The sequence below is a fragment of the Delftia sp. 11MD genome, from assembly GCF_050907895.1.
GTDB classification, from domain to species: Bacteria; Pseudomonadota; Gammaproteobacteria; order Burkholderiales; family Burkholderiaceae_C; genus Comamonas; species Comamonas tsuruhatensis.
In genome coordinates this window covers 1-55,786 of sequence record NZ_CP194333.1, presented here as the reverse complement: position 1 = coordinate 55,786, position 55,786 = coordinate 1, and the positions used below count along the sequence as shown (strand labels likewise).

Here is a 55,786-nt window from a genome sequence, read left to right as displayed (position 1 = left end):
GATCCGTAGAACACGCCGTGGCTCATGCCGTGGTCCAGCATGTAGCCGAACACCGGCGCGGCCAGGCAAAAGCCCAGGTCCAGGCCCGAATACACCGTGCCGTAGACGCGGCCCGTGGCGCCGGGCGGGGCGGCGCGCTTGATCAGCATGTCGCGCGAGGGGCCGGCCAGACCCGTGCCCAGGCCCGCGATGGAGGCCACGGCCACGGCCGCCATGGCCGGCAGCCAGCCCGTGCCGACCAGGAACAGCGCAACGCCCGAGCCCAGCATGCAGATGGAGATCACCTTCTCCAGCCGCTGCACGCGGCCCACGAGGAAGCCACCGGCCAGCATGCCTGCCGCGCCGCACAGCATGTAGCCCGTGACGATCAGCGCCGTCACGCTCAGCGGCAGTCCGTACATGGACTGCATGGCGGGGCTGGCAAAGCTCTGGATGGCGCTGAGCGCGCAGGTGCTCCAGAAGAAGAACGAGAAGCACAGCCAGACCGAGGGCAGCTTCAGGAAGGCCATGGGATGCTCCTGCGGCACGGCGGCCGCAGCGGCGCGCGCCGCGGGGGCCTGGGCATCGGCCGCACGGTCGTCCAGCGCCTCGCGGTTGAGCACCATGATGGTGAGGATGACGGCGGCCAGGGCCGCGCCGCACAGGCAGGCCAGGCGCCACGAGCCCGTGGCCGTGGTGATGCCCGCCATGAACAGCGGCGCCAGCGCCCAGCCGATATTGCCCGACAGGCCGTGCACCGAGAACGCATGGCCGATGCGCTTGGCCGACACGCGCTTGTTGAGGATGGTGAAGTCCACCGGGTGGAAGGGCGCATTGCCCAGGCCCGCGAAGAAGGCCGCCAGCAGCAGCATTCCATAGCCCTGCGCCAGGCTGGCGACCACGCCCGCCACGGTGAAGCTGCCCAGCGCCGCAAACAGAATGGGGCGCGCGCCGAAGCGGTCCACGGCAAAGCCGGCCATGGCCTGTCCCACGCCGGAGACCACGAAGAACAGCGACACCATCACGCTGAGCTCGGCATAGCTGTAGCCGAACTCGGCGATCAGCCACGGAAACAGCGGCGGCAGCAGCAGGTGGAAGAAATGCGAGGAACCATGCGCCAGGCCGATCAGGCCGATGGTGCGCACATCGCTGCGCAGCGGGTCCGGAGCCACGGCGTCCGGCATGGAAGAGGAAGAGGCGGTCATGGGCCGCATCTTAGGCAGCAGCGTTTCGTCTTGTATGCGATAGTCTGCCAACTTCTATCGCAAACATGCCAAAGCCTGTCTCCACGCCCGGCACCCCTGACCACACCCTTGCCGACACTTGTGCCGACACCCTGCCCAGCGCCTGCCCCGCAGCCGCACTGCGGTCGGTGCGCAGGGCCCGGCCGATGGAGCCGGTGGAGGCCCTGCATCCGCACCTGTTCGTGCCCACGCCCCAGCGCCCCGTGCGCGCCAAGCAGCATCGCCTGTCGGCACGCACGCGCGTCATACCGCACAGCCACAGCTGGGCACAGATCGCCATCTCGCTGGACGGCGTGCTGCACCTGTCGGCCCCCCAGGGCACGCTGATCGCCCCACCCTCCAAGGCCGTGTGGATTCCGCCCGGCCTGGTCCACGCCGTGGCCATGGTCGAGGAAGCCGATCTCGTCTCCATCTACGTGCTGCAGGACGATCCGGCCCAGGGCCCCGTACTGCCGGACCTCCCGCCCTGCGGCGTGGCCTGCAACCCGCAGGACTGGGCACGCTGCCGCGTGCTGGAGGTTTCGCCGCTGATGCGCGAGCTGATCACGGCCCTGCCCAAGCAAAGCGATGACCAGCCCGCCCCGGACGCCGCCACCCTGCAGCGCGAGCACCATCTGAGCGCCCTGCTGCTGGAAGAACTGCGCCGGGCCAGCGAAGTCCACCTTGGCGTGAACATGCCCCAGGACAAGCGGCTGCGCATGCTCTGCGAGGCCGTCGTGGCCGACCCCACCCAGCACGAGAGCCTGGCCGACTGGGCGGCCGACACCGGCGCCAGCCCGCGCACCGTGGCCCGGCTGTTCCAGCAGCAGCTGGGCTGCAGCTTCACCACCTGGCGCCAGCAAGTCGTGCTGGCCCACGGCCTGAGCCTGGCCGCGCGCGGCCTTCCCATACAGCAGATCGCGGCCGAGCTGGGATACAGCCCCAGCGCCTTCAGCGCCATGGTGCACCGCACGGTGGGCATGCCTCCGGCACGGTTCTTCGGGCAGCAGGCCGGCTCCGCTGCCCACAGGGTCGGAACAGGCGCTGTATCGCGGCCGATCAGGGAATGACAGGGAGCCATCGCCTCTTCGCGATAGCTGATCCGATATAGGGTTTGCCTAAGGCCAGCCCATGGAATAGGGCGGCGCCCTGCGTGCTCTTATGCCGCATGATCTCCACCGCCGAGTCGCGCTACAACCAGTGGGTGCGCGAGCACTACCGATTCCTGCTGCGCAGCGCCTGGGCGCTGACCGGCTCGCGCGCGCTGGCCGAGGACGTGGTGCAGGACTGCTTCACCAGCGCCTGGCGCTTTCGCCACCAGCTGCGCGAGGCCGCAATGGCGCGGGCCTGGCTGTTCCAGATCATGCGCCGCCATGCCTTCCGGCACCTTGCGCCATCGGCCCATCTGGTCAGCGATGACGAGGCGCTGGACCAGCATCCCGCCCCCTCCCCCTCGCCTTCGGCGCTGGATGACCGGCTCGACGTGGTCAAGGCGCTGTCGCGCATCGCTCCCATCCACCGCGAGGTGCTGGTGCTCTACTACTTCGACGACATGCCCACGGCCCAGATGGCCGAGGCCCTGGACATTGCGCCGGGCACGGTGCTGTCGCGCCTGTCACGCGCCCGCGATGCGCTGAAGGCGGCCCTGGAGCAGGCCGCCCCGGCGCCTGCCCCAGAGACTGCCAGCGTGATCCCGCTGCGCCCCACCCCGCTGCGCGCCACCCGATACCAAGGCTTGAAATGACTGCCCCGGACACGACCGACGAATCGGCCTTCGACCTGCGCGCACGCGCCGAACTGGCCCTGGCCTTCGACCCCGGGCCGCACGGCGAGCCGCCCGCCCATCTGCTGCGCCACACGCCCTGGCATGCGCGCAGCGGCGTGCGCCGGCTGATCGCCGCGCTGCTGGTGGGCAGCTCGGCCGCCACCGCCGTGTTCGCCATGCGCCCGCCCGAGCTGGTGCGCGCCGCCATCGAGCACGAGTACTACGAGCGCACGCTGCGCGGCAGCTTCATGCCCGAGGCCGAGGTCGCGCGCCGCCTGGACCTGCCGGCCGGCGAGAAGCTGCCCGGCTACACCCAGCTGATGCGGCCCTGCGACATCGACGGCACGCGCGCCTACCACCTGACCACCTTCTTCGAGAAGGGCGGCATCGTCACCGTGCTGGCCTTCGACCAGCCCCAGCGCCTGGCCGATGGCCAGGGCTGGTGGGCCAACATGCACTGGCAGGTCGTTCGCTCGCGCGAAGGCCGGCCGCTGGTGCTGGTGGCCCAGAAGAAACAGGCCCTGGCCGTGGCCAGCAAGGCCCTGGGCACCCCTGCCCCATGAGATGCCGCATGAGACGCCACGACACGCCCCCTGACAACCACCACGAGGAGACACCCATGAACCACTTGCCGACATCGCCCACCTCCCCCGCGCGCCGCAGCCTGCTGGCCGGCAGCGCCAGCGCACTGGCCGCCGCAGGCCTGGCCGGCCTGCACCAGGGCGCACTGGCCCAAGCCCAGGCCCAGGCACCCGCAGCTGCGGCAGCACCGGCGGCCAAGCCCCTGCCCGGCTACGCGGGCTGGAAAAAGGCCGATGCCCTCATCGTCCACAGCTCCACCACCATAGAGACGCGGCGCGGCGCCTTCGGCACCAGCGTGATCACGCCCAGCGACCAGCTCTATGTGCGCAACAACCTGCCCACGCCGCCCGAATCCATCGTGGCCGACCGCGATGCCTGGCAGCTGCAGGTGGAGGGCGTGCGCCAGCCCCGCAGCCTCAGCGTGCGCGAGCTCAAGTCCCTGGGACTGGAGACCGTGGCCATGGTGCTGCAGTGCTCGGGCAATGGCCGGGCCTTCTTTCCCAGCAAGCCCAGCGGCACGGCCTGGACCGTGGGTGCGGCCGGCTGCGTGGTCTGGAGCGGCGTGCCCGTGCGCGAGGTGGTCAAGGCCCTGGGCGGTTTGTCAGACGGCGGTCTCTACATGACCGGCACGGGCGGCGAGGTGCTGCCCGCAGGGCTGGACCCCAAGAGCGTCATCGTCGAACGCTCGGTGCCGCTGTCGGCCATGGAAGACGCCCTGCTGGCCTGGGAGATGAACGGCGAGCCCATCCCGCTGGCCCACGGCGGGCCGCTGCGCCTGATCGTGCCCGGCTACACGGGCGTGAACAACATCAAGTACATCAAGCAGCTGGCCTTCACGCCGCGCGAGAGCGAGGCCCACATCATGTCCCACGGCTACCGCATCTCGCCGCCCGGCAGCAAGGGCGACCCGAGCCAACCCTCGGTGCAGGAGATGAGCGTCAAGTCCTGGATCAACTCGCCCCTGCCCGAGGACGGCGGGCAGGCCGCCGGCCTGGTGCAGATCCACGGTGTGGCCTTTGGCGGCATGGACGCCGTCAAGGGCGTGGAGGTGTCCACGGACGGCGGCAAGAGCTGGCAGGCCGCGCGCCTGGTCGGCCCCGACCTGGGCAAGTACGCCTGGCGCCAGTTCGTGCTGCAGGCGCGCCTGCCCAAGGGCACGCATGTGCTGGCCAGCCGCGCCACCGACGCGCGCGGCCGGGTCCAGCCCGAGACGCGCGGGGAAAACCAGAGTGGCTACAACAACACCAGCTGGGCTGACCACGCCGTGACCGTCACCGTGGCCTGAGCACGGCCCGCGCGCTCATCACGCCCCCTTCCCGTCACCTCCCGCACACGGCGCCAGACCGTGGCGGGCCCGTACCCCATTGCCATGTTCACGATGAAACACCTGATCCACACCGCCCTACTGGGCAGCACTTTGCTCGGCAGCGCCCTGCTGTCCGCCCCCGCCTTTGCCGATGAAGCGGCCCAGATGGCCCTGGGCAAGAAGCTGTTCGCCACGGCCACGCCCGCCTGCGCGCTGTGCCACACGCTCAAGGACGCGGGTGCCGAGGGCGCCATCGGCCCCGTGCTCGACGAGCTCAAGCCCGACGCCGCGCGCGTGGCGCGCGCACTGCGCGACGGCATAGGCGCCATGCCCTCGTTCAAGGCCACGCTCAGCGAGGCCGATATCGCCGCGCTGTCGCTCTATGTGAGCAAGGCCAGCGCGAAGAAGTAGGCGGCACGGCCCCTCACCGGCGTTCCTGCAGTTCCCGCAGGGCCTTTTCGTAGGGCGTCTCCTCGGGCTCGGGCACATGCACCACGGCCTCGCCGGCACCGCCCAGCGGCATGCGGTAGACCCACAGGCTGTGCCGGCCCGGTCCCTGGCGCTGCCAGGAGGGCTCCACGCCGGGCAGCGCAAAGTCCAGGCTGACCAGCCAGGCGCCCTCGGGCAGCTCCGTGGCGGCCTTGACGGCCGCACGGCCCATGCTTTCGGGGCGCTGGAACAGGTAGACCATCTGGTAGCCGCTCCAGTCGGCCAGCCAGATATCGGCACGGCGCACGCGGGCCCAGGGGCAGCGCAGCGCGCACAGCCAGCGCAGGGGCCAGCTCCACTCCATGCCGTTGAGCCGCGCCTGCGGGTACTGCCCGCGCAGCGCGCGCAGGCCGTCACCCAGGCCGCAACCGGCATCGAGCACGGCCGCGCCATCGGGCAGCGGCGCAGCATCGGCCAGGCCTTGCAGCGCATCGGTCGGCGTGGGAAACAGCGGCGCATCGCGCCAGGCGTTGAGCGGATAGACCAGGGTCAGCAGGCCCAGCGCCGCCAGCCACAGCCAGGGGCTGATGGCGGCCAGGCCGCCCGGCCCCCACAGCATCAGGCAGGACAGCGGAAAGCCGGCCGCCACGGCCAGGCGCCGCCACCAGGGCGTGGCCAGCAGACTGGCGAGCACGCCCAAAAAACAGGCCGCCAGCCAGGCGGCCAGCGGCCCTAGGGTCGATTGCAGCGCGGCGTAGACAAGCCAGGCGCCCGCCCAGGCAAGAAGGGCCGGGGCCGGCCAGGGAAGGCGCCGCATGTCAGAGCCTCATTGCGCGACGCGCCTCCCACAGCCCATGAAACGAGCGCGACCTATGCGCCCGAAACGCCCCAAACCAGGGACAGCGAGCAAGGGCCGCCCCGCAGCGAGGCTGTCGCCGGCCGCCCGTATGCCCCCCTCCCGCAGGAGAGGGGGAAGGCGCGAAGCGACTCAGGGGGTGCTGCATCTCATTGCTGTTGCAGTGCTTGCGAGGTGGCACGGTCGAGGCGGCCGGTCTGCGGCAGGCTCTGGTCGCGCTGGAACTCGCGCAGGGCGTTCTGGGTGTTCTTGCCCATGGAGCCGTCAGGCGTGCCTGCGGTGTAGCCCAGGGCATTGAGCTTTTGCTGTGCGGCGCGCAGCGACATGCCGGCGGCATTGGCGCCCGGAGCCGATGTCTGCGACGGTGCGGCACCGCCGTCCACGCCCAGGCGTCCACCGCCGCCCAGGCCCTGGCCCTTGACGGTCTGCGCCTTGTAGTTGCGCAGCGAGCGCACCATCTGGTTGTAGGCGTCCATGAAGGCGGCGGCGATCACCTTGCCTTCGGCCGTGCGCGTGTAGCCGCCCAGCGAGGCGCCGGCGGAGCCGCCGAACAGCGCGCCCATGCCGCCCCAGTCGGTCTTGGAGGACGAGCCTTCGGAAGCCGACACCTGCACGCCCGAACGGTTGTCCACCAGGGCCAGCATGACCGAGGCCTCGCGGGTCTTGGTGGCTGCAGCCAGCGCGCCGAAGATGCCGCCGGCGCGGCCGCCGATGGCGCCGCCCATGCCGCCGGCATCGCTCTGGTTGAAGATCACTTCGGGGGACAGGCCGTAGTCGGAGGCCACCATCTGGCCCTTGCCCAGGTTGCTGCCGCCGCGCATTTCGCCCGAGTCCATCAGCGCGCGTTCACGCGCCATGGCGCCCATGCCGGCCGCGCCGCGTTCCACGACGATGAAGCAGTTGGACTGCTGGATCATCAGGCGCAGCAGCTGCGATGTGGGCGGCAGGCGGTACTGCTGGGTGAGGATGGTGTACCAGCCGGCGGTCTGGTTCTCGACCAGGGAGATGGTGCCCAGCGAGGAATCGCAGCGCTCCAGCTCGGTGTTGGCGTTCTCGGCGCTGGCACCGCCCGCGGCGCCCGTGGCCACGGTCTTGGCTTCCGGCGAACCCATGCGCATGTCGGTGGTCACGCAGCCGGTCAGCGCCACGGCGGCGATGGCAGTCAGGGCAAGATACTTCTTCACGTTGTAATCCTCTTGGTCTGGTCTAGGTGAATCAGCGCCAGGGCAATGGCGTCCACGCACTGGCAGCGTCGCCAGTCAGCGATTACACACAATTACCCCGCATAACAGCGCGCAAATATACCGGGATTCACCCTCGCGAAAAAGCGCTGCTTTGCTGGAGAACGACAGATCACAGACGGTTACAAGCTGTTGTCATCACTCGGGTGCATCGCCGCGCAAACGTTCGATCAGCCCGTTGAGCGCATCGAGCGAGCCGAACTGGATCGCCACTTCGCCCATTTCCTGCAGCTTGCCGCCACGGCGCACGGACTTCTTGATGCGCACCTCGACATCGGCCATGAGCAGGTCGGACAGCTCTTCCTCCACGCGCTTGATGTCGCGCGTCTTGCCTTCCTTCTTGGACTTCTGGCGCACCAGGCTGAAGTCGGCGCCGATCTTCTTGACCAGGGCCTCGGCCTCGCGCACCGACAGCTTCTTGGCCGCGATCTGGTTGCCGGCCGTGATCTGGGCCGCGCGGTCCAGCGACAGCAGGGCGCGCGCATGGCCCATGTCGATGTCGCCGGCCATGAGCATGGTCTGCACCGGGTCGGCCAGGTTCAGCAGGCGCAGGATGTTGGTGGCCGCGCTGCGCGAGCGTCCCACGGCCTGGGCCGCCTGCTCGTGCGTGAGGCCGAATTCCTTGACCAGGCGCGACAGGCCCTGGGCCTCTTCCAGCGGGTTCAGGTCCTCGCGCTGGATGTTCTCGATCAGCGCCATGGCGGCGGCGGCCTCGTCGGGCACCTCGCGCACCAGCACCGGCACCTCGGCCAGGCCGGCGATGCGGGCTGCGCGAAAGCGCCGCTCGCCCGCGATGATTTCGTATTTGCCGGCGTGCTCGCCCTTGGCCAGGCGGCGCACCAGGATGGGCTGCATGATGCCCTGGGCCTTGATGCTTTCGGCCAGCTCGTAGAGCGCGCCCTCGTCCATGTGGGTGCGCGGCTGGTACTGGCCGGGCACCATCACGTCCAGCTGCAGGATGCTGGGCAGCCCGGTCTCGGCCACGGGGCCGCCGGCCTCTTCCTTGTCGTGGACCTTGGGGCCGAGCAGGGCTTCGAGTCCGCGTCCCAGTCCCTTGGGTTTCTTGGTCACCATGGTGTTGTCCTTGTCAAAGCGATGCCAGCAGCGCGTGTCCGCTGTCCCAGTCGCCCAGCCCGCTGGCCGTGTTGAGATGGCCCGAAGGCCCTGCATCGACAAAGCGCGCGCCCCAGGCATCGGCCAGGGTCTGCACGCGCTGCGCGCTGCAATAGATATCGTTGTTGCTGCCGACCACGATGGAGGCAAACGGCAGGCGCTGCATCATCACGGGCGACCAGCCAGGCAATTGCTCGCGCAGCTGGGGCTGCTCGGTATCGCCGGGGGCGACCAGCAGCGCGCCACGCACCTTGCGGGCGGCCAGCGGCGAATGCGCAGCCCACCACGCCACAAGGATGCAGCCCAGACTGTGGGCCACCAGCACCACCGGGCGCGGCGCGTCGAGCACCGTCTCCTGCAGCCTGGCGCTCCAGTCGCCGCGCAGCGGACGGTCCCAGTCGTTTTGCTCCAGGCGGCGGTAGCCGTGGCGCTGCTCCCAGCGGCTTTGCCAGTGGCCGGCGTCCGAGTTCTGCCAGCCGGGCAGCAGCCAGACGTCCTCGGCAGCCCACCCGGTCGGCACGCCCTGCCCTGCCGTTTCATGTGAACCTTGCATGGCTACATCTTCTTGATGCGGCGCACCATCTCGTGCGCGAAATCGATGAAGGCCTTGCTGCCCTTGGCGCCCGGGTCGAAGACCACGCCGGGCACGCCATAGCTGGGCGCCTCGGCCAGGCGCACGTTGCGCGGGATCACGGTGTCGAACACCTTGTCGCCGAAGTGTTCCTTGAGCTGGTCGCTGACCTGCTGCTGCAGCGTGGTGCGCGGGTCGAACATCACGCGCAGCAGGCCGATGATCTGCAGGTCGGGGTTCATGTTGGCATGCACCTGCTTGATGGTGTTGACCAGGTCGGTCAGGCCTTCGAGCGCGAAGTACTCGCACTGCATGGGCACGACCACGCCATGGGCCGCGCACAGGCCGTTCAGGGTGAGCATGGACAGGCTGGGCGGGCAGTCCACGAGCACGAAGTCGTAGTCGGCATCGGCCGCCCTGAGGGCGCCCTTCAGACGCTCGTTGCGGCGCTCCAGCGTGACCAGCTCGATCTCGGCGCCGCTGAGTTCGCGGTTGGCGCCCAGCACGTCATAGCCCACGGCCTCGGAGCGCACGGCGGCTTCCTTGACGCTGGCGTTCTCCAGCAGCACGTCGTAGACCGACAGCTCCAGCGCGCGCTTGTCCACGCCCGAGCCCATGGTGGCATTGCCCTGGGGGTCCAGGTCGATCATCAGCACGCGCTGGCCGATCTTGGCCAGGCCCGCAGCAAGGTTGACGGCGGTGGTGGTCTTGCCGACCCCACCCTTTTGATTGGCGACACAGAAGATTTTGGCCATGGTATTTACACGCTTATTTGGCGATGGCCAGCTTGAGGCCAAAACCGATCAGAAACACGCCCGCAGTCTTTTCGAGAACCCGGGAAACCGCAGGATTGGCGCGCATGCGCTCGGCCAGATGCGCGGTCAGCAGCACCACGATCAGGCAATAGAGAAAGGTCAGAGCAGCCACCGTGGCCGCCATCACCGCGAACGTGAGCAGGCCCTGGTGGCTTGCGGGATCCACGAACAGCGGGAAGAAGGCCATGTAGAACACGATGGACTTGGGGTTCATCAGGGTGATCAGGCCGGCCTGGCGAAAGTAGTGGCGCGGCTCGATGTGCAGCACGGGCTTGTCGCCGGGCCTGGCCGTGAGCATCCTGAAACCCAGCCAGCCCAGGTAGGCGGCGCCCAGCCACTGCACGGCATGGAAGGCCGCGGGATAGGAGGCCAGCAGCGCGGCAACGCCCGCCACCGCCATCCAGATCAGTACCTGGTCGGCCGCCAGCACGCCGGCGCAGGCCGCCATTCCGGCACGTATGCCGCCCTTGCCGGTGGAGGTGATCAGCGCCAGATTGCCCGGCCCCGGAATCAGCAAAAACAGAAGAATGGCAACAACGAATGCGCTGAAATCGGAGATGCCGAACATGCTGACCCCTGAGCGATGAAAGCTGGGAGTTTATGCGAGGGCCATGGCCAGCGCATGGGGAACATGGCCCCGCCGCAACGCGGCAGTGTGCTATTCGGTAAAAAAATCAGGCTGCAGCAGTGCGCAGCCAGAGGATGCAGCGCTCGGCATCCAGGCCCGGCACCTTCAATGGTTCCACGTGAAACACCTGCACGTCGGCAGGCAGCGCGGCGATTTCCTCGTCGGGGTGCTTGCCCTTCATGGCCAGCCATGTGCCGCCCTCCTCCAGCGACTGGTGCGACCAGCTGGTGAAGTCCGCCAGCGAGGCAAAGGCACGGCAGCTGATCAGCGGATAGCGCGTGGTCAGCTGCTCCACGCGGCTGTGGATGCCGCGCAGGTTGGGCAGGCGCAGAGTGGCCGCCGCCTGCTGGATGAAGGCCGCCTTCTTGCCCACCGTGTCCACGCAGTGCACGTCGATCTGCGGGCAGCAGACGGCAAAGACCACGCCGGGCAGGCCGCCGCCCGACCCCACGTCCAGCATGGCGGTGCGCCTTGCGCGCGCAGGCATCTGGGCCAGGTGGCGCTGCAGGGGCGGCACGGCGGCCAGGCTGTCGAGCAGGTGATGGGTCAGCATTTCCTGCGGATCACGCACTGCCGTGAGGTTGTAGACCTTGTTCCACTTGCCCAGCAGGGCCTGGAATTCCATCAGCGTATCGACCTGGGCAGGGGAAAGCTCCAGGCCCAGCGCCCGCAGGCCGGCCTCGAGAGGAGCGCGCAGTTCCTGGCTCATGCGGATGCCTCCTCGCCCTTCGCGTCTGTCACATCAGGGGCAAAGCCGCGGAAGCCCCCCTTCTTCAGGTGCACCATGAGCAGGGAGATCGCCGCTGGCGTCACGCCCGACATGCGCGATGCCTGGCCCAGCGTCTCGGGCCTGTGCTTTTGCAGCGACTGGCGCACCTCGAAGGACAGGGCCGGCACCTGCATATAGTCCAGCTCGGCCGGCAGGCGCAGGTTCTCGAAGTGGGCGGCGCGCTGCACCTCGTCCTTCTGGCGGTCGATGTAGCCTGCGTACTTGGCCGCGATCTCCACCTGCTCGACGACGGAGGCGCTGAGATCGCCCAGCACCTCGGGCTGCACATCGGCCGAGGCATAGCGGCCTTCGTTCAGGCTCATCAGCTTGCCGTAGCCCACATCGGGGCGGCGCAGCAGGTCGAAGAGGTTGTATTCACGCTCGATGGACTTGCCCAGCACCCGCTCCGATTCCTCGGGCGCGACGATGCGCGGATTGACCCAGGTGGACTTCAGGCGCTCTGTTTCACGTGAAACAGCATCGCGCTTGCGGCTGAAGGCATCCCAGCGCGCATCGTCCACCAGGCCCATGGCGCGGCCGGCCTCGGTCAGGCGCATGTCGGCGTTGTCCTCGCGCAGCTGCAGACGGAACTCGGCGCGGCTGGTGAACATGCGGTAGGGCTCGGTCACGCCCTTGGTGATCAGGTCATCGACCAGCACGCCCAGGTAGGCCTCGTCGCGGCGCGGCAGCCAGGCTTCCTGGCCGCGGCACTGCAGCGCGGCGTTGAGGCCTGCGAACAGGCCCTGGGCCGCCGCTTCCTCGTAGCCGGTCGTGCCATTGATCTGGCCCGCGAAGAACAGGCCCTGGATCTGGCGCGTCTCGAAGCTGCTCTTGAGCGAGCGCGGATCGAAGTAGTCGTACTCGATGGCGTAGCCGGGACGCAGGATGTGCGCGTTCTCCAGCCCCTTCATGCTGCGCACCAGTTCGTACTGGATGTCGAAGGGCAGGCTGGTGGAGATGCCGTTGGGATAGAACTCGTTGGTGGTCAGGCCTTCGGGCTCCAGGAAGATCTGGTGGCTTTCCTTGTCGGCAAAGCGGTTGATCTTGTCCTCGACGCTGGGGCAGTAGCGCGGGCCCACGCCCTCGATCTTGCCCGTGAACATGGGGCTGCGGTCAAAGCCGCTGCGGATGATGTCGTGCGTGCGCTCGTTGGTGTGGGTGATCCAGCAGGGCATCTGGCGCGGGTGCATGGCCGCATTGCCGATGAAGCTGAACACGGGCAGCACGCCTTCGTTGACACCACCGGGCATGCCGTCGCCGGGCTGCTCCTCGCACTGCGAGAAATCGATGCTGCGGCCATCCAGGCGCGGCGGCGTGCCGGTCTTCAGGCGCCCCTGGGGCAGCTGCAGCTCCTTGAGCCGCGACGACAGGCTGACGGCCGGCGGGTCGCCCGCGCGGCCTGCCGCGTAGTTGTTCAGGCCCACGTGGATCTTGCCGTCCAGGAAGGTACCCGCCGTGAGCACCACGGTGCGGCTGCGAAAGCGCACGCCGACCTGCGTGACGGCGCCCACCACGCGGTCGCCTTCGACCATGAGGTCGTCCACCGCCTGCTGGAACAGCCACAGGTTGGGCTGGTTCTCCAGCATGTCGCGGATGGCGGCCTTGTAGAGAATGCGGTCGGCCTGGGCGCGCGTGGCACGCACGGCCGGGCCCTTGGAGCTGTTGAGGATGCGGAACTGTATGCCGCCGATATCGGTGGCCAGCGCCATGGCGCCGCCCAGCGCATCCACTTCCTTGACCAGATGGCCCTTGCCGATCCCGCCGATGCTGGGATTGCAGCTCATCTGGCCCAGGGTCTCGATGTTGTGGCTCAGCAGCAGCGTCCTGCAGCCCATGCGCGCAGCAGCCAGCGCGGCCTCGGTGCCGGCGTGGCCGCCACCGACCACGATCACATCAAATTCCTGTGGGTACAACATGCTTATCACTCCGGGGGCCTGCCCGGCCCAAGCCCCCGACACGGAGCACTCACGCTCCGGCGCTCATGGCAGGTGGCCCTCGTTCATGTAGCGAGGGGAACCCAGCGGGGAACCCGCGATTTTCCCACCTTTGCCGCACCAGTGCCTTGCAAGGGGTCGGCCGGCCCTGCCACCGGGCCGGCACTGCGCCGGTGTTCCACGTGAAACAGTGCGGCGGGCGGCCGCATTCTCCGCAGGATGCTGCGCGCCGCCGCCCGCAGGGCGGCCCGCTTGCAAGAAACATGTGCAGGGCCTGTGATGCAATGGCGGCCATGCAGATCCTCATCTTCGCGGGCAGTACCCGCCAACAATCGCACAACCGGCGCCTGGCCGCCGCCGCCGCCGACATGGCCCGTGAACTGGGCGCCCAGCCCACGCTGCTGGAGCTGTCGGATTTCGACATCCCCATGTACAACGCCGACCTGGAGGCCAGCGGCACGCCGCCTGACGTGCTGCGCTTCAAGGCCGCGCTGCACAGCCACCCGGCCTGGCTGATCTGCTCGCCCGAGTACAACGGCAGCTACCCTGCCCTGCTCAAGAACGCCATCGACTGGGCTTCCAGCCCCGTGGCCGGTGATCCGGTCTGGTCCGATGGCACCCTGCCCTTTCGCGGCAAGGTCGTGGGCATGGCCAGCGCCTCGCCCGGCGGCCTGGGCGGCCTGCGCGCCCAGTCGCACCTGGCGCCGCTGCTGCTGAACCTGCAGTGCTGGCTGGCCCCCGTGAGCCACGCCGTGGGCCAGGCAGGCCAGGCATTCGACGACGCCGGCCGCCTGCAGCGATCCCAGGACCAGCAGGGCATGAAGGCCGTGCTGGAACAGGTGCTCTGGGCTGCACAGCGCCTGTCGGCCTGAACCCTGGCGCCAGCGCGGTCCCATCATGCGCAGCCCCGCCACATGGGGTTAGCATGGGCGCTTGTCTTTCTTACCCTGATCGGAAGCCATCCACCATGAAGCTCTACTACAGCCCTGGCGCCTGCTCTCTGTCTCCCCACATCGTCCTGCACGAGGCAGGCCTGGCCTACGAGCCGGTCCTGGCCAGCACCAAGACGCACAAGCTGCAGGACGGCACGGACTACTACGGCATCAACCCGCTGGGCTATGTTCCCTTCCTCGTGCTCGACGACGGCGACACGCTGCATGAAGGCCCGGCCATCGTCCAGTACCTGGCCGATCTGGTCCCCGAGAAGAAGCTGGCCCCGGCCAACGGCACCATGGCCCGCTACCACCTGCAGGAGTGGCTGAACTTCATCGGCACCGAGCTGCACAAGGGCTTCGGTCCCCTGTTCAACCCCGCCACGCCCGACGACTACAAGCCCGTGGTGCGCCAGCGCGTGCTGGACCGCCTCAAGTGGGTGGACGGCGAGCTCAATGGCCGCGACTACCTGATGGGCGAGCAGTTCACCGTGGCCGACGCCTACCTGTTCACCGTGACGGGCTGGGCCCAGTTCGTGGGCGTGGACATCTCCGAGCTGACCAACCTCCTGGCCTACCGCGAGCGCGTGCTGGCCCGCCCTGCCGTGCAGGCCGCGATGAAGGCCGAAGGCCTGCTCAAGTAAGCAGCGCCGCGCTGCTGCGCTCAAGGCCTGACGGGGCCGGCTGGTGTGGAACCGGCCGGCCCTTTGTCTTTGGTGCCTGCGGCGCAGGCCTGGCGCCTGCGGATGCGCGGCTGCACCTCGGCGGGTGCCGCGCGCATCTGCCGGGCCATGCGGCATGCGGGCGTCGCCTGCACGACAGCGCGCAAATCCCTGGCCTGCACGATTGATTCCATGGGCGTAATCTGTGCCGTACGCCGCGCCGCCCGCACGGGCGGCGCTTTTGCTTCACGCACAGAAAGCCCCGTTGCATGACCTCTCTGTTCGAACCCATACAGGCTGGCGAACTGCGCCTGCCCAACCGCATCGCCATGGCGCCGCTGACGCGCAACCGCGCACCCCAGGCCCTGCCCAACGACATCATGGTCACCTACTACGCCCAGCGCGCCAGCGCCGGCCTGCTGATCAGCGAAGGCACGGCCATCAGCCACCAAGGCCAGGGCTATGCCCATGTGCCGGGCCTGTACGGCAGCGAGCAGCTCGACGGCTGGAAGCGCGTGACCGACGCCGTGCACAAGGAGGGCGGGCGCATCGTCACCCAGCTGTGGCATGTGGGCCGGGTCTCGCACACCTCGCTGCAGCCCGAAGGCCAGGCGCCCGTGGGACCGTCCCCGGTGGCGGCCAGATCCAAGACCTATGTGATCGACGAGGACTCGGGCAAGGGCCAGTTCGTGCCCACCTCCGCGCCGCGCGCGCTCGCCCAGCAGGAGCTTCCCGCCATCGTCCACAGCTTCGCCGTGGCCGCGCGCAATGCCGTGGAGACGGCCGGTTTCGACGGCGTGGAGCTGCACGGCGCCAACGGCTACCTGCTGGACCAGTTCCTCAAGACCGGTGCCAACCAGCGCGATGACGACTACGGCGGCAGCATCGAGAACCGCGCCCGCCTGCTGCTCGAATGCACGCGCGCCGCCGCCGATGCCGTGGGCGGCGGCCGCGTGGGCATACGCCTGTCGCCCGTGACGCCGGCCAACGACATCGCCGATGCCGATCCCCAGCCGCTGTTCGAATACGTGGTGCGCCAGCTGGCGCCGCTGGGCCTGGCCTACATCCACATCATCGAAGGCTCCACCGGTGGCCCGCGTGAATTGCCGGACCGGCCCTTCGACTACGCGGCCCTCAAATCCGCCTACCGCCAGGCCGGTGGCCAGGGCGCCTGGATGGTCAACAACGGCTATGACCGCGACATGGCCCTGCGCGCCGTGGAAAGCGGCCACGCCGATATCGTGGCCTTCGGCAAGGCCTTCATCTCCAATCCCGACCTGGTCCACCGCCTGCACGACGACCTGCCGCTGAACCCCTGGAACTCCAGCCTGTTCTACGGCGGCGGCGCAGAGGGCTATATCGACTACCCGTTCGCGCGCCAGGCCTGATTGGCGGCCGCACAAACAAAAAGCGGAGTGCATCGCACTCCGCTTTTTTTATCCAGACGATTCATGTGGAACAGGGGCCGGGCCCCTGTCCCTGCGTCCGCTATCTCAGGCGTGTTCCAGCAGCTGGGTCTCGCGCGTGTCACGGCCAGAGGCCAGCGAGGCGCGGCCTGCGGCCGGTGCCAGGCTGGGCTGGCCCTGGGAGGGACGGCCGTAGGAAGCATGCGAGCCCATGGATGCCACGGCCGCACCGGCAATGCGGAACTGGCCCACCACCTGCGCCAGGCGCGCGGCCTGCTCGCGCAGCGACTCGGCAGCGGCGGCTGATTCCTCGACCAGGGCTGCGTTCTGCTGCGTCATGCGGTCGATGTCGCCCACGGCCTGGTTGACCTGGCCGATGCCGCCCGACTGCTCGCTGGAAGCCGCCGTGATCTCGCCAATGATGTCGCCCACGCGCTGCACGCTGTCCACGATCTCCTTCATGGTCTTGCCAGCATCCTCCACCTGGCGCACGCCCACGTCCACGGCCTGCACGCTGGTCTGGATCAGCGCCTTGATCTCGCTGGCCGCCTGGGCCGAGCGCTGGGCCAGGGATCGCACCTCGGCCGCCACCACGGCAAAGCCGCGGCCCTGCTCGCCGGCGCGCGCCGCTTCCACGGCGGCGTTCAGCGCCAGGATGTTGGTCTGGAAGGCGATGGAGTCGATCAGGCCGATGATGTCGCCGATCTTGCGGCTGGAGGTCGTGATCTCCTGCATGCTCACCACGGCCTGGGCCACCACGTCGCCACCGCGCGTGGCCGTGGTCGAGGCAGAGGCCGCCAGCTGGTTGGCCAGCTGCGAGGACGATGCCGTCTGCTGCACCGTGGCCGTGAGCTGGGACAGCGAGGCCACGGTCTCCTGCACATTGCTGGCCGTCTGCTCTGTGCGCGAGGACAGGTCCTGGTTGCCCGTGGCGATCTCCTGGCTGGCCGTGGCGATGTTGCCGCTGGCATCGCGCACCTGGGTCACCATGGAGCCCAGGCTCTGCTGCATCTGGTCCAGCGCGCGCTGCAGGTCGGCCACCTCGTCCTTGCCCTCCACCTTCACGCTCTGCGACAGGTCGCCCTGGGCGATGGTCAGCGCCGTCTGGCGCGCCTGCACCAGGGGGCGGCAGATGGACAGCATGTTCATCAGCGTCAGCGGCACCACCACCAGCACCGTGAGCACCACGGCGGCAACGAAGATCCACTGCGTCTGCTCGGCCACGCCCTGCTCCTCGGCGGCCATGGCATCGACCTGCTGGCGCAGCAGCTGGTCGAGCTGGGCGATGAGCTTTTCGACCTCGGCCACCTCGGCCATGGCCTTGCCGCTCATGCGGTTGGCCGTGGTGGCCGTGTCGTAGCCACCGGCCTCCAGCTGGCGCGCAATGTGCTCGAACTGCTGGCGGTAGCGGTCCACACGGTCGGAGATGCCGCTGACGATGGCATCGTCGGCAGGGTCCTCGTCCTTCAGAAAACGCCCCGCCACGGCCTTGACGCGCTCGATGGCCGCCAGCCACTGCCCGTGGGCCTTGCGCACCTCGTCGGCACGCTCGTACTGGATGATCATGTCCTTTTCATGGGCGCGCACCGCGCCCAGCTCGGCGCGCAACTCCACCATGTAGCCCATCTTGGCGTACGAGGTATGCATGAACTGCTGACTCATGCCATGGATGCGGAACATGCCCAGCATCCCGGCTCCGCCCAGCAGACCCAGCAGCACCAGCACCATGGCGATGGCACCCAGCATCCGCGTGCGGATCGTGAAAGCCCGCATCATTCCCAACAAGTTCATGACCGTTTTCCTCTCTGTCAGTCAGGGCGCACGCACGGTCTCCAAATGCATAGCGCCAACGTAAATACAAATTGTTGCAGTTTGTCAGATGATCGCCAATGGTCTATGACGGTTTTTGCATATTCACGGCTCTTTTCGATCTATCGGCCATTGCAGCGGATCATTGAGCCGGCCGACTCACATCGAGTTGGGCCAAATCAACCCTTGCCCAGCCAGACGCTTGACCTTGCCATGGTGTCAGGGTTCAACATGCCGTCCATGGCTTGCGCCACTTCGGCGCGCCCCAACCAGGAGCTAGAAATGCAACATGTTTTCACCGTGCAGGGCATGACCTGCGGCCACTGCGAACGCGCCGTCACCCAGGCCGTGCAGGGCGTGGATGACCAGGCCCAGGTAAAAATCGATCGCGCAGCCCAGCGCGTGGAAGTCGACAGCAGCGCCAGCCGCGAGGCGCTGGGCGCGGCCATCGCCGAAGAAGGCTACAAGGTCGCCTGAGTCCCCGGAGTGACACGCACCATGTCCGCCCAAGCACAGCACTGGCCCGTCTCCATCGGCGAGGCCGCGCGCCGCGCCGGTGTCTCGGCGCGCATGGTGCGCCACTACGAAGCCCAGGGCCTGCTGCCGCCCATGCACCGCACGGACGGCGGCTACCGCCAGTACGCCGAGTCCGACGTGCACGCCCTGCGCTTCATCCGCCGCGCCCGCGACCTCGGTTTCTCCATGGACGAGATCGCCACCTTGCTGGGCCTGTGGCAGGACAAGAGCCGTGCCAGCAGCCAGGTCAAGAACATCGCCCAGCGCCACATCGACGCACTGACCGAGCGCATCGCCGCCATGCAGGCCATGCAGCGCACGCTCAAGACCCTGGTGCAATGCTGCCACGGCGACGACCGGCCGGACTGCCCGATATTGGATGATCTGGCGGCGCCCGACACAGTGGGAAGCGGCGCTTAATTTAAGCTGTGGTCATGCTCACCACGCCCACCCAGCTTCACCAATGGTTGCTTGAGCCTGAAGGTCAGCGGCTTGAGTTCAAGGAAGCCAAGCAGCGTTATGACTTTGAAAAACTGCTCAAGTACTGCGTAGCCCTGGCCAACGAAGGCGGCGGCGCCATCGTGCTGGGTGTGACCGACAAACGACCTCGCCTCATCGTAGGTACGCAGGCGTTCGAAGACCCGGGCCGCACCGAGGCCGGATTGCACCAGAGACTGGGCCACCGTATCCCTGTTGAGGAACTGCGCCTGCCGCAAGGCCGTGTGCTGGTTGTGCGTGTGCCCTCCCGGCTGCCCGGCACGGCATGGCAGATCGACGGCAGCTTTCTCAAACGGGCCGGCGATGATCTGGCGGCAATGAGCGCGCAAGAACTGCGGGCCATCTTCGATGAAACCGGCCCCGACTTCTCGGCACAGCCATGCCCAGGGGCCACGCTGGAGGATCTGGAGCCGTCATCCATTGCATTGTTCCGGGAGCGCTGGGCTCGCAAAGGCAATACCCCTCGCAGACGCGAACTGGGCGACGAACAGACCTTGCGGGATGCAGAGTTGCTCGTAGAAGGCAATCAGGTGAGCTATGCCGCGCTCATCCTGTTCGGCAAAAGAGCGGCTCTGACAAGATGGTTGGCCCAGGCGGAGCTGGTATTTGAATACCGGTCGTCCGAAGCTGCAGGACCGGCTGCCGATCGCGAGGAATTTCGAGAGGGCTTTTTTGCGTGGCAGGACGCGCTCTGGAAAAAGATCAACTTGCGCAATGACCGCCAAAGCTACCAGGACGACTTTTTCCGCATGGACCTGCCGACATTTGCCGAGGTTCCGGTCCGGGAAGCGCTCCTGAACGCGGTTGCCCATCGGGACTATCGCTTGGGTGGCTCGATTTTCGTCAGGCAATTTTCCAAGCGGCTGGAGGTGATCAGCCCGGGAGGGCTGCCTCCCGGAATCACGCCCGAGAACATCATTGATCAACAGAATCCGCGCAATCGCAGACTCGCCGAAGCCCTCGCCCGCTGCGGCTTGATCGAGCGCTCTGGTCAAGGCCTGAACCTGATGGTGGAAAGCGCCGTGCGACAAGGCAAGCCCCTGCCCAGCCTTGCGGGAACATCCGCCCACGAAGTACGGCTGACCCTGGAAGGTGGGGTGCGCAACCCGGCCTTCGTACGCTTCATGGAGCACCTCGGCGAAGAGAAGCTGAGCAGCTTCTCGACATTGGACTACCTCGCGCTGGAATGCCTGCAACAGGAAAAGCCGCTGTCTGCCCCTTTGAGGGAACGCCTTGCAGGCCTGCTGGCGGCGGGAGCGGTGGAATCCATAGGTCGAGGCAAAGGGACGCGCTACATCCTGTCCGAGGCCTTGTATGCGTCTTTGGGCGCCAAAGGAACGCATACCCGGCAACGCGGCCTGGACAGAGAGACCAACAAGGCGCTGCTGCTCAAACACCTCACAAAGCACAGAGAGCATGGCGCTGCGCTGGCCGAACTGCGGCAGGTGCTGCCGTCCTTGCCAATGAGTGCCGTTCAGGATTTGCTGAAAGAGCTGCGCAATGAGGGGCGCCTCCAGCTGATGGGTGCGCGCCGTTGGGCACGATGGCATTTGTCGGATTGATATCTGCAGCGTTTGGGCCGTGGCATCAAGACCGGTCTATGAGTCCAAAAGATGCCAAGTTCTTTAGCCTCTTTTAGAGAGTGCGAAAAACTGTTTAACCACAACGACTTATAAAGCGCCCCAAAATTGCCGGAGGCTCTTTTAGGCTCTTGGAAACACCTCTATAGAACCAAAGCTCTGCGGGCATGTGCGGCTTCGGCTCAATCCTTGGAAGGGTTTGCCGCGCGCTTTGCGGAGGCCGCGCGCCGAGCAGGCTCCGCCCTGCGCAACACCCCCCCCATCAAGGTATCAATGCACTGCTGCGCCACTTCCTCGGCCGAGTACTGGCCGCCGGGCTGGTACCAGCGGCCTATCCAGCTGAGCGCGCCGGCAATCACGAAGGCGGTCATCTTGGGGTCGCAGGGGGCCAGGGAGCCCTCCTGCACGCCGGCGGCCACCAGGCGCCGGAAGGCCTGGTCTATGGCGGCCTTCTGGCGGCGCAGTTCGCGGCGGCTGTCGGGGGGGACCTGTTCGTCGCCGACACGGATCAGGCACATGCCGAAGTCCATGGTGACGATGCGCGCATAGACCTGCATGCAGGCGCGCAGCTGGTCCACGGCTTGGCCACCTGCGCGGCGCGAGGCCTCGATGCCTTCCAGCGTCATGGCCAGGCCCTGGTTCACGCACTGCAGCAGGATCTCGTCCTTGTTCTTGACGTAGTAGTACAGCGTGGGCTTGCTCACGCCCAGCCGCGCGGCGATGTCGTCCAGCGAGGTGGCGGAGAAGCCGCGCTCGTTGAACAGCTGCGCGGCGGCCTGCAGCACGGCCTGGCGCTTGGCCTCGCGCTGCTGCTCGCGGTCGGGCGTGCCGCTCCAGGGCGAGTCCACGGCGGGCGCCGCACGGCCTTTGCGGGCGCGGGTTCCGGGGCTGGGGCTGGGGCTGGGGCTGGGGCTGGGGCTGGGGCTGGGGCTGGGGCTGGGGCTGGGGCTGGGGCTGGGGCTGGGGCTGGGTCGGGTCTTGGTTTCAGGGCTCGATGGCTTCATGGCGGCGGTCGCACCGGGGAAATCACCGATGCTGCATGCGGTGGGCGACAACCAGAATCTACTCCAAAGTAAGCAGTCTACGCACCAGTAGGCTCCTGCCCGGCTCGACGAACCAACGCACGAGACAGCCATGGAGACACACCCCGACGGCGGCCCGCCCGCCCCCTTGCTGCAGGTCGATGGCATCACGCTCGCCTTTGGCGGAGTGAAGGCGCTGTCGGGCGTGGGCTTCGATGTGCAGCCCGGCTCGATCACGGCCGTGATCGGTCCCAACGGCGCGGGCAAGACGTCGCTGTTCAACACCATCTCGGGCTTTTACCGGCCCACGGGCGGCTCCATCCGCTTCCAGGGCGAGGACATCACGCGCGTGCCGGCGCCGCGCCGCGCGCGGCTGGGCCTGGGGCGCAGCTTCCAGAACATTGCGCTGTTCCGGGGCATGACGGTGCTGGACAACATCAAGCTGGGCCGCCACGCCCACCTGCGCACCAACGTGTTCGATGCCCTGCTCTACCTGGGCCGCGCTCGCCGCGAAGAGGCCGAGCTGCGCCGCGACATCGAGGAGCGCATCATCGATTTCCTGGAGATAGACCACATCCGACATGCGCCCGTGGCCGCCCTGTCCTACGGCCTGCAAAAGCGCGTGGAGATGGCGCGCGCCCTGGCCATGCAGCCGCGCATCCTGATGCTGGACGAGCCCGTGGCCGGCATGAACCGCGAGGAGACCGAGGACATGGCGCGCTTCATCCTGGACGTGCGCGCCGAATGGGGCGTGACCGTGCTCATGGTGGAGCACGACATGGGCATGGTCATGGACCTGTCCGACCATGTGGTGGTGCTCAACTTCGGCCAGGTCATCGCCCAGGGCACGCCCGCCGTGGTGCAGACCGATCCCGAGGTGAACCGGGCCTACCTGGGCGCCGGTGATGTGGGCGAGCTGCGGCGCCGGCTGCGCGGCGCGTCCGCCCGGCCGGAGCCCGCCACGCCGCAGCCTGCCCTGGCACAGGAAGCCGCATGATGGACTGGGCCTACCTGTTCGAGATTGCCCTCACGGGCCTGGCCGGCGGCGGCCTGTATGCGCTGGCCGCGCTGGCCTTCGTGGTGGTCTACAAGGCCACGCGCGTGGTCAACATCGCCATCGGCGAGCTGCTGATGGTGGGCGCCTACCTGTTCTTCACCTTCGCGGCCATGTTCGCGCTGCCGCTGTGGCTGGCCATTCCCGCCGCCGTGCTGGGCACGGGGCTGCTGGGCGCGCTGATCGAGCGCACCATGATCCGGCCGCTGCTGGGCGAGCCGCCGATCTCGGTGTTCATGGTCACCGTGGGCCTGGCCTCGGTGCTGGTGGGCCTGGTGGAGCTGATCTGGACGGCCGACCAGCGCCGCCTGCCCGAGTTCATGCCCACGCAGCCCGTGATGATCGGCGAGGCCTTTCTCGCGCCCAAGGTGGCCTGGGGCGCAGCCGTGGCCGTGGTCTTCATCGCGGCCGTGCTGCTGGTGTTCCGCTACTGGCGCGGCGGCGTGGCCCTGCGTGCGACGGCCAGCGACCAGGCAGCGGCCTATTCGGTGGGCATCAACGTGCCGCGCGTGTTCTCGCTGGCCTGGGTGGTGTCGGCCATGATCGCCGCCGTGTCGGGAATCATCGTCGGCTCCATCGGCGGCATCTCGTCGAGCATGGGCGTGTTCGGCCTGTCGGTGCTGGTGGTCGTCATCGTGGGCGGGCTGGACAGCGTGCTGGGCGCACTGGTCGGCGGCCTGTTCATCGGCCTGGTGGAGGCGCTGGCCGGCGCCTACCTGGGCGGCGAATACAAGCTGCTGGCCACCTTCATCGTGCTGGTCGTGGTGCTGATGCTCAGGCCCTACGGCCTGTTCGGCACGCACGAGATCGAGCGGCTCTAGACAGTTTCGCAAGGACGGCAGCATGCGCATAGGCACCCTCAAGGAAAGCTACATCGCCGACGCGGCGCTGTTCGACTCCCGCACGCAACGCATCTGGCTGGCCGTGGCCGGCGCGCTGCTGCTGCTGTTCCCCTTCATGGCCAGCGACTACTGGCTGTACCTGGCCTGCCTGGTCAGCATCAACGTGGCCAGCGCCACGGGGCTGAACATCCTCACGGGCTACACGGGCCTGGTGAGCCTGGGCCAGGCTGCCTTCATGGGACTGGGCGCCTACACGGTGGCCATCGTGCAGGCGCGCTGGGGCACGCCCGTGCTGTTCAACCTGCTGGCGGGCGGCTTCGTGGCCATGCTGGGCGGCATCGTGGTGGGCCTGCCCTCGCTGCGCGTCAAGGGCCTGTACCTGGCGATTGCCACCATCGCGGCCTCGTTCATCGCCCATTTCCTGTTCGCCAACCTCAGGCTCACGGGCGGCACGGCGGGCCTGACGCTGCAGCCGGCCACGGTGTTCGGCGTGGCGCTGGATACGTCGTTCCGGCTGTACTGGGTGATCGTGCCGGTCACGCTGCTGATGCTGCTGGGCGCGGCCAACCTGTTTCGCACGCGCACAGGCCGCGCCTTCATCGCCATCCGCGACCGCGACATCTCGGCCGAGGTGCTGGGCATACCGCTGCTGCGCTACAAGCTGCTGTCGTTCGGGCTGTCCTCGTTCTACGCGGGCGTGGCGGGCGGGCTGTGGGCGTACTTCTTCCGTGTGGTCACGCCTGAGAGCTTTCCGCTCTTGATGTCCATCTTCTTTCTGGCAGCCATCATCGTCGGCGGCATGGGCTCCATCCTGGGCTCCATCCTGGGCGCGGTCTTCATGACCATGGTGCCGGAGCTGCTCAAGCTCATCGTGGACCTGCTGCCCGGCGGCTCCGAGCTCACCGTCTTCCTGTCGCCCGTGCGCACCATGGTGTTCGGGCTGCTGATCATCGTCTTTCTGGTCTTCGAGCCGCAGGGGCTCGCACAAATGTGGCGGCGCCTGCGCCGCTTCTTCCACCTGTGGCCCTTCCGCAATTGAGGCGGCGCCGCGCACGACAAGCAAAAGGAGACAAGCATGCAGCAACACACGACTTCCTCGCGCCGCCGCAGCCTGCTGCTGGCGGCCGGCGCCAGCCTGGCCGCGCCGCTGGCCGCCCGCGCCCAGGCTGGCGGCGAAGACATTGTGATCGGCGGCTCCATCCCCATGACGGGCGTGTTCGCCTTCGCGGGCGTGGGCATCAATGCCGGCATGGGCGACTACGTGAAGATCGTCAACGAGGCCGGCGGCATCAAGGGCCGCAAGGTCCGCTACGTGCCCGAGGACACGGGCTACAAGGTCGATGTCTCGGTGGCCGCGTTCAAGAAGATCACCAGCCAGAACAAGGTCAACCTCTACTACGGCGACTCCACGGGCTTTTCCAAGACCATCAATCCGGAGCTGGACCGCAACGGCGCCATCCTCATGGCGGGCGCCTCCTTCGCCACCGAGCTCAACAACCCGGCCAAGTACCCGAACCAGTTCCTCGTGGGGCCCGACTACACGGAGATGTTCGGCATCCTGCTCAAGCACATCGCCAAGGAAAAGCCGGGCGCCAAGGTGGCCTTCGTCTACTCCGACTCCGAATTCGGCCGCGACCCCATCGAGGCCAGCGAAGCGGCCGCCAAGAAGCTGGGCCTGAACATGGTGGCCAAGCTGATGACGCCGCCCGGCAGCGTGGACGTGTCCACCGAAGTCATCAAGCTGCGCCGCGCCGCGCCCGATTACACCATCTTCCACGGCTACATCCTCGCGCCCATTCCCGAGTTCATCCAGCAGGGTAAGCAGATGGGCATGACCAGCCGATGGATGGGCACCTTCTGGACCATGGACAGCTCCACCGTCATGAAGATGGGCGAGGCCGGCGACGGCTTCATGGGCGTCATGCCCTACCGCTACTACTACGACACCTCGGCCAAGGCGCCCATGCTGGACAAGATCCGCGCGCTGCGCCCCGAGTACCAGAGCACGGCCTATATCCAGGGCTTTCTGGCGGCCATGCTGTTCGTGGAATCGGCCAGGCGTTGCCTGGACGCGGGCAAGCCGCTCACCGGCCCCAACCTCAAGGCAGCGCTCAACTCCATCAAGGACTTCGACACGGGCGGACTGATCGGCGTGCCCATCACCATCAAGGGCAATTCCATCCCCGTGGGCCGCGTCTACAAGGCGGACATGAAGGCGCAGAAGATGCTGCCTGCGTCCGACTGGATCGCACTTTGACCGTCGTCCGAACAGACGCCCGCACATGACCGAGCAGCCCACGGACAAGGTCCTCGAAATCAACAACATCGAGGTCATCTACAACAAGGTCGTGCAGGCCCTGCGGGGCCTGTCGCTGGCCGTGCCGCGCGGCCAGATCGTGGCGCTGCTGGGCAGCAACGGCGCGGGCAAGAGCACCACGCTCAAGGCCGTCTCCGGACTGCTGGCGCTGGAGGACGGCCTGCTGGCCAGCGGCAGCGTGCGCTACAACGGCCAGTCCACCGCGCAGTACGCGCCCCAGCAGCTGGTGCGCCTGGGGCTGTCGCATGTGATGGAGGGCCGGCGCGTGTTCGAGGACCTCACGGTGGAGGAAAACCTCGTGGCCGCGACCTACGCGCTCACGGGCCGCCATCAAGTCAAGCCCGACTTCGACCTGGTCTACAGCTACTTCCCGCGCCTGCATGAGCGACGCAAAGGCCTGGCCGGCTACCTGTCGGGCGGCGAGCAGCAGATGCTGGCCATTGGCCGCGCGCTGATCGCCGAGCCCCAGCTCATGCTGCTGGACGAGCCCTCGCTGGGCCTGGCGCCCAAGCTGGTGGAGGACATCTTCACCATCATCGCGCGCATCAATGCCGAGCGCGGCACCTCCATGCTGCTGGTCGAGCAGAACGCCACCGTGGCCCTGGCCGTGGCACACAGCGGCTACATCATGGAGAACGGCAAGATCGTCATCGACGGCCCGGCCGAACGCCTGGCCCAGGATGCCGACGTGCGCGAGTTCTACCTGGGCATGGGTGGTGGCGGCGAGGCAAAAAGTTTTCGCGACCTGAAGCACTACAAGCGCCGCAAGCGCTGGTTGTCATGAAGCACCCCCTGAGTCGCTTCGCGCCTTCCCCCTCTCTCCCGCTTCGCGAGGGAGGGGGACAGCACCCTCGGTGCGGGGCGGCCCTTCCTCGGTGCTCCCGTGTGGGGGCACGCCAGTGTCACAGGCAGCGCGATGGGTCATTGATATGAAGAACCTTCCCGAACTCACCCTGCCCCAGATGCTGGCCGAACGCGCGCGCAGCGATGCCCAGCGCGTGGCCATACGGCAAAAGGACTTCGGCATCTGGAAGCCCACCAGCTGGGCGCGCTACCACGAGCGTGCCAGCCACTTCGGGCTGGGCCTGGCGCAGCTGGGCCTGCCGCCAGGCGGCCACATGGGCGTGATCTCCGAGAACCGCATCGAGTGGGTGCTGGCCCAGATGGGCGCGGGCCTGATCGGCGCCATCACCGTGGGCGTCTACCCCACCAGTCCCACGCCCGAGGTCGCCTACGTGGCCGGACACGCGGACATCGCCATCATGGTGTGCGAGGACCAGGAGCAGACCGACAAGCTGCTGGCCGCCCTGCCCGAGCTGCCGCAGCTGCAGAAAATCATCGTCATGGAGACCAAGGGCCTGCGCAGCCTTGCGCCCGAGCTGCGCGCCCTGATCACCACCTTCGACGAGGTCGAGCGCCTGGGCGCCCAGGCCGCCAGCCGCGCCCCCATCGAAGAGGCGCTGGCACGCCAGACGCTGGATGACGTGGGGCTGATGATCTACACCTCGGGCTCCACCGGCAAGCCCAAGGGCGCCATGATCACCTACCGCAACATCCGCGGCGTGGTGCCCGGCATTGCCGAGCGGCTGAGGCTGGATGGCGGCACGCGCCACCTGTCCTACCTGCCGCTGTGCCACGTGGCCGAGCAGATGCTGACCAGCTTCGTGCCGGTCTACCTGGGCTCGCAGGTGCACTTCGGCGAGTCCATCCGCACGGTGCAGGAAGACCTGCGCGAAGTCGCGCCCAACATGTTCCTGGGCGTGCCACGCATCTGGGAAAAGCTGCATGCGGCCATCAGCATCAAGATGCAGGAGACCGGGCCGCTGCGCCGCACGCTCTACCGGCGTGCCATGGCGGCCTGCGCGCCGCTGGCCGAAAAGCCCCGCAGGCAATGGAGCCTGGCCGAACACCTCACCTGGGCCGCCAGCTACTGGAGCGTGCTGCGCGCACTGCAGAACTTCATCGGCCTGCGCCAGGTGCGCGTGGCACTCACGGGCGCCGCGCCCATACCACCCGACGTGGTGCGTTTTTTCCGCACGCTGGGCGTGCCGCTGATCGAGGTCTACGGCCTGACCGAATCCACGGGCATGGTCACGGGCCACCGGCTGGACGACGTGTCCGTGGGCAGCGTGGGCGTGGCCACCGAAGGCGTGCAATGGCGCATTGCCAGCCTCGGCAGCAGCGCGGGCCACGAGGGTGACGACAGCGGCGAACTGCAGATCAAGGGCGACATGGTCTTCGCGGGCTACTACAAGAACCCGGAGGCCACGGCGCAAAGCATCCAGGACGGCTGGCTGCACACGGGCGACGTGGTGCGCCTGCAGGGCGGCCAGCTGCGCATCGTGGACCGCCTCAAGGACATCATGATCACCGCCGGCGGCAAGAACCTCACGCCCTCGGAGATCGAGAACACCATGAAGGCCAGCCCCTTCATCAAGGAGTGCATCGTCGTGGCCGAGGGCCGCAAGTTCGTGGGCGCGCTGGTTCAGCTCGACTACGAGACCGTGGGCCAATGGGCACAGGCGCGGCGCATTGCCTTCACGCATTTCCGCTCCCTGGCCGAGATGCCCGAGGTGCGCGCGCTCATCGAGGCCGAGATCGCACAGGGCAATGCGCGCCTGGCCCAGGTCTCGCATGTGCGGCGCTTCCATCTGCTGACCAAGGAGCTGGACCACGACGATGGCGAAGTCACGGCCACGATGAAGGTGCGCCGTTCTTCCATCTACAAGACCTACGCCGCCGAAATCGACGCCCTGTACCACTGATCCGCTCCCATGACCGATACGCAAGACACCCCGCTGCGGCTGCAGCGCGAAGGCGCCATCGCCACGCTGACCTTCCACCGCCCCGCCGCCCTCAACGCCATCGACGTGCCCATGGCGCTGGCGCTGCGCGACGCCGTGCGCGCCCTGGCCCAGGACCGCGCGCTGCGCTGCGTGGTGCTGGAAGGCGCGGGCCGCGCCTTCATGGCGGGCGGCGACCTGGACACGCTGGCCGCCGACCCCGTGCGCGGCGCGGCCGAGCTGCTGGCGCCGCTCAACGAGGCCGTGGCGCTGCTGGGCCAGCTTGATGCGCCCGTCATCGCCAAGGTGCATGGCGCGGCGGCAGGCGCAGGCCTGTCGCTGATGCTGCAGGCCGACTTCGTCTGCGCGGCCGAGGGCACACGCTTCAACCTGGCCTACATCAACCTGGGCGCCAGCTGCGACGTGGGCGCCTCCTGGGCGCTGCCGCGCATCGTGGGCCTGCGCAACGCGCTGGAGATCGCCATGCTGGGCGAGACCCTGGACTGCGCCCAAGCGCAGCGCCTGAGCCTCATCAACCGCGTCCTGCCGCGCGCCGAACTCGACGCCGCCGTGCAGCAGCTGGCCCAACGCCTGGCCGCCGGTCCCACGGTGGCGCTGGGCCATATGCGCCGCCTCATGCGCGCGGGCCTGGACCGCAGCCTGCGCGACCAGCTGGCCGCCGAGGCCTGCGCCTTCGATGCCTGTGCGCGCACGGCCGACCTGCCGCGCGGCATTGCGGCGTTCCACGCCAAGCAGGCGCCGCAATTCGAAGGCCGGTAAGGGCCTGTGAGGATCGGCGGGCAGGGGACCATCCATGCCTGACACCGAGGTGGCTGCGCAAGACTGCGCCCGCCCGGCACAATGCAAGCCACCCCCGTGTTCATCGCTTCGAGGAGCTTCACCATGACCCTATGCGACGTCTTCGTCGTCGGCACTGCGCGCACCGCCATCGGCACCTTCGGCGGCAGCCTCAAGGACGTACCCAACACCCAGCTGGCCACCACGGCCGTCAAGGCGGCCATGGAGCGCGCGGGCCTGGCGCCCGACGCCGTCGGCCACGTGGTCATGGGCAATGTGATCCCCACCGATACCAAGGACGCCTACCTCTCGCGCGTGGCCGCCATCGATGCGGGCTGCCCCATCGAGACGCCGGCCTTCAACGTCAACCGGCTGTGCGGCTCCGGCCTGCAGGCCATCGTCTCGGCCGCCCAGGCCATTGCGCTGGGCGATTGCGACGTGGCCATCGGCGGCGGCAGCGAGTCCATGAGCCGCGGCCCCTACTTCGACCAGGCCGCCCGCTGGGGCGCGCGCATGGGCGACGCCAAGAGCATCGACTACATGCTGGGCATCCTGCACGATCCCTGGCAGAAGATGCACATGGGCATCACGGCCGAGAACGTGGCCGAGCGCTACCACATCAGCCGTGAAATGCAGGATGAACTGGCAGCGGCCAGCCACCAGCGCGCGGCCGCTGCCATCGCGGCCGGCCACTTCAAGGAGCAGATCGTTCCCGTGGAAATCGCCACGCGCAAGGGCGTCGTGGTCTTCGACACCGACGAGCATGTGCGCGCGGCCACCACCATCGAAGTGCTCAGCGCCATGAAGCCGGCCTTCCGCAAGGAAGGCGGCACCGTGACGGCCGGCAATGCCTCGGGCATCAACGACGGTGCCGCCGCCGTGGCACTGGCCGCAGGCGATCGCGTGGCTGCCCTGGGACTGAAGCCGCTGGCGCGCCTGGTCGGCTACGCCCATGCCGGCGTGGACCCCGCCTACATGGGCATAGGCCCCGTGCCGGCCACGCAGAAGGTGCTGCAGCGCACGGGGCTGAAGATTGCAGACATGGACGTCATCGAGGCCAACGAGGCCTTTGCGGCCCAGGCCTGCGCCGTGATCCAGCAACTGGCGCTGGACCCGGCCAAGGTCAATCCCAACGGCTCGGGCATCTCGCTGGGCCACCCGGTCGGCGCCACGGGCGCCATCATCACCACCAAGGCCATCGCCGAACTGCAGCGCACGGGCGGCCGCTATGCGCTGGTGACCATGTGCATAGGCGGCGGCCAGGGCATCGCAGCCATCTTCGAAAGGGTCTGAGCGCCCTGGGGGCGCGGCGATGTTTCACATGAAACATTGCCGGCCCGGGTGCCCGGCTGTTGGCTCAGAACGGCGCTTCTTCAGGCGCCGTGTCCACGGGTGCCGTGGCCGGCCCCGTCAGCGCTCCACGGCCCGATTCCGCTGCGCGCGGTGCCGTCGCGGGAGCTTGGGCAGCAGGCGTCTGCAGCGATGCGGGAAGATCCTGGCCCAGGCCCGTGCGCCCTTCCCCGCCCAACGCCTCGATCAGATCGGGGATGAGCCTGGACAGCTCGCCCGTGGCAATCGCCACGTCGGCATCGAAGCCGCCGTCGTCCTGCGACTGGCCTTCCATCACGGCATCGAGCAGCGCGATCTTGCGGATCTGCAGGCCCTCGGTCAGCACAAAGCTCACGCGGTCGTCCCAGGTCAGCGCCAGGCGCGTGGGCAGCTTGCCGTGCTCGATGTGCTGGCGCACCTCGTCGATGTCCAGCGGATGGCGCGCATAGCGCACCACGGCCTTGGATTCGTCGGCGGCCCTGAGCTCGCATTCACGGTCAATCGAAAAGCCGGCCGGGCTTTCCTGCGTGGTCAGCCAGTGCGCCATGGCGGCCTGTGCGCTGGTCTGCGTATCGACCAGGGCCAGCGCAAAGCCTGTGAGGCCCTCCACCAGCGAGCTGACCACCTCGTCGGCGCGCGCCTGGCTGCCGGTGTCCAGCACCAGGGTGCGGGCCTGCGGGTCCAGCCAGACCCACATGGCGCCCTGCTTGGTGAAGGCCATGGGCAGCAGGTCCAGCTTGGCCTCGTCCTTGAGTTCCTTCTTTTCCTTCTTGCCGGGCTTGCGGCCTTCGGTGGCCTCGATGTGGGCGGCCTTCTCGTTGACGCGGCGGTTGAGCACGCTGGCCGGCAGCATCTTGGCCTCGGTCATGAAGCGCATCACCCACTGATTGGCCACGGACTCGGCCAGCGGGCCATGGGGCTCGCCGCGCGGCGGCACCCAGCCGGCGCTGCGCTCCTGCGTGGCGCCGCACTCGGCAAACGGGCTCTTGCCCAGGGCTTCTTCAAGCTGCTGCAAATCGCCCTGCCAGCTCTCGGCAATGCGATAGACGATCATGTTTTTGAACATAGCGAACCTTTGCTCGGACGGACTGCGGCTGCGCCGCAGCAGGGGTGTGCAACACCGGGCTGCGCCGCCTCCATCCAGAGGGAGAAAACAGAAAAAACAGCAGGGGCGCCATGCCTTGGCGCCCCGCCCGGCCATTGTGCATGCCTGGCGCCGGACAGCGCTGCACAAGCTTGTCAATTCTTTACAAGCCCTGCGCAAAACCACACGGCCCCGATACATCGGACGACCACACTTCAACCATCCGCTGCACAGGGCCCGCCAAGTGCCTTGACGGCGGCCTTCAGTCACCCTCTCCAGAAAGGATTTTGGAATGACCACCACCTTCCGCCGCACCCTCGCCAGCGCCGCAGCTGCCACCGCCTTGCTGGCCTCGTTCGCCCTGCCCTCGTACGCCCAGACCGCCGCGCCGGCAGCACCGGCTGCAGCCACCACGCCCAAGCCCGAACGTCCCATGCACAAGCCCGGCGAGCGCCGCGAGCACATGCAGCAGCGCATCGCCAAGCTCAAGGCCGACCTCAAGCTCACGCCGGCCCAGGAGACCGCATGGAACACCTATGCGGCCACCTTCAAGCCCGGCGAGCGTCCCCAGCGCATGGAGCGCGAGGACTTCGCCAAGCTGACCACGCCCCAGCGCATCGACAAGATGCGTGAAATGCGCGCCCAGCGCGCGGCCGATGCCGATCGCCGCGGCGAAGCCACCAAGGCCTTCTACGCCCAGCTGGACGCCAACCAGCAAAAGACCTTCGATGCCGCCACGCTGCACAAGGGCCACCCCGGCCACCACGGCATGGGCCACGGCCCGCGCCATGACCACAAGAGCGGCCAGGCCCGCCCTGCCCCGGCACCTGCCCAGTAAGCGCCGGCCTGGCCTGCCTGCCACCGGCGGGCAGCCGGATTGCTTGAGCCAGCCCTTGCACGGACGCCTTGTCGGGCGACCGACAGTGCAAGGGCTTTTTTGCTGACGCCCCGGTCTTCACCAGCCTCCCTAGAGTGTTACAGGCACAGCAACGTGTGCCGCCCCCGGAGAAGATCACATGGCCCTCAAAATCATTCAAACGACGCCATCCAGCTACCAGCGCCTCGCCAAGGCACGCATCCATCCGCCAGCACGCCTGGCAGCGACCGTGATGCTGGCCTTCGCAGGCGCTGTCCTGCCGATGGCGACCCAGGCGCAATCCTTGGCGCCGGAATCCACCCCTTCCCTGTACCTGCAATATGGCGCAGCCGAGCGCAGCGCCGACAGCTGGACCCTGGGCGTTACCGTGCCCTGGCGCAACTGGCGCCATGCGCTGTGGGGCGGCCAGCTCAGCGGCTACTGGGATATCTGGGGCGCGCGATGGTCCGCCCCCCTGGAAGGCAGCCACCGCAGCACCTGGGTGGTGGGCATCAATCCCACGCTGCGCTGGCGTGGCAGCAACGGACAGTCGCCCTGGTTTGCAGAAACCGGCGTGGGTCTGAGCTGGGCACTGAACCGGCGCTACGTCACGGACGAGAAGGAATTCCCGACCCGCTACAACTTCGCCACCCATATCGGCGTGGGCTACCTGTTTGGCAACCAAGGCCAGCATGAACTGGTGCTGAGGCTGGAGCACCATTCCAACGCTGGCATCAAGAAGCCCAACCCCGGCGAAAACTTCCTGCAGCTGCGCTACGCCCACCATTTCTGATCACGGTTGCAGATCCCGGCAAGACCACCTTCGAGGTGGTCTTTTTTTGTCCTCAACCACCCTGTGGAAAAACCTGGGCATAAAAAACTCGTAAATCCATGCTTATCCACAAGGAGGATGCGCCATGGAAAGTTGTGCCCAAAACGGGTGCAGCAGCGAAGCAGCATCCACCACAGGGTTTGAAATGTCTTAAGTTGTTGATTTTTATAAGATAAATTCAGTTATCAACAATTAAGCACTTCACTTACTACTACTACTAATTAAAAAATAAGAGAGATAGGAATAACAGCCAAGGGCGGTTTTTCACAGCGGCAAGACCGTTCTGGATAAAAAAAGGCAGCCGGTCCATCAGGAAAAACGGCCTGTCAACAGGTCACAGCACTGCCAGACCATGTGCTCATCCATGTCTGGCAAGTCTTGTTTTCACCTTGGTAAACAAAAAAATCCTTTTAGATCAACAACTTGAAGTTCAATAAAGGAAAAAATTCACCTCGCACAAAACTGTGGATAGATGAAGACCAACTCAACAGTTATCCACAGAAAAAATCGAAACAGGCAAACTATCCCCGTTCGGGAGACACCGGGAACAGGGCTTTGATCACATGTTTTTCAATCGGGCAAGACATTGTTTTTTTTGAGGAATAGAGAGTTATCCACAGAGATGTCATGCCTTTACTACTACGACTATTCTTTATAAGAAGATCAAAGAACAACCGAAGGCGAAGTCACGCGGGAAGCGAAGGCCGAACGGTTTTTCAAAAAAAACAGACGTGCCAGGTTGTCTGGAGCCTGGGCATGTCCAGACGAGGGACTGCTCCAGCGAAATTGGCGCGCCTGTGTTCAAAAAATTCCGGAACGGCTCGCGCGCCATGGCCGTATGCACGAAGACGCACGAAGACAAGACTTCCTCGCGGACACGCAGGAACGCTGTGGAACGGCCGCTTTTCCACAACGGGCTGTGCACTGGACGTGGAAGACTTCAGGAAAAAGCGGCCTGCCAGGCGGACGCAAGCGGATGCGCCAGAGGCAGTGTTCGGCCATTCAAAAAAATTCAACCCCTTGTTGCCGGCCTGCAAGAGGACTGCGCATCCAGATCAGGAGCAGCAGATCCAGTCCAGGCAAGGGCAATCACGAAAAGTGATGGCTGCTGGCGCACCAGGGCAAGAGGATGTGAATCAGCCCGAGCGCTTCAGCGGCCTGCAGAGGACCGTGGAGGCTTGGCAGCTGTCAGGCCCTGGGTTGCCCGCGCAAGCGCGTCCTGGGCGTTCCACAGGCCTGTTGGAGGGGTCTGTTGGCGGGTATGGCGGGGCCGGGGAGCAGGCACGGTCTGCGAGATCCAGCGGGATCAGGGGAACGTGCTGCACAGGCATGCAGGGAGATGCGGGAGCCGGGAAATACGGTTGCCCACAGGCTGTGTGCAAGTGGCCTGTGGGCAATCGGCAAGCTCGCTGATTGAAAAAACCAGCCGTGATCAATGACTTGCGTATGCAAAGGAATGCAGTGGCGACAGGGCGCGGCCTGTTTTTCGCATGCTTTCCACAGGGTCGGGCTCAGCGTGCCGGGCGGCGCTGCAGGGCAAAGGGCGGCAGGCCCTTGAGCAGCTGCTGGCCATAGCTGGTGTTCACCAGGCGCCGGTCATAGCAATACACATGGGCCTGGTCTTCCTCGGTGCGGATGGCGCGGCCCACCCACTGGGCCAGCCGTATCGCCGTGGCCGGCACCACGAGTTCGTTGAAGGGGTTGCGGCCGCTGCTGCGCAGCCATTCGGCGCGGGCCTCGCCCACGGGGTCATCGGGCGGGGCAAAGGGCAGCTTGGTGATGAACAGGGACTCGCACAGCGCGCCGGGCAGGTCCAGGCCCTCGCCGAAGGACTGCATGCCGAAGATGATGGAGGGCTCGCCCATCTCCACGGCATCGCGGTGGCGGGCCAGCAGCAGGGCGCGGGGCATGGCCGTCTGCACCAGCACCTGCGAGCGCATGGCCGTGGACAGCGCATCCACCGCCAGGCGCATCTGCTCGCGCGATGTGAACAGCACCAGGGCGCCGGCCTGCACGTGGGACAGGTCGCCCAGCAGCGCGTCCACCATCTCCTGGGTGAAGCGGGCGGCCTCTTTGGGGTCGGCCACGGTCTCGCGCGCCACCAGGGTGCCCTGGCGCGCGTAGTCGAAGGGGCTGGGCACTTCCAGCGTGGTCACGGCCGCATCGTCGTGCAGGCCGGCCTCGCGCAGGAAGAAGTCGAATTGTCCACAGCTGGTCAAGGTGGCCGACGTGAGCACCGCGCCGCGCACCTGGGACCACAGGTGATGGCGCAGCGTGGCGCCGGGCAGGATGGGGCTGGCATGGGCCTTGACCACGATGTACTCGCCATCTGTCTCCAACGTGAACCATTTGGCATTGGGCACGCGGCTACTGTCGTCATCCTGCGCCGGCTGCTGCATCAGCAACTGGGCCGTGTCATAGACGGATTCCAGGCGGGGTGCCAGTGCGCCAACCTGTGCATAAGCTGTAGACAGCCTGCGTGCTTCCTCTGGATTGTCCTTGATGGCGGCGCGCAGCGCCTTGGAGATGGCGCGCAGCGCGTCCAGAAAGCTGTTGGCATGGTGGGCCGCCCTGCCCAGCGGCTCCAGCAGGGGCTCGGGCAGCATGCCGCGCGGCACGCGCACCCGGGCCGGCCCCCAGCTGTCCTTTTGTGACTTGAGCGTATCGCCGTACAGCTCCATCACCAGGCGCGCCAGTTCCTGCAGCTGCTGGCGCAGCTGGCTTGCATGGCTGGGCAGGTCGGCCAGTTCCTCCACTTCGACCAGGGTATTCACGCGCAGGGCGCGGCTGGTCAGCTTGTCTATCCAGCCCAGGCGGCTCAGGTCCATCTCGCCGGCGAACTGGCCCAGCGCCGTGGCGGGCAGATGGTGGGCTTCGTCCAGCACCAGAAGGCAGTTGTCCAGCTCGGGCAGCAGCCGCGCGCCCAGGGAGGACAGCAGCAGATCGTGGTTGGCCACGATGACCTGGGCGGCCACCAGGTCCTTGCGGCGCTCGTAGTAGACGCAGTTGCTGAAGGCCGGGCAGTGCTTGCCCGTGCAGGACGAGGATTCTGCCGCCACGGGGCTCCAGGCCTCGGCCTCGGGCGGGGTTTCCAGCGAGTCGCGGTCGCCGTCCCAGGCCTGGCTGGCCAGCGCGTTGGCCATGCTTTTGTAGAACTGCATGCGCGCCTCCAGCTCCAGGGCCGGGCGTGCCACGCGGCTTTGGGCCTGGGCCTTTTCCTCGGCGAACAGATCGTCCAGATCCTCGTCCTGGGCCTCGCCGGTGCTGGCCAGCCGCTCCAGCTTCAGTTTGCAGACAAAGCGGCCCCGGCCCTTGGCCAGCGCGAACTTGAAGGGCTGCTCCAGCTGCTGGGCCAGCGCGGGCAGATCCTTGTTCACCAGCTGTTCCTGCAGGGCCACGGTGGCCGTGGAAATCAGCACCCGGGTGCCGCGCGCCAGCGCCATCGAAATGGCGGGAATGCTGTACGCCAGCGATTTGCCCACCCCCGTTCCGGCCTGCACCACGGCAATGGACCGGGTGGGCTCCGGCGCGCCCTCATCGATTTTTCCCAGCTGGGCCTGGCTCAAGGTCTGCGCGACCTGGGCTGCCATTTTTCGCTGCCCCTCACGATTTCGGAACCCCGGGATGGCTCCGACCACGTCATCGAAGGATTTCAGGGCTTGGTCAGCCCATTTTTTTTCATGCATTTCGGCGTATTTCGACCAGATGGATCACTTTGGTCCGTCTGTTTATAAGGATTCGTACAGTGATATGTATTAAATAAGATGCGAAATCTTATGGAATACAGCGCACAAAGCGCGTTTTTCGTATGCCGTACAGCCTACAAGCTGCACGTCATATGGATCACTGCACCCGCCAATCGCATGTGCGTACAGGTGGGTATCGGTGGCCGGGATGGACATCTGTCCACCGGCTGTTCCTGGATTGTTCCCATGGCCGTTGATGGCTGTGCGCGTGGCTGCATCCACAGTCTTGCCCACAGCTGCCAGGGTGTGCGGCCTGTGGTCAATCTTGTGTGCATGCTGTTGGCATGCCTGTGGATTGATGGAGTAATTGTCGCGATTCATCGTTGATTTGCAACGAATTTTTCGCGGATTCAGGTTTGCTGCAATTTGCAGAAGGTGATGGAAGTTGTCACCACTGTGGAAAACAGGGCCTGTGCAGATCTCTGGCTTTGCAGGGTGCATTTTTCCCCGGGATATCCACAGGTCTGCCGCCGCTGCGGCCTGGCCTGGGTCCCACGCCAGGCGGCAGGTCCGGGACCGCGCAGGCTGTGCGCCGCGGACCGCGCCGGATCTCGCAAAAGTCCGCCAAAGGCACAGACCATCCCCGCCGGGGACAGGTCCCGGGGGCGAGCCCAGGGCATGCGAGTGCCTTACCAAACGGTAATGAAGGCTTCACGCACGCCGGAAGATGCGTTTTCTAGCATCTGTTTCATCTCAGGAGACAAGGGTCGGCTCGCTGCAGTCCCTGCGCTCCAGGCATGGATTGAAGGGGCAAGAATGATCAAGACACTTGCGGGCCTGCCCACGGCAGCCCGGTTTCCGGCGGCCTCGGCATGCGCCGTCATCGCCGTGGCCTGCCTTGTGGCGGGCTGCGATGCATCCAAGGCATCGGCACAGAACGAGCCTGCCGCGCAGGCGCCCGCGCCCGCCGGCGTGGTGCGGGTCAAGCCCGAGTCGCTGAAGATGCTGGACATCGCCGCGGTGGCCGATCCGCAGGGCACGCAGATGGCCTGGGCGCCGGCGCGCGTGACCTTTGCCGAGGACCGCGTGGCCACCGTCTCGGTGCCGCTGGCCGCGCGCGTGGTGTCCGTGCGTGCCCACGTGGGCGACATCGTCAAGGCCGGCGACGAGCTGGCCACCCTGGTCAGCCCCGAGGCGCTGCGCGTGCGCTACGAAGTGGAAGCTGCCCGCAGCGCGCATGACGTGGCCACCGTGGAAGTGCGGCGCCAGCAGACCATGGTGGACAAGGGCGTGGGCGTGGAGGTGGATCTGCGCGCGGCCCAGGCCAAGCTGCGCGAGTCGGCCCAGGAGCTGGCGCGTGCCCAGGGCACGTCGGCGCTGCTGGGGCAAGGCGGCGGCGACCGGCTGGTGCTGCGTGCGCCGCGCGCCGGCGTGGTGGCCGAGCGCAAGGCCGTGGTCGGCGCCTCGGTCGAGCCCAGCGGCGAGCTGTTCCTGATCGGCGATCCCTCCGCCATGAACGTGGTGGCTGATGTCTTTGAAAGCGATCTGCCCGGCATCCGCCTGGGCAGTGCCGTGCAGGTCGATGTGCCGCAGCTGCCCAAGCCCCTGACCGGCACGGTGCGCCACCTGGGCGCCACGCTGGACAAGGAATCGCGCCGCGCCTCCGTCATCGTGCAGCTCGATGCGCAAAACCCCGTGCTGCGTTCCGGCATGCAGGCGCGCGTGGGCCTGCAGGTCTCCAACGAGCACGAGATGCTGATCCCCGTGACGGCCGTGCTCATCAAGGATGAAAGCCGCAGCATCGTCTTCGTGCAGACCGGCGAGCTGCAGTTCGAGGCCCGCACCGTGGTACTGGGCCGGCCCTCGCGAGGCATGGTGCCCGTGGTGTCGGGCCTGAAGTCGGGTGAGAAGATCGTCGTGCGCGGTGGCCTGCTGCTCGACGGCGCAGCCAGCCAGCTGCTCTGATCGCGGCAAGGAGTCCCATCAATGCTGCGTTCCCTGATAGCGTTTGTGGTGCACCGGCGGCTCGTCGCCCTTTGCGCCACCCTGATCATCGCCATCTATGGCGTGTATTCGTACCTGCACACGGCCATCGAGGCCTATCCCGATGTGACCAATGTGCAGGTGGGCGTGATTGCCCAGGCGCCGGGCCTGGCCCCCGAGGAGGTGGAGCGCCAGATCACCCAGCCGCTGGAGCGCGAGCTCAACGGCACGCCGGGCCTGGTGTCGCTGCGCTCGGAGAGCTACTTCGGCCTGGCCATGATCAACCTCGTCTTCAATGACGAGGCCGACAGCTTCCATGCGCGCGCCGAGGTGTCGCAGCGCCTGCCCCAGGCCAATCTGCCCGACGGCGTCACGCCCGAGATGGCGCCCGACTACACGCCGCTGGGCAAGATCTTCTACTACCGCCTGAAGAGCGACCGCCACACGCTGGCGCAGCTGCGCACCGAGCAGGAATGGCGCGTGGTGCGCGTGCTCAAGCAGGTGCAGGGCGTGGCCGACGTGGTCAGCATCGGCGGCTTCGTCAAGGAGTACCACGTCGAGGTCGATCCCGAGAAGCTGTATGCGCTGGGCCTGTCGCTGGAAGACGTGAGCGATGCCCTGTCCAAGTCCAACCGCAACGTGGGCGGCGGCCTGATGCGCCGCGGCGAGCAGTCGCTGATCATCCGCGGCATCGGCCTGCTGCGCACGCCGCAGGAGATCCAGGGCGTGGTCGTGGCCATGCGCGGCAGCGCGCCCGTGACCATTGGCGACGTGGCGCGCGTGGTGCAGTCGCACACGCCGCGCCAGGGTTCGGTGGGCATGGACGATGCCGACGACGTGGTCCAGGGCATCGTGCTGCTCAAGCGCGGCGAGAACCCCTCGGTGGTGCTGGACCAGATCCATGCCAAGGTGGCCGCGCTCAATGACGGCGGCCTGCCCGAGGGCATGCACATGGAGACCAACTACGACCGCTCCGATCTGGTCGGCCACACGCTGGGCACGGTGCAGCACAACCTGCTGTTCGGCGCCACGCTGATCGTGGGCGTGCTGTGGCTGTTCCTGCGCAGCCTGCGCGGCTCGCTGATCGTGGCCACGGTGATCCCGCTGTCGCTGCTGGTGGCCTTCATCGGCCTGCACCTGCTGGGCATGCCGGCCAACCTGATCTCCATGGGCGCCATCGACTTCGGCATCATGGTGGACGGCGCCGTGGTGCTGGCCGAGAACATCATCCGCAACGCCCGCCTGCGCAAGCCGCAGACGCAGGCGGACATGCGCCACATCATCATCGACTCGGCCGTGGCCGTGGCCAAGCCCACGCTGTTCGCCATGGCCATCGTGATCGCGGCGCTGATCCCCGTGTTCTCGCTGGAAAGCATCGAGGGCCGCATCTTCCGTCCGCTGGCCATGACCTACAGCTTCGCGCTGCTGGGTGCCCTGGTCTTCGCCATGGGCCTGGTGCCGGCGCTGTGCGCGCTGTTCCTCAAGCCCCAGCACGTGATGGTGGAAGAGCCCAAGATCTTCGACCGCGCGCACCACGGCTACCAGCACTGGATCGGCAGCCTGCTGGGCGCCGGGCGGCGCCGTGTCATGGTGGTGGTCGCCTCGCTGGCCATCCTGGTGGCGGCCGGCCTGTCGGCCGCCTGGCTGGGCACGGAATTCCTGCCCGAGCTCGATGAAGGCGACGCCTACGTGCTGGTGCAGATGCCGGCATCGATCTCGCTGGAAAAGGGCCAGGAAGTGCTGCGCGACGTGCGCCTGCGCCTGAAGACCTTCCCCGAGGTCATCACCGTCACCACCGAGCAAGGCCGTCCCGAGTCCGGCACCGACAACGAGACGCTGAACCTGGCCAAGGTGCTGGTGCGCCTGAAGGGCCACGGCGAATGGCGCAAGGGCCTGACCAAGCCCCAGCTCATCGAGCAGATGCGCGCCACGCTCAGCGAGATTCCGGGCGTGTCGTTCAACTTCGCCCAGCCCATCCGCGACAGCGTGGAGGAATCGACGTCCGGCGCGCGCGGCCAGGTGGTGCTCAAGGTCTTCGGCCCCGACATTCCGCAGCTGCGCTCCATCCTGCAGCAGACCGTGGACCTGGTGAAGGACATCGACGGCGTGGTCGACCTGGGCCTGTACCGCGACGCGCCTGCGCCCCAGGTGCACGTGGAGTTCGACCGCCAGGCGCTGGCGCGCCAGGGCATTGCCATGGAGACCGCGCAAAAGACGCTGGAGGCGGCGCTGGCCGGCAACATCTCCACCACGCTGTGGGAAGGCGAGTACCCCGTGCCCGTGCGCGTGCGCCTGCCCTACGTGGACCGCATGGATGAGGAACGCATCCGCAACATCGCCATCCCCCTGCCCAATGGCGCTGCGGGCGGCTCGGTGCCGCTGCACTCCGTGGGCCAGGTGGCCATCAAGATCGGCAACTCCTCCATCTTCCGCGAAGGCAATGCGCGCTACATGGCGCTCAAGTTCAACGTGGAAGGCCGTGACATCGGCTCCGTGGTCAAGGACACGCTGGCCACGTTCAAGAAGAACGTGAAGATCCCCGAGGGCTACCAGGCCGTCTGGGGTGGCGAGTGGGAGAACCAGCAGCGCGCGGCCGCGCGCCTGAAGATCGTGGTGCCGCTGTCGCTGATCATCGTCTACGCCCTGCTGTTCGGCGCGCTGGGCCAGGCGCGCAGCGCCGGCATCATCTTGCTGTGCGCGCCCTTCACCATGGTGGGCGGCATCGCGGCCCTGCACTTGGCGGGCATCGAGCTGTCCATCAGCGCGGCCATCGGCTTCATTGCCTTGCTGGGGCAGGTGGCGCTGGCCGGGCTGCTGGTGATCTCGGCCGTGGAGGAGCTGCGACGGCAAGGCATGCCCATGATGCAGGCCCTGGTCGAGGGCGCTGCCGAGCGCATGCGCTCCATCGTGCTCGTGGCGCTGCTGGCGCTGCTGGGCCTGCTGCCCATGGCGCTGTCCACGGGCGTGGGCAGCGAGACGCAAAAGCCCTTCGCCTCCGTGATCGTGGGCGGCATGGTGGTGCTGCCCCTGGTGGCCCTGGTGCTGCTGCCCGTGCTCTATGCGCTGCTGGGCCCCAAGAACATGTTGACGCAGGAAGAACTCGATGAAAAAGAGTGATAGCCCCCTGAGCGGCTTCGCCGCTTCCCCCTCTCGCTTCGCGGGGGGGACGACGCCCTCGCCGCGAGGCGGCTCTTGCTCGGCGTCCCTGGCTTTTGGTCGCGCCGGTTTTGCAGGCAGCGCCCGTTATCGGGCCCTGTTTGTGGCTGTGGCGCTGTGCTGCGGGGCGGGTTCTGCGCTTGCGCAGCAGGCTGTACCCGCTGTACCGGGCGGGGCGGCTGTGCCGGCCATCACTGCGGCGCCTGCCTCCGAGGTGGCTCCGGCGGCTGCGCCGCAGCAGCCGGTGGGGATGCAGGAGTATCTGCAGATGGTGGTGCGCAACCAGCCCCAGCTGGCTGCGCAGCGGCTGCAGATCGGGATTGCGCAGGCGGACAGCCGCACGGCGGCGGCGTTTCCCAATCCTTCGGCGTCGTACAGCAGCAAGCCGGGCGAGAAGCAGTGGGGCATAGAGCAGCCGCTGCCCATTTTCGGCCAGCGGCGCCTGCGCATGGAGAACGCGCGCAAGGGCGAGACGGCGGCGCGCGCCAATGTCGAGGTGGCCGTGGCCACCACGCTCAACGATGCAGCCACGGCCTTCATTGATCTGCTGATGACGCAGCAGCGCCTGAAGGTCTGGCAAGAGGCGCAGGAGGCCCTGAACAGCGCGGGCAATATCGTGCGCGGACAGATCGAGGCCGGTGCGCGCAGCCGCTATGACGGCGCGCGCCTGAGCCTGCAGCAGGCCCAGATGGCCATGCAGGTCAGCCAGGCCCAGTCGGACTGGCAGGACGCCGCCTCGCACGCCGCCGCCCTGGCCGCCCTGCCCCAGTGGGCACCGCGCGCCACGGGCAGCCTGCAGGCCGTTCCCGTGGCCCAGCTGCTGCACGAGCAGGAACTTTGGGAGGCCGCGCGCCTGCGCCTGCCGGCCCTGGTGGCCGCCCAGGCCGAGCTGGACCAGCTGCGCCACAAGGTCGAGCTGGAACGCCGCGAAGCCCTGCCCACGCCCAGCATCAGCGTGGCGCGGGTGCGCAACCGGCTGGACGGCAACTACAACCAGATCGGCGTGTCGGTGGAGCTGCCGCTGTTCGATCGCCGCGAAGGCCCCATCGCGCGTGCCCAGGTGGAGGCCGAGCAGGCCCAACTGCGCTACGACGCCGCGCTGATCGAGGCGCGTACCGAGCTGCAGCGCGCCATCAGGCAACTGAAGCTGCGCCGCGATGCCGTGCGCGCCTACGAAAAGCAGGGCCTGGCGCAGATCGCGCCGCTCAACCAGATGGCCCAGGATGCCTACAAGCTGGGCCAGGGCTCCATCCTGGAGCTGATCGATTCGCTGGGATCGATCAACGAGCACCGCCTGGAGCACCTGGACCTGGTCAAGGAAATGATGCTGGCCGAGTGGCAGGTGCGCGTGGCCAGCGGCGATCTGCCGATGTGGGCAGCGCCCTGACGGTTTCATGCGGCGCGGTGCTCTGGGATGCCGCGCGGCCCTGCCCCTAGCTGGAAAGAGGTGGTCAACATGCCGGCACCCCCACCGATCTCGGCGGAGTCTGGCGCGCCGTATAGTGTCTGCCTCAGTTTCGAGTCAGGCCCTGCCGCCCGCATGTACCGCTATCTCATCATCGAAGACGACGCGCTGAACGCGCGCTACATCGCCGAAGGCCTGCGCCAGCAGGGCGCGCAGGTGGCGGTGTGCAGCGATGGTGTGCAGGGCATCGCCATGGCCGTGGGCGAGAGCTGGGATGTGATCATCCTCGACCGCATGCTGCCCAACGGCTTCGACGGCCTGCAGATCCTGCAGACGCTGCGCTCCATGGGCAAGCAGACGCCGGTGCTGGTGCTCAGCGCCCTGTCGGCCACGGACGAGCGCGTGCGCGGCCTCAAGGCCGGCTGCGACGACTACCTGACCAAGCCCTTTGCCTTCTCCGAACTCTCGGCGCGCCTGGAGGCCCTGGTGCGCCGCGCCCAGATCCCGGCCCCCGCGCGCGAGATGCGCCTGGCCGACCTGCGGCTGAATCTGCTCACGCGCAGCGCCGAGCGCGCGGGCCAGCCGCTGGCGCTGCAGCCGCGCGAGTTCCGCCTGCTGGCCTTTCTGATGCAGCACGCGCACCAGATCGTCACGCGCACCATGCTGCTGGAGTCGGTGTGGGACTACCGGTTCGACCCGCAGACCAATGTCATCGACGTGCACATCAGCCGCCTGCGCGGCAAGGTGGACAAGGGCTTCGAGCCTGCGCTGATCCACACCGTGCGCGGCGTGGGCTACAGCCTGTCGGACCGGCCGCAGGACCTGCCGCAGGTGGCCTGACCCGATGTCGCTGGCCAAGCCCTGGAGCTCCACGGCCTTCCGGCTGGCGCTGACCTACGGCGTGCTGCTGGTGCTGACCATGTCCATCGTGCTGTCGGTGTTCTACGTGCAGACCGTGGGCGTGCTGCGCATGCGCATGGACCGGCAGGCCGAGAACCACATGCGCCGCCTGGTCGAGCACCGCGACAAGTACGGCGAGCCCGCGCTGGAGGCCGAGATCCAGCAGACCCTGCTGGACGGCGTCAACACCGATACCGAAATCCTCATCCTCATGGATGGCGACGGCAATCCCATCATCGGCAACGCCGACGTGGTGCCCGCACGCCGCCTGACGGAGATGGGCGTGCGCGATCTCAAGGTGCGGCGCAACGGCCGCATCATCGCGGGCCGCGTGGCCGTGGCCCAGCTGTCCGACGGCAAGCTGCTGGCCGTGGGCAGCGACATGCAGGTGCAAAGCGATGTGGAGGAACTGTTCGGCCGCGCCAGCCTGCTGGCCGGCCTGGTGGCCCTGGGCATGGCCGTGCTGGGCGCCGGGGCCTTCCGGCGCGTGGTGGAAGAGCGTGCCGCCGACATCCGCAGCACCATGGCGCGCGTGGCCACGGGCGACCTGCGCCAGCGCATTCCGGTCACGCGCCGCGACGATGAGTTCACGCTGCTCAACCGCGACATCAACACCATGCTGGACCGGCTGGAACTGCTGATGGACGGCATACGCCATGTCTCCAACACCATCGCCCACAACCTGCGCACGCCGCTGACGCGCATCCTGCTGCGCCTGCGCAATGCCCAGCAGGCCACGCCCGAGGAAAAGAACGAGACGCTGGCGCTGGTGGCCCAGGAAGTGGCCGAGCTGGGCGTGGTCTTCGACAAGCTGCTGCAGATTGCCGAAGTGGAAAGCGGCGCCAGCCGCAAGAACTTCGCGCCCGTGGACCTGCGTGCCCTGCTGGTCGACGTGGTGGAGTTCTACGAACCGCTGGTCGAGGACGCGGGCGGCGTGCTGCGCCTGGAGGTCGAGGGCACGCCCATGGCGCTGGGCGACGGCGACCTGCTGGCCAGCGCCGTGGCCAACCTCGTGGACAACGCCATCAAGTACGGATCACTGCCCGACAGCGACCACGGCGCCGACATGCTGCTGCGCGCGGGCGTGGCCCACGAGCACGGCATGGAAGGCGGCGCCTGGGGCGTGGAAATCATCGTGCAGGACCGCGGCCCCGGCGTGGACGCGCAGACGCGCGAGAAGATGAGCACCCGCTTTTACCGCGCCGAATCGGACCGCGAAGGCTATGGCCTGGGCCTGGCCAGCGTGCTGGCCATCGTGCAGCTGCATGGCGGCAAGCTGGGCTTCGAGAACATGCATCCGGGCCTGCAGGCGAGGATCTGGCTGCCCGGGTTGCCCACGGCCTGAAGCCGTTTCAGCGGTCCTTGTGACCGTAGGCGCAAAAGCCGGGCTTGGGCCCCTTCTTGGGGTGCAGGCGACAGGTTTCGGGCCGCTTGTCGTAGACCGTGCAGCGCCGCGACTTGGCATCCAGAAAATTGCAGTCCCCGCTGGCGCGCCGCGCCATGGTGAAGATGTTGTGCTTGGGGTTGTAGTGGTCGATCAAGCGCATCTTCATCAGCCGCTTGGCGATGAGCTTGGGCTCCACGTTGTCCACCTCGAACGGATCCACCAGCTCCAGCCGTACCAGATCGGGCAGCTGCACCTCCAGCGGCATGGTGCAGCAGTTGGCCGCACAGCTGTCGCACATGCCGGGCTTGTATTTGCTCCAGGAGTCGAGGCGGTCGACGTCGACGATGCTGATGGGGGATCTCATGGTGGGCGATGGGCGTGTGCAGGGCCGCTATTTTTCGCCAGAAAGCCCGGCGGCGGTTGCCGCGCCGGCGTAGCCAAGCGACGGGGCGGGTCTTTGGGGGACGCCGCCCCTGCATCCATCCCCTGGCCCTCAGGCCGGCCGCTTCCTCAACAGGTATTTCTGAAACCCGTCGGACACCCGCTCGGCGCGCTGGTTCAGCACCTCGGTGGCCAGGGTCAGCACGCCCGTGGTGTTGCCGGGCTTGAGCTCGGACACCGTCAGCGTGCAGTACAGCGTGTCGCCCACATAAACGGGGGCCAGGAAGCGGCTGCCCTGCTCCAGAAAGCCCTTGAGCGATTCCTCGACCATGTGCGGGAACAGGCCGGCGCCTGCCGCCGTCTGTATGGCCACCTGGTAGCCGTGGGCCAGCATATGGGGCATGCCGCGCGCACGGCAGTACTCCACGTCGTAGTGCACGGGATGGTTGTCGCCGCTGGCCAGCTGGAAGGCGGCGAACAGGGCATCGGTCATGGTGCGCGATGGCAGGGCGAAGACCTCGCCCAGCGCGAAGTCTTCAAAGTAGCGCTGGGCGCACAGGGATGGGTGGCGTGGCATGGCGACTCTCCTCAGTTCGCGCTCATGTGGGCGGCCCGGGCGACCTTGCCCCATTTGTCCAGCTCCTGCTTGAGGAAGGCGGCCAGCGCCTGGGGGCGCGGCTGCTTTTCCAGCACCAGGCCCATGTCGTAGGCCTTTTTCTGCAGCCCGGCATCGTCCACCGTGGCCTGCAGGCTGGACTGCAGGCGGGCAATCAGCGCTGGCGGCGTGCCTGCGGGGGCGAACACGGCGTTCCAGGTATAGGCCTCGTAGCCGGGCACCTGCTCGGCAATGGCAGGCGTGTCGGGCGTCTGCGGCAGGCGCTGGGCCATGGTGGTGGCCAGCAGGCGCACCGTGCCCGCCTTGACCTGGGCCAGGCCTGTGGGCGCGCTGTCCAGCATGAAGGCCAGGTGCCCGCCGATGAGGTCCTGTATGGCTGGCGCACTGCCCCGGTAGGGCACATGCTGGGCCCGGGTGCCCGCCATCAGGTTCAGCAGCTCCGCGCCCAGGTGCGGAGCGCTGCCCACGCCCGCCGATGCATAGCTGACCTGGCCGGGCCGCGCCCGCAGATAGGCCAGGAAATCCGGCAGGCTCTGCACGGGCAGCCGCTTGTCCACCACCAGCACCAGCGGCGCCCTGGCGAGCAGTCCCACGGGCGCGAAGTCTTCCTCCGTGCGGTAGCCCAGCTTGTCGTGGATGTAGGGATTGACGGCATGCGCCACCGTGGTCAGCAGCAGGGTGTAGCCGTCAGGGGCTGCCTTGGCAACCGCCTCCGTGCCCACCAGGGTGCCGGCACCCGTGCGGTTCTCGATCACCACGGGCGTGCCCAGCTTCTGGCTCCAGACATCGGCCATGGCGCGGCCGAAGGTGTCGGTGGGGCCGCCTGCCGCGTAGGGAATCACCAGCTTGATGGGGCGCGCCGGATAGTCCTGCGCTGCGGCCGCGCCGGCGGCCAGAAGCAGGGCGGTGAGAAGGGTTTGGCGTCTTGCCGTCTTGAAGTCCATAATTTTCTCCGTTGTCTCCTGGCGCCGACTATAGAAATGCGCTGCCAATGCGGCCAGTCGAATCATTGATAGGGCGGTTAGAAACCGTCTAACACCAAGGAAATGCCCAAGGCGGGCATGCAACGGATGCGATATGAATTGACGGATCTCAGCGTTTTCCTTGCGATTGCCCAGGCCAAAAGCCTCAGCGCAGGCGCGGCTGAAATGCATTTGACGGCGCCATCGGCCAGCTACCGGCTCAAGAATCTGGAGCAGGCCATGGGCGCATCGCTGTTTGAAAGAACGTCCAAAGGCATGGTGCTGACCCCGGCGGGAATGACGGTCAAGAAATACGCCGATTCCATTTTCGGCAGCGTGGACCGCCTGCACGGAGAAATGCAAAGACACATCAACGGAATATCAGGCCATATCCGCGTATTTGCCAACAGCAGCACGCTGACGGGAATCGCGCCCGTGCTCAGCCGCTATCTGGCCCATTATCCGAACGTCAATGTGGACCTGGAGGAGCGCCTGAGCGAAGACACGGTGCGCGCCGTGCTCGACGGCAGTGCCGACGTGGGCCTGGTGGCCGGCCAGATCGATCTGCATGGCCTGCACGCCATCACCTATGGCCGCGATGAACTGGTGTTCGTGGTGCCCGCTGGCCACCCCTTGGCCGCCAGCAGCAGGGTGCCGCTGGAAACTGCGCTGACCTACGACCTGGTCTCGATCGGCCGCAAGACCAGCAACTTTCTCTACCTCCAAGGCATGGCATCCAGGCTGGGCATGAATCCCAGAGTACGTGTGCACGCACCAACATTCGAGGCCGTGCTGCAGTGCGTGCAGGAAGGCGTGGGCATTGCGCTGGTGCCGCGCTCCATTGCCCGGCCGGCGCTGCAGGCGCGCAGGCTGGCTGCCGTGGGCCTGGACGAGGCCTGGGCGCAGCGCGAGCAGAAGGTGGTCACGCGCGAACCCGAAACCCTGCCCGCCTATGCCCGCGATTTCGTGGCCTATGTGGCGGCCCAGCCTTTGCCCGAGGAAGGCGCCGTGCAGGAATCCCTGTCTTAGAAGATTTGAAATTCCGCTTAGAAAATGCCGACTGGCTGGGTGATGGTCGCACTTCTAGAATGCGGCGAATCGAATATTCGCCTCGTTCAAGAAAATGCAGACACGCCCATTGGATGGTTTGACGGTATTGGCCATGGAACACGCCGTGGCAGGGCCTTTTGCCAGCCGGCAGCTGGCGGACCTGGGCGCCAGGGTCATCAAGCTGGAGCGATTGCCCGATGGGGATTTTGCGCGGGGCTATGACGACAAGGTCCATGGTGAATCATCCTTTTTTGTCTGGGCCAATCGGGGAAAGCAAAGCCTGGCTGCAGATATCAAGACCGCCGAAGGGCAGCATATCGTCGGGAAAATACTGGAAAACGCCGATATCCTGATCCAGAACCTGGCCCCGGGTGCCATGCAGAGAATGGGCATGGATTTCGACAGCCTGCATGAAAAATATCCGCGTCTCATCGTCTGCGATATATCGGGCTATGGCGAGGGCGGACCGCTCAGCGACAGGAAGGCTTATGACCTGCTGATCCAGGCGGCAGCCGGCCTGATCTCGGTCACGGGCACGCCCGACCAGCCCGCACGCGTGGGCATTTCCATCGCCGACATCGCAGCCGGCATGTATGCCTACTCGGGCATTTTGTCCGCCCTGCTGCAGCGCGCCCGCACCGGCCGGGGCCTGCGCGTGGAGGTATCCATGCTGGAGGCGCTGGCCGAATGGATGTCCTACCCGCTGAACTTCGCCCATTACGGCGGCACGGCGCCCGCGCGCAGCGGGCTGACCCATCCTTCCATCGCGCCCTATGGCCAGTACACGGCCGGTGACGGCCAGAGCCTGATCTTCGGCCTGCAGAACGACCGCGAATGGCACAGCTTCTGCGCCCATGTGCTGCAGCAGCCCGCGCTGGCGCAGGACGCGCGCTTTGCCACCAACCTGCAGCGCGTGGCGCACCGCAAGGAACTCGATGCGGTGATCGCCTCCGTGCTGGCCTACCTGAGCCGCGAACAGGCCATGCAGCGCCTGGATGCAGGCGGCATCGCCAACGCGCCGCTCAACGGCATGCACGCGGTCTGGAACCATCCCCAGCTGCAGGCGCGCCAACGCTGGCGCGAGGTGGCCACGCCCGCCGGCAGCATCCAGGCCCTGCTGCCCCCGGCCACGCTGTCGGATGCCGAAGCCGCCATGGGCGCCGTGCCCGCGCTGGGCGAGCATACGCAGGCGCTGTGGGAGGAGTTTGGCGGGCGGTGAACATGGCCAGGGGCGCCAAGGTCCGGCCATGAAAAAAGCGCTCCTTGCAGAGCGCTTTTTGCAGTGTGCCGTTCGGCTGGATCAGACGTCGATATTGCCCGCCCGCAACGCATTCGTCTCGATGAAGTCCCGGCGCGGCTCCACCTCGTCGCCCATGAGCATGGTGAACACGCGGTCGGCCTCGATGGCGTCGCCGATCTGCACCTGCAGCAGGCTGCGCACGGTGGGGTCCATGGTGGTCTCCCACAGCTGCTCGGGGTTCATTTCGCCCAGGCCCTTGTAGCGCTGGCGGGCCGTGGTGCGTTCGGCCTCGTGCAGCAGCCATTGCATGGCCTGGCGGAAGTCGGTGGCCTTGTCGCTCTTGGCCTTCTCGCCTTCGCCGCGCATGACCTTGGCGCCTTCGCCCAGCAGGCCGTTGAAGTTCTGGGCTTCGTCGGCCAGTGCGGCGTAGTCGTGGCTGCGCACGAACTCCTGGGTGAGGATGGAGCTCTTGATGTTGCCGTGGTGGTGGCGGCTGATGCGCAGCACGGGCTTTTCGGAGACCGGGTCGATTTCGGCCGTGACCTCGGCGGGCACGCCCGTGGTGGTCAACTCGCGCAGCTTGGCCTCCAGGATGGGGGCGCAGGCCTGTGCCGCCTCGATGCTGTCCAGCGTGATCTGCACGCCGTCGGCGATGGCGCGCAGGGCCTCGGCATCCATGAAGTTGGACAGGCGGTCGATGACGGTCTCGGCAGCCAGGTGCATGTTGGCCAGCTTGGCCAGTTCCTCGCCGTCCAGCGTGCGCGGGTTGGCGCCGCCGGTGCTGACGCTGGCGTTCATCAGCGCGATGCGCAGCAGGTACTGGTTGAGCGCGGGGCCGTCCTTGATGTACAGCTCTTCCTTGCCGTTCTTGACCTTGTACAGCGGCGGCTGGGCGATGTAGATGTGGCCGCGCTCGACCAGGTCCGGCATCTGGCGGTAGAAGAAGGTCAGCAGCAGGGTGCGGATGTGGGCGCCGTCCACGTCCGCGTCGGTCATGATGATGATGCGGTGGTAGCGCAGCTTGTTGGGGTCGAAGTCGTCGCTGCCGCTCTTGCCCGATTCGGCCGTGGCCTTGCCGATGCCGGTGCCCAGGGCCGTGATCAGGGTGACGATTTCGTTGCTGGACAGCAGCTTCTCGTAGCGGGCCTTTTCCACGTTCAGGATCTTGCCGCGCAGCGGCAGGATGGCCTGGAACTTGCGGTCGCGACCTTGCTTGGCGGAGCCGCCGGCGGAGTCACCCTCGACGATGTAGATCTCGCACAGCGCCGGGTCCTTTTCCTGGCAGTCGGCCAGCTTGCCGGGCAGGCCCATGCCGTCGAGCACGCCCTTGCGGCGCGTCATCTCGCGGGCCTTGCGCGCGGCCTCGCGGGCACGCGCGGCATCGACGATCTTGCTGCACAGGATCTTGGCGTCGTTGGGCTTTTCTTCCAGGTAGTCGGTCAGCGCCTTGGCGACGATGTCCTCCACGGGCGCGCGCACTTCGCTGGAGACCAGCTTGTCCTTGGTCTGGCTGCTGAACTTGGGCTCGGGCACCTTCACGGACAGCACGCAGCACAGGCCTTCGCGCATGTCGTCGCCGCTGACCTCGACCTTGGCCTTCTTGGCCAGCTCGTTCTGCTCGATGTACTTGCCGATCACGCGCGTCATGGCGGCGCGCAGGCCCGTCAGGTGGGTGCCGCCGTCGCGCTGCGGGATGTTGTTGGTGAAGCACAGCACCTGCTCGGCATAGCTGTCGTTCCACTGCATGGCGACTTCGACGCCGATCTCGGTGCCGGGGATGCCGCCGTAGCTTTCCGCAGGACGCGTGCCGTTGGCGTGGAAGGCGGTGGGGTGCAGCACCTTCTTGTTGGCGTTGATGAACTGCACGAAGCCCATGACGCCGCCGGCGCCGGAGAAGTCATCCTCGCGGCCGTCGCGCTCGTCCTTGAGGCGGATGCGCACGCCGTTGTTCAGGAAGGACAGTTCGCGCAGGCGCTTGGCCAGGATCTCGTAGCGGAACTCATGGTTCTGCGTGAAGATTTCCGTGTCGGGCAGGAAGTGGACCTTGGTGCCGCGCTTGTCGCTCTTGCCGACTACGCGCATGGGCGAGACCTCGACGCCGTCCACGATCTCGATGGGGCGGTTCTGCACCTGGCCGCGCGAGAAGTCGATCTCGTAGACTTCGCCGTCGCGGCGCACGCTGAGCTTGAGCCAGATGGACAGTGCGTTCACGCAGGACACGCCCACGCCGTGCAGGCCGCCCGAGACCTTGTAGCTGTTCTGGTTGAACTTGCCGCCCGCGTGCAGTTCGGTGAGGGCGATTTCGGCCGCCGAGCGCTTGGGCTCGTGCTTGTCGTCCATCTTCACGCGCGTGGGGATGCCGCGGCCGTTGTCGATGACGGACAGGGAGCCATCGGCATGGATGGTGACCAGGATGTCGTCGCAGTAGCCGGCCAGGGCTTCGTCGATGGAGTTGTCCACCACTTCGAAGACCAGGTGGTGCAGGCCCGTGCCATCGGAGGTGTCGCCGATGTACATGCCGGGGCGCTTGCGCACGGCCTCCAGGCCTTCGAGGATCTGGATCGCGCCTTCGCCATAGCCGCTGGAGTCTGAGCCTTCGGGGGCAATGGTCTGGTTTTCTGGCTTGTTCTCGTCGGTCATGGAAGGCCCTGGGGTAGTTCCGTCGGAAGCTGTCGCTTCGCTTGAAAATGTTCGATTCGGCCGCTGGCGCGGTGCGTAGGGACGCGCGCTGCGGGCTACGAGTCGGATAGGGTGGTTGCGCGCCTTGCACCGGCTTGTGCCACCGGGCGGCGGGTGCAGGGGCTGCGCAATGTGTCAGGCATCGGGTAGGTGTGGCGCGCGCTCAGATGCGCATCGGCATCACGACGTACTTGAAGCTGTCGTTCTCGGGGATGGTCAGCAGCGCCGAGCTGTTGCCGTCCTGCAGGTCGATCCTGATCATGTCCTGGCCCATGTTGGACAGGGCGTCGATCAGGTAGGTGACGTTGAAGCCGATCTCGATGGTGTCGCCACCGTAGTCGATGTCCAGCTCGTCCATGGCCTCTTCCTGCTCGGCGTTGTTGGAGGCCACGCGCAAGGTGCCGGGTTCCACCGTCAGGCGCACGCCCTTGAACTTGTCGCTGGTCATGATGGCCGTGCGCTGCAGGCTGGCCAGCAGCGGGGCGCGGCCCAGGGTCACGCTGTTGGTGTGGTTGCGCGGGATGACGCGGTTGTAGTCGGGGAACTTGCCCTCGACCAGCTTGGTCACGAACTCCATGCCGCCAAAGGTGAACTTGGCCTGGTTGTTGGCGAACTGCATCTCGATGTGGGGCTGGTTCTCGCCGCCGGCATCCGACAGCAGGCGCTGCAGCTCCAGCACGGTCTTGCGCGGCAGGATCACTTCCTGCTTGGGCACTTCCACGTCCAGCTGGCTGCTTGCAAAGGCCAGGCGGTGGCCGTCGGTGGCCACCAGGGACAGCTGCTTGCCCTCGGCCACGAACAGGATGCCGTTGAGGTAGTAGCGGATGTCCTGCACGGCCATGGCGAAGGAGACCTGGCCCAGCAGGTCCTTGAGCACCTTCTGAGGCACGCTGAACGACGGGCCGAAGGCCGCAGCCTCCTGCACCAGCGGGAAATCCTCGGCCGGCAGGGTCTGCAGCGTGAAGCGGCTCTTGCCGCCCTTGAGCACCATCTTGGCCTGCTGGGTCTCCAGGCTCACGGTCTGGTCGCCGGGCATGGTCTTGAGGATGTCGATCAGCTTGCGCGCGCCCACGGTGGTGGTGAAGTCGCCGGTGTCGCCGCCGAGTTCGGCGGTGGTGCGGATCTGGATTTCCAGGTCGCTGGTGGTCAGCTGCAATGCGTTGCCGGTCTTCTTGATCAGCACGTTGGCCAGGATGGGCAGCGTGTGGCGGCGTTCGACGATGCCGGACACCGATTGCAGGACCGCGAGAACTTTGTCTTGTGTGGCTTTCAGGACGATCATGTCAACCTCTGATTTAAGGATGCGGGTCTCGGTGGGAGCGGCGGCTCACACATGAGCCCCCTCTTGCCGCTCGAATCCCCCATTTTGCCGCGTACGCAGGGCCTGAACGGGGGAGTTTTCATCAACCTTTGAGAGTTTGCTCCAGCACGTGCAGCTGCTGGTTCAGCTCGGTCAGCTGCTGGCGTTCGCCGGCGATCTTGCGCACCGCGTGCAGCACGGTGGTGTGGTCGCGTCCGCCGAACAGCTCGCCGATCTCGGGCAGGCTCTTCTGGGTCAATTCCTTGGCCAGGTACATGGCAATCTGGCGCGGCCGGGCAATGCTGGCCGGGCGCTTCTTGCTGTACATGTCGGCCACCTTGATCTTGTAGTAGTCGGCCACCGTCTTCTGGATGTTTTCCACGCTGATCTGGCGGTTCTGGATGGACAGCAGATCACGCAGGGCCTCGCGGGCCAGCTGGATGGAGACTTCCTTCTGGTTGAAGCGCGAATAGGCCAGGATCTTGCGCAGCGCGCCTTCGAGCTCGCGCACGTTGGAGCGCACGTTCTTGGCCACGAAGAAGGCGACTTCCTCGGGCATCTCGGCGTTCTCGGCGCGGGCCTTGTTGATCAGGATGGCCACGCGCATCTCCAGCTCGGGCGGCTCGATGGCCACCGTCAGCCCGGAGTCGAAGCGCGAGACCAGCCGCTCGTGGATGTTGGCCAGACCCTTGGGATAGGTGTCCGAGGTCATCACGATGTGGCTCTTCTTGGCCAGCAGGGCCTCGAAGGCGTTGAAGAACTCCTCCTGCGTGCGGTCCTTGTTGGCGAAGAACTGCACATCGTCGATCAGCAGCAGATCCAGCGAGTGGTAGCGCTCCTTGAATTCGTCAAAAGTGCGGCGCTGGTAGGCCTTGACCACATCCGAGACGAACTGCTCGGCGTGGATGTAGAGAACTTTCGCGTCGGGCTTGTCGGCCAGCAGCTTGTTGCCCACGGCATGCACCAGGTGGGTCTTGCCCAGGCCCACGCCGCCGTAGATGAACAGCGGGTTGTACAGGTGGCCGGGCGAGCCCGCCACATGCATGGCGGCCGAGCGTGCCATGCGGTTGGCCGTGCCTTCCACCAGGGTTTCAAAGGTCAGCGCGGCGTTCAGGCGCGTACGGAAGACCGGCGCTGCCGCGTCTTCGCCAGTGACCGTGGGCACCGAGGTGACAATGGTTTCCGGTGGGGCCGAGCGCTCGCTGGAAGATGGGCGAACATAAGTACGCACAACGCTTTCCCGTTGAGCGAGCGCTAACTCAAGTGTCACCGGCTGGCCATAGAGCGACTCCAGCATGGCCGAGATGCGGCCTGCATATTGGGCGCGGATCCAGTCGAGCTTGAAGCGGTTGGCCACGTAGACGGTGACTTTGGAGAAGTCTTCGGCGACGTGCGCGGTCAGGGGCTTGATCCAGGTGTTGAACTGCTGCTCAGGCATTTCCTGCCCCAGTTGCTCAACGCAGACTTGCCACAGGCCCTGGCCTGCATCGTTCGTAGGTTCCTCTGTCAT

Annotated in this window: 48 protein-coding genes (1 of these 48 cut by a window edge); 28 read left to right on the top strand and 20 right to left on the bottom strand. The window is 67.0% G+C overall.

Annotated features, from left to right (window positions below; all coding sequences use genetic code 11):
- Positions 1-1,184 carry the 5' portion of an MFS transporter gene (locus tag ACRSCF_RS00240; protein ID WP_016452281.1) on the bottom strand. 91 nt of this gene lie to the left of the window's left edge, so only the first 1,184 of its 1,275 coding nucleotides appear in the window; its start codon is at positions 1,182-1,184; its stop codon lies off the left edge, out of view.
- Positions 1,185-1,249: 65 nt separating this feature from the next.
- On the opposite strand from ACRSCF_RS00240, the gene ACRSCF_RS00235 reads away from it, so the two are divergent.
- The 5 genes from ACRSCF_RS00235 to ACRSCF_RS00215 all read left to right on the top strand — a co-directional run bounded on the left by ACRSCF_RS00235 (position 1,250) and on the right by ACRSCF_RS00215 (position 5,266).
- Positions 1,250-2,272 carry an AraC family transcriptional regulator gene (locus tag ACRSCF_RS00235; RefSeq protein ID WP_034368561.1) on the top strand — a complete coding sequence of 341 codons (1,023 nt, stop codon included), beginning with the start codon at positions 1,250-1,252 and terminating at the stop codon, positions 2,270-2,272.
- A gap of 98 nt (positions 2,273-2,370) precedes the next feature.
- Positions 2,371-2,946 carry an RNA polymerase sigma factor gene (locus ACRSCF_RS00230; protein ID WP_016452283.1) on the top strand — a complete coding sequence of 192 codons (576 nt, stop codon included), beginning with the start codon at positions 2,371-2,373 and terminating at the stop codon, positions 2,944-2,946.
- Positions 2,943-3,530, top strand: a complete 588-nt coding sequence (locus ACRSCF_RS00225) for a hypothetical protein (protein WP_016447298.1) — start codon at positions 2,943-2,945, stop codon at positions 3,528-3,530. Before ACRSCF_RS00230 ends, ACRSCF_RS00225 begins: the two co-directional genes overlap by 4 nt.
- Before the next feature lie 56 nt (positions 3,531-3,586).
- Entirely contained in the window at positions 3,587-4,834 is a 1,248-nt protein-coding gene (locus tag ACRSCF_RS00220) for a sulfite oxidase (protein ID WP_034368569.1), read from the top strand.
- Positions 4,835-4,918: 84 nt separating this feature from the next.
- Positions 4,919-5,266 (top strand): c-type cytochrome, encoded by a 348-nt coding sequence (locus ACRSCF_RS00215; protein WP_034368558.1) that lies wholly within the window; start codon positions 4,919-4,921, stop codon positions 5,264-5,266.
- 13 nt (positions 5,267-5,279) lie between these two features.
- Here the strand turns inward: ACRSCF_RS00215 and ACRSCF_RS00210 are convergent, their stop codons facing one another.
- The 8 genes from ACRSCF_RS00210 to mnmG form a co-directional block, all read right to left on the bottom strand.
- Complete coding sequence (locus ACRSCF_RS00210; RefSeq protein WP_244387687.1) at positions 5,280-6,101, bottom strand: class I SAM-dependent methyltransferase; 822 nt, start codon at positions 6,099-6,101, stop codon at positions 5,280-5,282.
- Positions 6,102-6,289: 188 nt separating this feature from the next.
- Entirely contained in the window at positions 6,290-7,324 is a 1,035-nt protein-coding gene (locus ACRSCF_RS00205; RefSeq protein ID WP_013799966.1) for a peptidoglycan-binding domain-containing protein, read from the bottom strand.
- 195 nt (positions 7,325-7,519) lie between these two features.
- Complete coding sequence (locus tag ACRSCF_RS00200) at positions 7,520-8,455, bottom strand: ParB/RepB/Spo0J family partition protein (RefSeq protein ID WP_016447293.1); 936 nt, start codon at positions 8,453-8,455, stop codon at positions 7,520-7,522.
- Between the two features lie 13 nt (positions 8,456-8,468).
- Positions 8,469-9,047: an RBBP9/YdeN family alpha/beta hydrolase gene (locus ACRSCF_RS00195; RefSeq protein WP_017405073.1), complete on the bottom strand. Its 579-nt coding sequence runs from the start codon at positions 9,045-9,047 to the stop codon at positions 8,469-8,471.
- Between the two features lie 2 nt (positions 9,048-9,049).
- Positions 9,050-9,820 (bottom strand): ParA family protein, encoded by a 771-nt coding sequence (locus ACRSCF_RS00190; RefSeq protein WP_016447291.1) that lies wholly within the window; start codon positions 9,818-9,820, stop codon positions 9,050-9,052.
- Between the two features lie 13 nt (positions 9,821-9,833).
- Positions 9,834-10,448 carry a LysE family transporter gene (locus tag ACRSCF_RS00185; RefSeq protein WP_016447290.1) on the bottom strand — a complete coding sequence of 205 codons (615 nt, stop codon included), beginning with the start codon at positions 10,446-10,448 and terminating at the stop codon, positions 9,834-9,836.
- 106 nt (positions 10,449-10,554) lie between these two features.
- Entirely contained in the window at positions 10,555-11,217 is a 663-nt protein-coding gene (gene rsmG / locus ACRSCF_RS00180; RefSeq protein WP_034368555.1) for a 16S rRNA (guanine(527)-N(7))-methyltransferase RsmG, read from the bottom strand.
- Positions 11,214-13,193, bottom strand: a complete 1,980-nt coding sequence (gene mnmG, locus ACRSCF_RS00175; protein ID WP_016447288.1) for a tRNA uridine-5-carboxymethylaminomethyl(34) synthesis enzyme MnmG — start codon at positions 13,191-13,193, stop codon at positions 11,214-11,216. Before mnmG ends, rsmG begins: the two co-directional genes overlap by 4 nt.
- A gap of 302 nt (positions 13,194-13,495) precedes the next feature.
- On the opposite strand from mnmG, the gene ACRSCF_RS00170 reads away from it, so the two are divergent.
- The 3 genes from ACRSCF_RS00170 to ACRSCF_RS00160 all read left to right on the top strand — a co-directional run bounded on the left by ACRSCF_RS00170 (position 13,496) and on the right by ACRSCF_RS00160 (position 16,193).
- Positions 13,496-14,083 carry an NADPH-dependent FMN reductase gene (locus ACRSCF_RS00170; protein WP_017405070.1) on the top strand — a complete coding sequence of 196 codons (588 nt, stop codon included), beginning with the start codon at positions 13,496-13,498 and terminating at the stop codon, positions 14,081-14,083.
- 95 nt (positions 14,084-14,178) lie between these two features.
- Positions 14,179-14,787 carry a glutathione transferase GstA gene (gene gstA / locus ACRSCF_RS00165; RefSeq protein WP_013799958.1) on the top strand — a complete coding sequence of 203 codons (609 nt, stop codon included), beginning with the start codon at positions 14,179-14,181 and terminating at the stop codon, positions 14,785-14,787.
- Between the two features lie 287 nt (positions 14,788-15,074).
- Positions 15,075-16,193 (top strand): alkene reductase, encoded by a 1,119-nt coding sequence (locus ACRSCF_RS00160; protein ID WP_034368550.1) that lies wholly within the window; start codon positions 15,075-15,077, stop codon positions 16,191-16,193.
- 105 nt (positions 16,194-16,298) lie between these two features.
- Here the strand turns inward: ACRSCF_RS00160 and ACRSCF_RS00155 are convergent, their stop codons facing one another.
- Positions 16,299-18,002: a methyl-accepting chemotaxis protein gene (locus ACRSCF_RS00155; RefSeq protein ID WP_016447285.1), complete on the bottom strand. Its 1,704-nt coding sequence runs from the start codon at positions 18,000-18,002 to the stop codon at positions 16,299-16,301.
- A gap of 300 nt (positions 18,003-18,302) precedes the next feature.
- Between ACRSCF_RS00155 and ACRSCF_RS00150 the strand changes: the two genes are divergently transcribed.
- Genes ACRSCF_RS00150 through ACRSCF_RS00140 form a run of 3 tightly spaced genes read left to right on the top strand, consistent with a single transcriptional unit; the run spans position 18,303 to position 20,596 of the window.
- The gene (locus tag ACRSCF_RS00150) at positions 18,303-18,497 is read left to right on the top strand and encodes a heavy-metal-associated domain-containing protein (RefSeq protein WP_012201975.1); all 195 of its coding nucleotides are present in this window, start codon (positions 18,303-18,305) and stop codon (positions 18,495-18,497) included.
- A gap of 21 nt (positions 18,498-18,518) precedes the next feature.
- A complete protein-coding gene (gene cueR / locus ACRSCF_RS00145) occupies positions 18,519-18,956 on the top strand; it encodes a Cu(I)-responsive transcriptional regulator (RefSeq protein ID WP_034368566.1) in 438 nt (145 codons plus the stop codon).
- Between the two features lie 14 nt (positions 18,957-18,970).
- Positions 18,971-20,596, top strand: a complete 1,626-nt coding sequence (locus tag ACRSCF_RS00140; RefSeq protein WP_016447283.1) for an ATP-binding protein — start codon at positions 18,971-18,973, stop codon at positions 20,594-20,596.
- Positions 20,597-20,796: 200 nt separating this feature from the next.
- Here the strand turns inward: ACRSCF_RS00140 and ACRSCF_RS00135 are convergent, their stop codons facing one another.
- Positions 20,797-21,618, bottom strand: coding sequence for a TetR/AcrR family transcriptional regulator (locus tag ACRSCF_RS00135; RefSeq protein ID WP_324622879.1), 822 nt, complete (start codon positions 21,616-21,618; stop codon positions 20,797-20,799).
- Positions 21,619-21,748: 130 nt separating this feature from the next.
- On the opposite strand from ACRSCF_RS00135, the gene ACRSCF_RS00130 reads away from it, so the two are divergent.
- The 8 genes from ACRSCF_RS00130 to ACRSCF_RS00095 all read left to right on the top strand — a co-directional run bounded on the left by ACRSCF_RS00130 (position 21,749) and on the right by ACRSCF_RS00095 (position 30,723).
- Positions 21,749-22,633 carry an ABC transporter ATP-binding protein gene (locus ACRSCF_RS00130; RefSeq protein WP_061287545.1) on the top strand — a complete coding sequence of 295 codons (885 nt, stop codon included), beginning with the start codon at positions 21,749-21,751 and terminating at the stop codon, positions 22,631-22,633.
- Positions 22,630-23,511: a branched-chain amino acid ABC transporter permease gene (locus ACRSCF_RS00125; protein ID WP_016447280.1), complete on the top strand. Its 882-nt coding sequence runs from the start codon at positions 22,630-22,632 to the stop codon at positions 23,509-23,511. The genes ACRSCF_RS00130 and ACRSCF_RS00125 overlap by 4 nt, the downstream gene beginning before the upstream one ends.
- Positions 23,512-23,533: 22 nt before the next feature.
- Positions 23,534-24,571 carry a branched-chain amino acid ABC transporter permease gene (locus tag ACRSCF_RS00120; protein ID WP_034365427.1) on the top strand — a complete coding sequence of 346 codons (1,038 nt, stop codon included), beginning with the start codon at positions 23,534-23,536 and terminating at the stop codon, positions 24,569-24,571.
- A 36-nt stretch (positions 24,572-24,607) separates the two neighbouring features.
- Positions 24,608-25,789, top strand: a complete 1,182-nt coding sequence (locus tag ACRSCF_RS00115) for an ABC transporter substrate-binding protein (RefSeq protein ID WP_244387685.1) — start codon at positions 24,608-24,610, stop codon at positions 25,787-25,789.
- Between the two features lie 25 nt (positions 25,790-25,814).
- Complete coding sequence (locus ACRSCF_RS00110) at positions 25,815-26,633, top strand: ABC transporter ATP-binding protein (RefSeq protein ID WP_016447277.1); 819 nt, start codon at positions 25,815-25,817, stop codon at positions 26,631-26,633.
- A 145-nt stretch (positions 26,634-26,778) separates the two neighbouring features.
- Positions 26,779-28,614, top strand: coding sequence for an AMP-dependent synthetase/ligase (locus ACRSCF_RS00105; protein ID WP_244387684.1), 1,836 nt, complete (start codon positions 26,779-26,781; stop codon positions 28,612-28,614).
- Between the two features lie 9 nt (positions 28,615-28,623).
- Entirely contained in the window at positions 28,624-29,412 is a 789-nt protein-coding gene (locus ACRSCF_RS00100) for an enoyl-CoA hydratase/isomerase family protein (RefSeq protein WP_034365430.1), read from the top strand.
- A gap of 123 nt (positions 29,413-29,535) precedes the next feature.
- Entirely contained in the window at positions 29,536-30,723 is a 1,188-nt protein-coding gene (locus ACRSCF_RS00095) for an acetyl-CoA C-acyltransferase family protein (protein WP_244387683.1), read from the top strand.
- Positions 30,724-30,787: 64 nt separating this feature from the next.
- Here ACRSCF_RS00095 and ACRSCF_RS00090 read toward each other — a convergent pair whose 3' ends face one another.
- Positions 30,788-31,825: a recombination-associated protein RdgC gene (locus tag ACRSCF_RS00090; RefSeq protein WP_034365433.1), complete on the bottom strand. Its 1,038-nt coding sequence runs from the start codon at positions 31,823-31,825 to the stop codon at positions 30,788-30,790.
- Positions 31,826-32,135: 310 nt separating this feature from the next.
- Between ACRSCF_RS00090 and ACRSCF_RS00085 the strand changes: the two genes are divergently transcribed.
- Together ACRSCF_RS00085 and ACRSCF_RS00080 are read left to right on the top strand one after the other, a co-directional pair.
- Positions 32,136-32,681, top strand: coding sequence for a Spy/CpxP family protein refolding chaperone (locus ACRSCF_RS00085; protein WP_016447272.1), 546 nt, complete (start codon positions 32,136-32,138; stop codon positions 32,679-32,681).
- 178 nt (positions 32,682-32,859) lie between these two features.
- Positions 32,860-33,492: an acyloxyacyl hydrolase gene (locus ACRSCF_RS00080; protein WP_034365435.1), complete on the top strand. Its 633-nt coding sequence runs from the start codon at positions 32,860-32,862 to the stop codon at positions 33,490-33,492.
- Positions 33,493-35,042: 1,550 nt separating this feature from the next.
- On the opposite strand, the gene dinG is transcribed toward ACRSCF_RS00080, so the two are convergent.
- Both dinG and ACRSCF_RS00070 read right to left on the bottom strand, forming a co-directional pair.
- The gene (gene dinG, locus ACRSCF_RS00075) at positions 35,043-37,217 is read right to left on the bottom strand and encodes an ATP-dependent DNA helicase DinG (RefSeq protein ID WP_083281183.1); all 2,175 of its coding nucleotides are present in this window, start codon (positions 37,215-37,217) and stop codon (positions 35,043-35,045) included.
- 69 nt (positions 37,218-37,286) lie between these two features.
- Entirely contained in the window at positions 37,287-37,718 is a 432-nt protein-coding gene (locus ACRSCF_RS00070; protein WP_244387682.1) for a hypothetical protein, read from the bottom strand.
- Between the two features lie 315 nt (positions 37,719-38,033).
- On the opposite strand from ACRSCF_RS00070, the gene ACRSCF_RS00065 reads away from it, so the two are divergent.
- The 5 genes from ACRSCF_RS00065 (at position 38,034) to ACRSCF_RS00045 (ending at position 46,006) form a co-directional block, all read left to right on the top strand.
- Entirely contained in the window at positions 38,034-39,182 is a 1,149-nt protein-coding gene (locus tag ACRSCF_RS00065) for an efflux RND transporter periplasmic adaptor subunit (protein ID WP_016447268.1), read from the top strand.
- A 21-nt stretch (positions 39,183-39,203) separates the two neighbouring features.
- On the top strand, positions 39,204-42,317 hold the full coding sequence (locus ACRSCF_RS00060; RefSeq protein WP_016447267.1) for an efflux RND transporter permease subunit: 3,114 nt from the start codon (positions 39,204-39,206) through the stop codon (positions 42,315-42,317).
- Between the two features lie 289 nt (positions 42,318-42,606).
- Positions 42,607-43,743 carry a TolC family protein gene (locus tag ACRSCF_RS00055; RefSeq protein ID WP_223275166.1) on the top strand — a complete coding sequence of 379 codons (1,137 nt, stop codon included), beginning with the start codon at positions 42,607-42,609 and terminating at the stop codon, positions 43,741-43,743.
- A 153-nt stretch (positions 43,744-43,896) separates the two neighbouring features.
- Positions 43,897-44,601 (top strand): response regulator transcription factor, encoded by a 705-nt coding sequence (locus ACRSCF_RS00050; protein WP_017407046.1) that lies wholly within the window; start codon positions 43,897-43,899, stop codon positions 44,599-44,601.
- Between the two features lie 4 nt (positions 44,602-44,605).
- A complete protein-coding gene (locus tag ACRSCF_RS00045; protein WP_034365441.1) occupies positions 44,606-46,006 on the top strand; it encodes a sensor histidine kinase in 1,401 nt (466 codons plus the stop codon).
- Between the two features lie 7 nt (positions 46,007-46,013).
- On the opposite strand, the gene ACRSCF_RS00040 is transcribed toward ACRSCF_RS00045, so the two are convergent.
- From ACRSCF_RS00040 to ACRSCF_RS00030, 3 genes are all read right to left on the bottom strand, one after another.
- Positions 46,014-46,412, bottom strand: coding sequence for a YkgJ family cysteine cluster protein (locus ACRSCF_RS00040; protein WP_013799932.1), 399 nt, complete (start codon positions 46,410-46,412; stop codon positions 46,014-46,016).
- A 129-nt stretch (positions 46,413-46,541) separates the two neighbouring features.
- Entirely contained in the window at positions 46,542-47,006 is a 465-nt protein-coding gene (locus ACRSCF_RS00035) for a MaoC family dehydratase (protein WP_034365445.1), read from the bottom strand.
- Between the two features lie 11 nt (positions 47,007-47,017).
- Positions 47,018-47,989: a tripartite tricarboxylate transporter substrate binding protein gene (locus ACRSCF_RS00030; protein WP_016454189.1), complete on the bottom strand. Its 972-nt coding sequence runs from the start codon at positions 47,987-47,989 to the stop codon at positions 47,018-47,020.
- A gap of 126 nt (positions 47,990-48,115) precedes the next feature.
- Here ACRSCF_RS00030 and ACRSCF_RS00025 point away from each other — a divergent pair, with 126 nt between their 5' ends.
- Complete coding sequence (locus tag ACRSCF_RS00025; RefSeq protein ID WP_034365494.1) at positions 48,116-49,036, top strand: LysR family transcriptional regulator; 921 nt, start codon at positions 48,116-48,118, stop codon at positions 49,034-49,036.
- A 133-nt stretch (positions 49,037-49,169) separates the two neighbouring features.
- A complete protein-coding gene (locus ACRSCF_RS00020) occupies positions 49,170-50,276 on the top strand; it encodes a CaiB/BaiF CoA transferase family protein (protein WP_034365448.1) in 1,107 nt (368 codons plus the stop codon).
- A gap of 81 nt (positions 50,277-50,357) precedes the next feature.
- Here ACRSCF_RS00020 and gyrB read toward each other — a convergent pair whose 3' ends face one another.
- The 3 genes from gyrB to dnaA all read right to left on the bottom strand — a co-directional run bounded on the left by gyrB (position 50,358) and on the right by dnaA (position 55,786).
- On the bottom strand, positions 50,358-52,937 hold the full coding sequence (gyrB, locus tag ACRSCF_RS00015) for a DNA topoisomerase (ATP-hydrolyzing) subunit B (protein WP_034365451.1): 2,580 nt from the start codon (positions 52,935-52,937) through the stop codon (positions 50,358-50,360).
- A gap of 202 nt (positions 52,938-53,139) precedes the next feature.
- Positions 53,140-54,258 (bottom strand): DNA polymerase III subunit beta, encoded by a 1,119-nt coding sequence (gene dnaN, locus ACRSCF_RS00010; protein ID WP_016447260.1) that lies wholly within the window; start codon positions 54,256-54,258, stop codon positions 53,140-53,142.
- 121 nt (positions 54,259-54,379) lie between these two features.
- Entirely contained in the window at positions 54,380-55,786 is a 1,407-nt protein-coding gene (gene dnaA, locus ACRSCF_RS00005) for a chromosomal replication initiator protein DnaA (RefSeq protein ID WP_016447259.1), read from the bottom strand.

Excerpts from the sequence above, each read along its gene's own strand:
- ACRSCF_RS00235 (WP_034368561.1), top strand. The coding sequence starts at position 1,250 with ATGCCAAAGCCTGTCTCCACGCCCGGCACCCCTGACCACACCCTTGCC.
- ACRSCF_RS00230 (WP_016452283.1), top strand. The coding sequence starts at position 2,371 with ATGATCTCCACCGCCGAGTCGCGCTACAACCAGTGGGTGCGCGAGCAC.
- ACRSCF_RS00225 (WP_016447298.1), top strand. The coding sequence starts at position 2,943 with ATGACTGCCCCGGACACGACCGACGAATCGGCCTTCGACCTGCGCGCA.
- ACRSCF_RS00220 (WP_034368569.1), top strand. The coding sequence starts at position 3,587 with ATGAACCACTTGCCGACATCGCCCACCTCCCCCGCGCGCCGCAGCCTG.
- ACRSCF_RS00215 (WP_034368558.1), top strand. The coding sequence starts at position 4,919 with ATGTTCACGATGAAACACCTGATCCACACCGCCCTACTGGGCAGCACT.
- ACRSCF_RS00210 (WP_244387687.1), bottom strand. The coding sequence starts at position 6,101 with ATGCGGCGCCTTCCCTGGCCGGCCCCGGCCCTTCTTGCCTGGGCGGGC.
- ACRSCF_RS00200 (WP_016447293.1), bottom strand. The coding sequence starts at position 8,455 with ATGGTGACCAAGAAACCCAAGGGACTGGGACGCGGACTCGAAGCCCTG.
- ACRSCF_RS00195 (WP_017405073.1), bottom strand. The coding sequence starts at position 9,047 with ATGCAAGGTTCACATGAAACGGCAGGGCAGGGCGTGCCGACCGGGTGG.
- ACRSCF_RS00190 (WP_016447291.1), bottom strand. The coding sequence starts at position 9,820 with ATGGCCAAAATCTTCTGTGTCGCCAATCAAAAGGGTGGGGTCGGCAAG.
- ACRSCF_RS00185 (WP_016447290.1), bottom strand. The coding sequence starts at position 10,448 with ATGTTCGGCATCTCCGATTTCAGCGCATTCGTTGTTGCCATTCTTCTG.
- rsmG (WP_034368555.1), bottom strand. The coding sequence starts at position 11,217 with ATGAGCCAGGAACTGCGCGCTCCTCTCGAGGCCGGCCTGCGGGCGCTG.
- mnmG (WP_016447288.1), bottom strand. The coding sequence starts at position 13,193 with ATGTTGTACCCACAGGAATTTGATGTGATCGTGGTCGGTGGCGGCCAC.
- ACRSCF_RS00170 (WP_017405070.1), top strand. The coding sequence starts at position 13,496 with ATGGCGGCCATGCAGATCCTCATCTTCGCGGGCAGTACCCGCCAACAA.
- gstA (WP_013799958.1), top strand. The coding sequence starts at position 14,179 with ATGAAGCTCTACTACAGCCCTGGCGCCTGCTCTCTGTCTCCCCACATC.
- ACRSCF_RS00160 (WP_034368550.1), top strand. The coding sequence starts at position 15,075 with ATGACCTCTCTGTTCGAACCCATACAGGCTGGCGAACTGCGCCTGCCC.
- ACRSCF_RS00155 (WP_016447285.1), bottom strand. The coding sequence starts at position 18,002 with ATGAACTTGTTGGGAATGATGCGGGCTTTCACGATCCGCACGCGGATG.
- ACRSCF_RS00150 (WP_012201975.1), top strand. The coding sequence starts at position 18,303 with ATGCAACATGTTTTCACCGTGCAGGGCATGACCTGCGGCCACTGCGAA.
- cueR (WP_034368566.1), top strand. The coding sequence starts at position 18,519 with ATGTCCGCCCAAGCACAGCACTGGCCCGTCTCCATCGGCGAGGCCGCG.
- ACRSCF_RS00140 (WP_016447283.1), top strand. The coding sequence starts at position 18,971 with ATGCTCACCACGCCCACCCAGCTTCACCAATGGTTGCTTGAGCCTGAA.
- ACRSCF_RS00135 (WP_324622879.1), bottom strand. The coding sequence starts at position 21,618 with ATGAAGCCATCGAGCCCTGAAACCAAGACCCGACCCAGCCCCAGCCCC.
- ACRSCF_RS00130 (WP_061287545.1), top strand. The coding sequence starts at position 21,749 with ATGGAGACACACCCCGACGGCGGCCCGCCCGCCCCCTTGCTGCAGGTC.
- ACRSCF_RS00125 (WP_016447280.1), top strand. The coding sequence starts at position 22,630 with ATGATGGACTGGGCCTACCTGTTCGAGATTGCCCTCACGGGCCTGGCC.
- ACRSCF_RS00120 (WP_034365427.1), top strand. The coding sequence starts at position 23,534 with ATGCGCATAGGCACCCTCAAGGAAAGCTACATCGCCGACGCGGCGCTG.
- ACRSCF_RS00115 (WP_244387685.1), top strand. The coding sequence starts at position 24,608 with ATGCAGCAACACACGACTTCCTCGCGCCGCCGCAGCCTGCTGCTGGCG.
- ACRSCF_RS00110 (WP_016447277.1), top strand. The coding sequence starts at position 25,815 with ATGACCGAGCAGCCCACGGACAAGGTCCTCGAAATCAACAACATCGAG.
- ACRSCF_RS00105 (WP_244387684.1), top strand. The coding sequence starts at position 26,779 with ATGAAGAACCTTCCCGAACTCACCCTGCCCCAGATGCTGGCCGAACGC.
- ACRSCF_RS00100 (WP_034365430.1), top strand. The coding sequence starts at position 28,624 with ATGACCGATACGCAAGACACCCCGCTGCGGCTGCAGCGCGAAGGCGCC.
- ACRSCF_RS00095 (WP_244387683.1), top strand. The coding sequence starts at position 29,536 with ATGACCCTATGCGACGTCTTCGTCGTCGGCACTGCGCGCACCGCCATC.
- ACRSCF_RS00090 (WP_034365433.1), bottom strand. The coding sequence starts at position 31,825 with ATGTTCAAAAACATGATCGTCTATCGCATTGCCGAGAGCTGGCAGGGC.
- ACRSCF_RS00085 (WP_016447272.1), top strand. The coding sequence starts at position 32,136 with ATGACCACCACCTTCCGCCGCACCCTCGCCAGCGCCGCAGCTGCCACC.
- ACRSCF_RS00080 (WP_034365435.1), top strand. The coding sequence starts at position 32,860 with ATGGCCCTCAAAATCATTCAAACGACGCCATCCAGCTACCAGCGCCTC.
- dinG (WP_083281183.1), bottom strand. The coding sequence starts at position 37,217 with ATGCATGAAAAAAAATGGGCTGACCAAGCCCTGAAATCCTTCGATGAC.
- ACRSCF_RS00070 (WP_244387682.1), bottom strand. The coding sequence starts at position 37,718 with ATGCACCCTGCAAAGCCAGAGATCTGCACAGGCCCTGTTTTCCACAGT.
- ACRSCF_RS00065 (WP_016447268.1), top strand. The coding sequence starts at position 38,034 with ATGATCAAGACACTTGCGGGCCTGCCCACGGCAGCCCGGTTTCCGGCG.
- ACRSCF_RS00060 (WP_016447267.1), top strand. The coding sequence starts at position 39,204 with ATGCTGCGTTCCCTGATAGCGTTTGTGGTGCACCGGCGGCTCGTCGCC.
- ACRSCF_RS00055 (WP_223275166.1), top strand. The coding sequence starts at position 42,607 with ATGCAGGAGTATCTGCAGATGGTGGTGCGCAACCAGCCCCAGCTGGCT.
- ACRSCF_RS00050 (WP_017407046.1), top strand. The coding sequence starts at position 43,897 with ATGTACCGCTATCTCATCATCGAAGACGACGCGCTGAACGCGCGCTAC.
- ACRSCF_RS00045 (WP_034365441.1), top strand. The coding sequence starts at position 44,606 with ATGTCGCTGGCCAAGCCCTGGAGCTCCACGGCCTTCCGGCTGGCGCTG.
- ACRSCF_RS00040 (WP_013799932.1), bottom strand. The coding sequence starts at position 46,412 with ATGAGATCCCCCATCAGCATCGTCGACGTCGACCGCCTCGACTCCTGG.
- ACRSCF_RS00035 (WP_034365445.1), bottom strand. The coding sequence starts at position 47,006 with ATGCCACGCCACCCATCCCTGTGCGCCCAGCGCTACTTTGAAGACTTC.
- ACRSCF_RS00030 (WP_016454189.1), bottom strand. The coding sequence starts at position 47,989 with ATGGACTTCAAGACGGCAAGACGCCAAACCCTTCTCACCGCCCTGCTT.
- ACRSCF_RS00025 (WP_034365494.1), top strand. The coding sequence starts at position 48,116 with ATGCGATATGAATTGACGGATCTCAGCGTTTTCCTTGCGATTGCCCAG.
- ACRSCF_RS00020 (WP_034365448.1), top strand. The coding sequence starts at position 49,170 with ATGGAACACGCCGTGGCAGGGCCTTTTGCCAGCCGGCAGCTGGCGGAC.
- gyrB (WP_034365451.1), bottom strand. The coding sequence starts at position 52,937 with ATGACCGACGAGAACAAGCCAGAAAACCAGACCATTGCCCCCGAAGGC.
- dnaN (WP_016447260.1), bottom strand. The coding sequence starts at position 54,258 with ATGATCGTCCTGAAAGCCACACAAGACAAAGTTCTCGCGGTCCTGCAA.
- dnaA (WP_016447259.1), bottom strand. The coding sequence starts at position 55,786 with ATGACAGAGGAACCTACGAACGATGCAGGCCAGGGCCTGTGGCAAGTC.